55 protein-coding genes, 2 tRNA genes and 3 pseudogenes (1 of these 60 only partly in view) are annotated in these 55,521 nt (G+C 66.1%); 27 read left to right on the top strand and 33 right to left on the bottom strand.

What is annotated here, in order from left to right:
* The 7 genes from ESO89_RS04220 to ESO89_RS04190 all read right to left on the bottom strand — a co-directional run.
* On the bottom strand, positions 1-578 hold the 5' portion of the coding sequence (locus ESO89_RS04220) for a metal ABC transporter substrate-binding protein (RefSeq protein ID WP_128904431.1). The gene continues 403 nt to the left of window position 1, outside the view; only the first 578 of its 981 coding nucleotides appear in the window; it begins with the start codon at positions 576-578; the stop codon falls past the left edge of the window.
* A gap of 125 nt (positions 579-703) precedes the next feature.
* Positions 704-1,198 carry a YbaK/EbsC family protein gene (locus ESO89_RS04215; RefSeq protein WP_128904430.1) on the bottom strand — a complete coding sequence of 165 codons (495 nt, stop codon included), beginning with the start codon at positions 1,196-1,198 and terminating at the stop codon, positions 704-706.
* A gap of 126 nt (positions 1,199-1,324) precedes the next feature.
* Positions 1,325-2,050 carry a ribosome assembly factor SBDS gene (locus tag ESO89_RS04210; protein WP_128904429.1) on the bottom strand — a complete coding sequence of 242 codons (726 nt, stop codon included), beginning with the start codon at positions 2,048-2,050 and terminating at the stop codon, positions 1,325-1,327.
* A gap of 106 nt (positions 2,051-2,156) precedes the next feature.
* Positions 2,157-2,357 (bottom strand): DUF7576 family protein, encoded by a 201-nt coding sequence (locus ESO89_RS04205; protein ID WP_128904428.1) that lies wholly within the window; start codon positions 2,355-2,357, stop codon positions 2,157-2,159.
* Positions 2,358-2,494: 137 nt separating this feature from the next.
* A complete protein-coding gene (locus ESO89_RS04200; protein ID WP_128904427.1) occupies positions 2,495-3,922 on the bottom strand; it encodes a CRTAC1 family protein in 1,428 nt (475 codons plus the stop codon).
* A gap of 120 nt (positions 3,923-4,042) precedes the next feature.
* Positions 4,043-4,396, bottom strand: coding sequence for a helix-turn-helix transcriptional regulator (locus ESO89_RS04195; protein ID WP_004050160.1), 354 nt, complete (start codon positions 4,394-4,396; stop codon positions 4,043-4,045).
* A 56-nt stretch (positions 4,397-4,452) separates the two neighbouring features.
* On the bottom strand, positions 4,453-5,331 hold the full coding sequence (locus ESO89_RS04190; protein ID WP_128904426.1) for an NRDE family protein: 879 nt from the start codon (positions 5,329-5,331) through the stop codon (positions 4,453-4,455).
* A 108-nt stretch (positions 5,332-5,439) separates the two neighbouring features.
* On the opposite strand from ESO89_RS04190, the gene ESO89_RS04185 reads away from it, so the two are divergent.
* The 5 genes from ESO89_RS04185 to ESO89_RS04165 all read left to right on the top strand — a co-directional run bounded on the left by ESO89_RS04185 (position 5,440) and on the right by ESO89_RS04165 (position 9,208).
* Positions 5,440-6,510: a glucose 1-dehydrogenase gene (locus tag ESO89_RS04185; RefSeq protein WP_128904425.1), complete on the top strand. Its 1,071-nt coding sequence runs from the start codon at positions 5,440-5,442 to the stop codon at positions 6,508-6,510.
* Complete coding sequence (gfcR, locus tag ESO89_RS04180) at positions 6,497-7,132, top strand: transcriptional regulator GfcR (protein WP_128904424.1); 636 nt, start codon at positions 6,497-6,499, stop codon at positions 7,130-7,132. Before ESO89_RS04185 ends, gfcR begins: the two co-directional genes overlap by 14 nt.
* A 100-nt stretch (positions 7,133-7,232) precedes the next feature.
* Complete coding sequence (locus ESO89_RS04175; protein ID WP_128904423.1) at positions 7,233-7,577, top strand: glutaredoxin family protein; 345 nt, start codon at positions 7,233-7,235, stop codon at positions 7,575-7,577.
* Positions 7,578-7,800: 223 nt separating this feature from the next.
* Complete coding sequence (locus ESO89_RS04170; protein WP_128904422.1) at positions 7,801-8,370, top strand: DUF7110 family protein; 570 nt, start codon at positions 7,801-7,803, stop codon at positions 8,368-8,370.
* A 121-nt stretch (positions 8,371-8,491) separates the two neighbouring features.
* Positions 8,492-9,208, top strand: coding sequence for a diphthine--ammonia ligase (locus ESO89_RS04165; protein WP_128904421.1), 717 nt, complete (start codon positions 8,492-8,494; stop codon positions 9,206-9,208).
* A gap of 24 nt (positions 9,209-9,232) precedes the next feature.
* Here ESO89_RS04165 and ESO89_RS04160 read toward each other — a convergent pair whose 3' ends face one another.
* The gene (locus ESO89_RS04160) at positions 9,233-10,486 is read right to left on the bottom strand and encodes a Glu/Leu/Phe/Val family dehydrogenase (protein WP_128904420.1); all 1,254 of its coding nucleotides are present in this window, start codon (positions 10,484-10,486) and stop codon (positions 9,233-9,235) included.
* A 67-nt stretch (positions 10,487-10,553) separates the two neighbouring features.
* Positions 10,554-11,435, bottom strand: coding sequence for an HpcH/HpaI aldolase/citrate lyase family protein (locus ESO89_RS04155; RefSeq protein ID WP_128904419.1), 882 nt, complete (start codon positions 11,433-11,435; stop codon positions 10,554-10,556).
* 127 nt (positions 11,436-11,562) lie between these two features.
* Here ESO89_RS04155 and ESO89_RS04150 point away from each other — a divergent pair, with 127 nt between their 5' ends.
* Positions 11,563-12,030 (top strand): MaoC family dehydratase, encoded by a 468-nt coding sequence (locus tag ESO89_RS04150; protein WP_128904418.1) that lies wholly within the window; start codon positions 11,563-11,565, stop codon positions 12,028-12,030.
* Between the two features lie 18 nt (positions 12,031-12,048).
* On the opposite strand, the gene cyaB is transcribed toward ESO89_RS04150, so the two are convergent.
* Complete coding sequence (gene cyaB / locus ESO89_RS04145) at positions 12,049-12,651, bottom strand: class IV adenylate cyclase (RefSeq protein WP_128904417.1); 603 nt, start codon at positions 12,649-12,651, stop codon at positions 12,049-12,051.
* A gap of 136 nt (positions 12,652-12,787) precedes the next feature.
* On the opposite strand from cyaB, the gene ESO89_RS04140 reads away from it, so the two are divergent.
* Together ESO89_RS04140 and ESO89_RS04135 are read left to right on the top strand one after the other, a co-directional pair.
* Complete coding sequence (locus tag ESO89_RS04140) at positions 12,788-13,717, top strand: FKBP-type peptidyl-prolyl cis-trans isomerase (protein ID WP_128904416.1); 930 nt, start codon at positions 12,788-12,790, stop codon at positions 13,715-13,717.
* Positions 13,718-13,830: 113 nt separating this feature from the next.
* Complete coding sequence (locus tag ESO89_RS04135) at positions 13,831-14,091, top strand: hypothetical protein (RefSeq protein WP_128904415.1); 261 nt, start codon at positions 13,831-13,833, stop codon at positions 14,089-14,091.
* Positions 14,092-14,308: 217 nt separating this feature from the next.
* Here the strand turns inward: ESO89_RS04135 and ESO89_RS04130 are convergent, their stop codons facing one another.
* From ESO89_RS04130 to ESO89_RS04115, 4 genes are all read right to left on the bottom strand, one after another.
* Entirely contained in the window at positions 14,309-14,932 is a 624-nt protein-coding gene (locus tag ESO89_RS04130) for an RAD55 family ATPase (protein ID WP_128904414.1), read from the bottom strand.
* A gap of 145 nt (positions 14,933-15,077) precedes the next feature.
* Positions 15,078-15,752, bottom strand: coding sequence for a MinD/ParA family ATP-binding protein (locus ESO89_RS04125; protein ID WP_206731724.1), 675 nt, complete (start codon positions 15,750-15,752; stop codon positions 15,078-15,080).
* A 487-nt stretch (positions 15,753-16,239) separates the two neighbouring features.
* A tRNA-Thr gene (locus ESO89_RS04120) sits at positions 16,240-16,312 on the bottom strand.
* Positions 16,313-16,888: 576 nt separating this feature from the next.
* Positions 16,889-17,878, bottom strand: coding sequence for a class I SAM-dependent methyltransferase (locus ESO89_RS04115; RefSeq protein ID WP_128904413.1), 990 nt, complete (start codon positions 17,876-17,878; stop codon positions 16,889-16,891).
* Between the two features lie 101 nt (positions 17,879-17,979).
* Between ESO89_RS04115 and ESO89_RS04110 the strand changes: the two genes are divergently transcribed.
* Entirely contained in the window at positions 17,980-18,651 is a 672-nt protein-coding gene (locus tag ESO89_RS04110) for a metallophosphoesterase family protein (protein ID WP_128904412.1), read from the top strand.
* A 54-nt stretch (positions 18,652-18,705) separates the two neighbouring features.
* On the opposite strand, the gene ESO89_RS04105 is transcribed toward ESO89_RS04110, so the two are convergent.
* A complete protein-coding gene (locus ESO89_RS04105) occupies positions 18,706-19,023 on the bottom strand; it encodes a hypothetical protein (protein ID WP_128904411.1) in 318 nt (105 codons plus the stop codon).
* Positions 19,024-19,219: 196 nt separating this feature from the next.
* Between ESO89_RS04105 and ESO89_RS04100 the strand changes: the two genes are divergently transcribed.
* Positions 19,220-20,299, top strand: coding sequence for an NAD(P)/FAD-dependent oxidoreductase (locus ESO89_RS04100; protein ID WP_128904410.1), 1,080 nt, complete (start codon positions 19,220-19,222; stop codon positions 20,297-20,299).
* Between the two features lie 262 nt (positions 20,300-20,561).
* On the opposite strand, the gene ESO89_RS04095 is transcribed toward ESO89_RS04100, so the two are convergent.
* Positions 20,562-20,632 (bottom strand) — tRNA-Gly (locus ESO89_RS04095).
* A 235-nt stretch (positions 20,633-20,867) separates the two neighbouring features.
* Here ESO89_RS04095 and ESO89_RS04090 point away from each other — a divergent pair.
* Together ESO89_RS04090 and ESO89_RS04085 are read left to right on the top strand one after the other, a co-directional pair.
* Positions 20,868-21,392 carry a DoxX family protein gene (locus ESO89_RS04090; protein ID WP_128904409.1) on the top strand — a complete coding sequence of 175 codons (525 nt, stop codon included), beginning with the start codon at positions 20,868-20,870 and terminating at the stop codon, positions 21,390-21,392.
* 13 nt (positions 21,393-21,405) lie between these two features.
* On the top strand, positions 21,406-21,690 hold the full coding sequence (locus tag ESO89_RS04085) for a hypothetical protein (protein WP_128904408.1): 285 nt from the start codon (positions 21,406-21,408) through the stop codon (positions 21,688-21,690).
* Between the two features lie 38 nt (positions 21,691-21,728).
* Here ESO89_RS04085 and ESO89_RS04080 read toward each other — a convergent pair whose 3' ends face one another.
* From ESO89_RS04080 to ESO89_RS04065, 4 genes are all read right to left on the bottom strand, one after another.
* Positions 21,729-24,308 carry a methyl-accepting chemotaxis protein gene (locus ESO89_RS04080; RefSeq protein WP_128904407.1) on the bottom strand — a complete coding sequence of 860 codons (2,580 nt, stop codon included), beginning with the start codon at positions 24,306-24,308 and terminating at the stop codon, positions 21,729-21,731.
* 60 nt (positions 24,309-24,368) lie between these two features.
* A complete protein-coding gene (locus ESO89_RS04075) occupies positions 24,369-25,037 on the bottom strand; it encodes a class I SAM-dependent methyltransferase (RefSeq protein WP_128904406.1) in 669 nt (222 codons plus the stop codon).
* A gap of 85 nt (positions 25,038-25,122) precedes the next feature.
* Positions 25,123-27,285: a type II secretion system F family protein gene (locus ESO89_RS04070; protein ID WP_128904405.1), complete on the bottom strand. Its 2,163-nt coding sequence runs from the start codon at positions 27,283-27,285 to the stop codon at positions 25,123-25,125.
* Positions 27,282-28,961, bottom strand: coding sequence for a type II/IV secretion system ATPase subunit (locus ESO89_RS04065; protein ID WP_128904404.1), 1,680 nt, complete (start codon positions 28,959-28,961; stop codon positions 27,282-27,284). Before ESO89_RS04065 ends, ESO89_RS04070 begins: the two co-directional genes overlap by 4 nt.
* A 235-nt stretch (positions 28,962-29,196) precedes the next feature.
* Between ESO89_RS04065 and ESO89_RS04060 the strand changes: the two genes are divergently transcribed.
* Positions 29,197-29,658 carry a DUF5793 family protein gene (locus tag ESO89_RS04060; protein ID WP_128904612.1) on the top strand — a complete coding sequence of 154 codons (462 nt, stop codon included), beginning with the start codon at positions 29,197-29,199 and terminating at the stop codon, positions 29,656-29,658.
* Between the two features lie 18 nt (positions 29,659-29,676).
* On the opposite strand, the gene ESO89_RS04055 is transcribed toward ESO89_RS04060, so the two are convergent.
* Both ESO89_RS04055 and ESO89_RS04050 read right to left on the bottom strand, forming a co-directional pair.
* The gene (locus ESO89_RS04055; protein ID WP_128904403.1) at positions 29,677-30,501 is read right to left on the bottom strand and encodes an SAM hydrolase/SAM-dependent halogenase family protein; all 825 of its coding nucleotides are present in this window, start codon (positions 30,499-30,501) and stop codon (positions 29,677-29,679) included.
* A gap of 65 nt (positions 30,502-30,566) precedes the next feature.
* Positions 30,567-31,097, bottom strand: coding sequence for a nicotinamide-nucleotide adenylyltransferase (locus tag ESO89_RS04050; RefSeq protein ID WP_128904402.1), 531 nt, complete (start codon positions 31,095-31,097; stop codon positions 30,567-30,569).
* Positions 31,098-31,267: 170 nt separating this feature from the next.
* On the opposite strand from ESO89_RS04050, the gene lonB reads away from it, so the two are divergent.
* The 6 genes from lonB to ESO89_RS04020 all read left to right on the top strand — a co-directional run bounded on the left by lonB (position 31,268) and on the right by ESO89_RS04020 (position 36,967).
* Positions 31,268-33,559, top strand: coding sequence for an ATP-dependent protease LonB (lonB, locus tag ESO89_RS04045; protein WP_128904401.1), 2,292 nt, complete (start codon positions 31,268-31,270; stop codon positions 33,557-33,559).
* 213 nt (positions 33,560-33,772) lie between these two features.
* Positions 33,773-34,138 carry a CPBP family glutamic-type intramembrane protease gene (locus ESO89_RS04040; RefSeq protein ID WP_128904400.1) on the top strand — a complete coding sequence of 122 codons (366 nt, stop codon included), beginning with the start codon at positions 33,773-33,775 and terminating at the stop codon, positions 34,136-34,138.
* Between the two features lie 46 nt (positions 34,139-34,184).
* Positions 34,185-34,967, top strand: coding sequence for a CBS pair associated ParBc domain-containing protein (locus tag ESO89_RS04035; protein WP_128904399.1), 783 nt, complete (start codon positions 34,185-34,187; stop codon positions 34,965-34,967).
* A gap of 80 nt (positions 34,968-35,047) precedes the next feature.
* Positions 35,048-35,311: a glycine zipper domain-containing protein gene (locus ESO89_RS04030; RefSeq protein ID WP_128904398.1), complete on the top strand. Its 264-nt coding sequence runs from the start codon at positions 35,048-35,050 to the stop codon at positions 35,309-35,311.
* 97 nt (positions 35,312-35,408) lie between these two features.
* Positions 35,409-36,332 (top strand): NOP5/NOP56 family protein, encoded by a 924-nt coding sequence (locus ESO89_RS04025; RefSeq protein WP_128904397.1) that lies wholly within the window; start codon positions 35,409-35,411, stop codon positions 36,330-36,332.
* Positions 36,329-36,967 (top strand): fibrillarin-like rRNA/tRNA 2'-O-methyltransferase, encoded by a 639-nt coding sequence (locus ESO89_RS04020; RefSeq protein ID WP_128904396.1) that lies wholly within the window; start codon positions 36,329-36,331, stop codon positions 36,965-36,967. The genes ESO89_RS04025 and ESO89_RS04020 overlap by 4 nt, the downstream gene beginning before the upstream one ends.
* Positions 36,968-37,020: 53 nt before the next feature.
* On the opposite strand, the gene ESO89_RS04015 is transcribed toward ESO89_RS04020, so the two are convergent.
* The 7 genes and pseudogenes from ESO89_RS04015 to ESO89_RS03985 form a co-directional block, all read right to left on the bottom strand.
* A complete protein-coding gene (locus tag ESO89_RS04015; protein ID WP_128904395.1) occupies positions 37,021-37,254 on the bottom strand; it encodes a hypothetical protein in 234 nt (77 codons plus the stop codon).
* Positions 37,255-37,527: 273 nt separating this feature from the next.
* Entirely contained in the window at positions 37,528-38,394 is an 867-nt protein-coding gene (locus ESO89_RS04010) for a hypothetical protein (protein ID WP_128904394.1), read from the bottom strand.
* A gap of 332 nt (positions 38,395-38,726) precedes the next feature.
* Positions 38,727-38,864 (bottom strand): annotated as a pseudogene (locus ESO89_RS04005) (type II toxin-antitoxin system RelE family toxin); the annotation flags it as partial.
* Positions 38,857-39,138, bottom strand: coding sequence for a ribbon-helix-helix domain-containing protein (locus ESO89_RS04000; RefSeq protein ID WP_008307424.1), 282 nt, complete (start codon positions 39,136-39,138; stop codon positions 38,857-38,859). The gene ESO89_RS04000 and the pseudogene ESO89_RS04005, both read right to left, overlap by 8 nt.
* 630 nt (positions 39,139-39,768) lie before the next feature.
* On the bottom strand, positions 39,769-40,068 hold the full coding sequence (locus tag ESO89_RS19340; RefSeq protein WP_394345371.1) for a Cdc6/Cdc18 family protein: 300 nt from the start codon (positions 40,066-40,068) through the stop codon (positions 39,769-39,771).
* A 27-nt stretch (positions 40,069-40,095) separates the two neighbouring features.
* Positions 40,096-41,094, bottom strand: coding sequence for a transposase (locus tag ESO89_RS03990; RefSeq protein WP_128904393.1), 999 nt, complete (start codon positions 41,092-41,094; stop codon positions 40,096-40,098).
* Between the two features lie 96 nt (positions 41,095-41,190).
* Positions 41,191-41,490, bottom strand: coding sequence for a hypothetical protein (locus tag ESO89_RS03985; protein WP_128904392.1), 300 nt, complete (start codon positions 41,488-41,490; stop codon positions 41,191-41,193).
* 866 nt (positions 41,491-42,356) lie between these two features.
* Here ESO89_RS03985 and ESO89_RS03975 point away from each other — a divergent pair.
* The 6 genes and pseudogenes from ESO89_RS03975 to ESO89_RS19335 form a co-directional block, all read left to right on the top strand.
* Entirely contained in the window at positions 42,357-43,874 is a 1,518-nt protein-coding gene (locus ESO89_RS03975) for a metallophosphoesterase family protein (RefSeq protein WP_128904390.1), read from the top strand.
* The gene (locus ESO89_RS03970) at positions 43,871-46,582 is read left to right on the top strand and encodes an AAA family ATPase (RefSeq protein ID WP_128904389.1); all 2,712 of its coding nucleotides are present in this window, start codon (positions 43,871-43,873) and stop codon (positions 46,580-46,582) included. The genes ESO89_RS03975 and ESO89_RS03970 overlap by 4 nt, the downstream gene beginning before the upstream one ends.
* The gene (locus tag ESO89_RS03965) at positions 46,582-47,847 is read left to right on the top strand and encodes a DNA double-strand break repair nuclease NurA (protein WP_128904388.1); all 1,266 of its coding nucleotides are present in this window, start codon (positions 46,582-46,584) and stop codon (positions 47,845-47,847) included. The genes ESO89_RS03970 and ESO89_RS03965 overlap by 1 nt, the downstream gene beginning before the upstream one ends.
* A gap of 73 nt (positions 47,848-47,920) precedes the next feature.
* Complete coding sequence (locus ESO89_RS03960) at positions 47,921-48,586, top strand: hypothetical protein (protein WP_128904387.1); 666 nt, start codon at positions 47,921-47,923, stop codon at positions 48,584-48,586.
* A complete protein-coding gene (locus ESO89_RS03955; protein WP_128904386.1) occupies positions 48,586-50,229 on the top strand; it encodes an ATP-binding protein in 1,644 nt (547 codons plus the stop codon). Before ESO89_RS03960 ends, ESO89_RS03955 begins: the two co-directional genes overlap by 1 nt.
* Positions 50,230-50,372: 143 nt before the next feature.
* A pseudogene (locus ESO89_RS19335) lies at positions 50,373-50,514 on the top strand (TATA-box-binding protein); the annotation flags it as partial.
* Positions 50,515-50,720: 206 nt separating this feature from the next.
* Here the strand turns inward: ESO89_RS19335 and ESO89_RS03945 are convergent.
* The gene (locus ESO89_RS03945) at positions 50,721-51,479 is read right to left on the bottom strand and encodes a hypothetical protein (protein WP_128904384.1); all 759 of its coding nucleotides are present in this window, start codon (positions 51,477-51,479) and stop codon (positions 50,721-50,723) included.
* A gap of 73 nt (positions 51,480-51,552) precedes the next feature.
* Between ESO89_RS03945 and ESO89_RS03940 the strand changes: the two genes are divergently transcribed.
* Entirely contained in the window at positions 51,553-52,716 is a 1,164-nt protein-coding gene (locus tag ESO89_RS03940; RefSeq protein WP_241686100.1) for a hypothetical protein, read from the top strand.
* A 34-nt stretch (positions 52,717-52,750) separates the two neighbouring features.
* On the opposite strand, the pseudogene ESO89_RS03935 reads toward ESO89_RS03940, so the two are convergent.
* A pseudogene (locus ESO89_RS03935) lies at positions 52,751-53,332 on the bottom strand (hypothetical protein); the annotation flags it as partial.
* A 294-nt stretch (positions 53,333-53,626) separates the two neighbouring features.
* Here ESO89_RS03935 and ESO89_RS03930 point away from each other — a divergent pair.
* A complete protein-coding gene (locus tag ESO89_RS03930) occupies positions 53,627-53,959 on the top strand; it encodes a hypothetical protein (RefSeq protein WP_128904383.1) in 333 nt (110 codons plus the stop codon).
* A gap of 6 nt (positions 53,960-53,965) precedes the next feature.
* Here the strand turns inward: ESO89_RS03930 and ESO89_RS03925 are convergent, their stop codons facing one another.
* On the bottom strand, positions 53,966-54,892 hold the full coding sequence (locus tag ESO89_RS03925; RefSeq protein WP_128904382.1) for an ADP-ribosylglycohydrolase family protein: 927 nt from the start codon (positions 54,890-54,892) through the stop codon (positions 53,966-53,968).
* A 345-nt stretch (positions 54,893-55,237) separates the two neighbouring features.
* The coding region (locus tag ESO89_RS18735) for a hypothetical protein (protein ID WP_206731723.1) at positions 55,238-55,521 on the bottom strand (284 nt) is incomplete at its 5' end.

Here is a 55,521-nt window from a genome sequence, read left to right as displayed (position 1 = left end):
TCCTCGGCGTAGGCGTCGGCGTTGTCGGCGTAGGCGTCGGCGTTGTCCGGGTCCGCCTCGCCGAGCCCCGTCGCGATCGTGTCAACGATGTCCGCGGCGAACACCGGATCGACCCAGACGTGGGGGTCGTACTGGCGGTCGCCGTCGCGGTCTCCCCCTCCCTCCCCCTCGTGCGAGTGGTTCCAGTCGAGGAGGTCGTCCTCCAGCCCGGCGAGCCCGTCGATCACGGCGACCGTGTCGTAGTCGTCTTCGAGCGTCGCGGCGAGATCCTGCGCCCACGAGAACTCCGGGCTATCGAGGTAGACGAACGCGTCGGTCGACGCCACGTCGGCGGCGAGGTTCCCATCCGGCGTCCACCCGTGGCCGAGCTGTCCCACGTCGACCGGGTCCTCGAAGCTCGCGCGGTCGCCGGCGACCCGATTCGCCCAGTCGTTGAGGGTGAAGAAGGCGGCGTAGCCCGCGTCGAACTCCCCGGATCCGCCGGGGGCGGCGTCGGAACACCCGGCCAGCGACGCCGCCGCCCCCGCGACTGCGAGCCCGGCGCCGCGACGCAGCACCGATCGTCGTGAGTGAGTCACACCGATCGATACGGCCGATTAACAGAAAAGAGTTGTTATTTCACAACTGTATCTTATTAACACGGACGTCGAGAGCGCCGTCGATTAACAACTCGGCGTTGGGAACCCGAAGCGGACACCTCCGCTCACTCGGTGAGATCAACGACCGTCGCGTCGGCGAGGGCCGCGAGGGCCTTCGGATCGACCGGGAACAGCGCGCTCGGCGTCCCCGCCGCGCCATGGACCGTGTCGTACTCCGTGAGCGTCGGGTCGAGGACGGTCGGCAGCGCGGCGTCGTGACAGATCGGCGGGACGCCGCCGATGCTCCAGCCGACGACCTCTCGGATCAGCTCGGGGTCCGCCATCGCGGCCGACGCGGCGTCGAACCGGTCCGCGACCGCGCCCAGATCGAGCCGGTTCGCGCCGCTCGTGATCGCCGCGACGAGGTTCTCCGGCCCCGCCTCCCGCCCCGGCTCCGCGAGCGACACCACGATGGTGGAGGCGATCGCCGCGGTGTCGCAGCCGACGGCGTCGGCGGCCGCGGCCGCCGTCTTCGTCCCCGCGTCGAACTCCAGCACGTCGAGGTCGACGCCGTGTCGGTCCCGCGCCCGCTCCGCGAACTCCGCCGTGCGCTCGTGCATGACGAGAAAGAGGCCCGCGGCCGGGTATGAAGCTCTCGGCTGCGGCACGTATGGCGATCGCCGAAACCGCCCGCCGAGCGCGGCGCGGCCGACGACCTACGGCGCCTGAATCCTTCCCCCTCTGCCCTACCGCGTCCGCAGCTCGTCTTTGTCCTTGATGACGCGGGCGTCGCCCTCGCCGGACGTGACCTCGTTGACGAGGTCGTACAGGTCGTTCTGGAGCCCGGCGGGGAAGGTGAGCACGCCCACCCACGAGCCGTCGTTCTGCCACTCCTCGCGTTCGAGGTCGCCGAACTCGCGGATCTGTGCCTGTCCGGAGCCCGCGTAGTCCGCGGGGAGCTGGACCGCCATCGTCACCTCCTCGAAGCGGATCGGGATCACCGGGCGAAGCGCCTCAAGGGCGTCGTCGACCTGGTTCTCGACCGGCTCCATCGGGTCGACCTGGAAGCCAGCCTCCTCCAAGGCGCGCTCGATGCGCTCCGGCGGGTGCGGCGAGTCGTCCATCTGCGGGTTCACCGCGTTTCGCGTGATGGTGGTGACGAGCTGGTTGTGCTTCCGCTCCATCATCTCCTCGCGCTGCTCGGCGGTGATCTGGATCTCCCCCCGCTCGACGACTTCGGGGATGATATCCAGCGCGTCGGTCGTGCCGAACACGGTCTCCAAGTCCTCCTCGGCCGGGCGGTCGCCGCGCGACGCGTTCTCGAACACGTCCTCGGCGGCGATCACGTCCTCCAGGTCGCCCTCGAACTCGCCCCGCTTCATCGCGAGCGCGGCGTCGGGGTCGATCAGCACCTCGAACCGTTCGCCGTGCGACTCCAGTCGGGCCGTCACGGCCTCGTCGAGCGATATCATACCCCCCGCTACCACCCCTATGGTGAAAAATCCTCCCGCGACGCGCCGCGGACCCGACCGTCCCGCTGCTGTCCCCCGCTCCCCCCGCTCCCCCCGCTCCCCCCGGTCAGCCTCTCGCGGAAGGCCGCTCGTCCGTCCACTCGTCTCGACAGGCCTGCGAGCAGAACTGTCGGTGCACCGCGTCGTCGCCGTCGACCCACGTCACCGTCCGTCGGCCGGCACCCAGCGCCGGCTCCCCACAGGTCGCACAGCGCGGCGCGGACTCCTCGTCGACGTCCTCCTCGAGGTCGGAAGTCGGATCTACCATACCCGCCCGTACGCCTCCGGACACTTGAACCCGCGAAGGGCGGCAGTTCTGGCCGAGCGACTGCGGCCCACCGACCGACGCGACGTCGCCGCCCCCGTCGCTCCGTCCGCGCCCGTCCTCGCGGCCGCTTCCCGTGGTCACTCGGTCGGAACCGCGGTCCGCGAGGGGTGGTCGACCGCGAGCTCCGCGTTCGTCGCGGGGTCGGTGAGGGTGCGCTCGCGGCCGTCCGGCCACCGAACGCTCACCCGGATCGGGGTCGCTCCGCCGAGCCCGAAGTGCGCCACCGGCTCCGTCTGACAGAGACAGCCGCCCCCGGCGTCGACGGTGCGGCGCTGGACCCCGTCCGTGGTTTCGAGCCGGACCACCGCGCCCCGCGCGGGCGCTCCGTGACGCGTGGTCGGGCGGACGCGGACCCATCCTGCGGCCGCCGCGGTCGGGTCCCCGTACACCGAGATCGGCTGGGCCGCGACCTCGCCGTGGACCACGATCAGTTCGAGGACGCCGTCTCCGTCGACGTCGGCCGCGACCGCGCCGGTCCCGAATCCGTCCGGCTCGGCGGCCGGCCCCGGATCGATCCGGTGCCACCGCGGGCCGCCGGTATCGTCGTCGCCATCGGTCCCGCCGTCGCCATCGGTCCCGCCGTCGCGTGCGAAGAGCCGGTTGGGCTCTCCGGAGGCGTTGAAGAACAGCTCCTCGCGGCCGTCGTTGTCGAAGTCGGCGGCGACGACGGTCCGGACGCGGCCGGTGTCGCGGAGCGCGGGCGGCGCCGCGTCGACGAACTCGCCACCCGGCGCCCGACGGAGGAGGCGGTTCGGTCCGCCCTCGTTGCCCACCGCGAACGCGAACCGCCCGCCCTCGTCGACGAGGGCGGCGCCGCGCGTGTCGCCGGCCGGGTCCGAGAGCGCCGCGCCGCCGTCGGCCCGGGCGTAGTGGCCGCCGTCGTTTCGGAACAGCCGGTTCGCCCCGCGCTCGACGCCCGCGAACAGGTCGCCCTCGCCCGAGCAGTCCGGGACCGCGAGCAGCGACCGACACCCGCCGTCGACCTCCAGGCCGACCGCGTCGGCCATGTCCGTGATCTCGCCGTCGTCGCCGATCTCGTAGAAGGAGAGGGGGGCGGCGTACCCGGAGACGGCGACGCCGTAGCGGCCGGTCCCGAGGCGGTCGAGCGCGGCGACCGACCGCCCGGCGCGCACGGCGAGCCGGTCGGCGTTCACGTCGAGCGCGAACAGGTCGGTCCACCGGTACCGTTCCGATTCGACCCGGCTCAACAAGAGGTCCGGGTCGCCGCCGCCGCCGACGCCCTTGGTGCAGTTGTGAACGTACAGCTCCTCGCAGCCGTCGGCGTCGAGGTCCGCCGCGCACACCCCCATCCCGTGTCTGGTCCCGTCGGCGACGATGCCGCAGGCCGTGTCGACGAAGCGGTCGCCGTCGCGAGCGTACAGCCGGTTCGGTTCGCCGTATCCGGCGACGAACACGAGCGGTCCCTCCCGGCCCGGCGTCACCGCGACGCCGTAGCCGCGAACGGGGTCGTCGTCCGCGACGAGGTCGGACCGCTCCGTGAACATGCCCGTTCGTCACCGCTCGGGGAATATGAACTCACGGGTCGAACGACCCTCCGGCCCGACGGCTTCCCGAGCGGCCGACGCGCGGGTCGAATGGATCGGCGTGGCGACGGCGCGTCCCGCTCAGTACTCCTCGTACGCGAGGTTCATCATCCACTGCGAGAAGGCGTCCGCCTGCGCGTCGACCTCCTCCTCGCCGATGAACGGCGAGAGCATGTCGCCGGCCATGAGCAACGAGAAGTCCAGGTCGCGGGGGGCGGGTTCGAGGTAGTACGTGTTGTGACCGTCGTAGACGGTGTCCGAGCGCTGGATGAGCCCGGACTCCTCTAACGCCTCCGCGATCCGGCTCCCCTTGCGCGAGGAGACGTCGAGTTCCTTCCAGAAGTCGCTCTGGTGGATGCCGCCGGTCTCGCGGATGAGTTCGAGGCCGGCGCGTTCGTCCTCCGAGAGGTCGGCCTCGAGTTCGGACACACTCATACAGTACCGGGGGCCCGCGAGTCGCTTAAAACTGGCTTTCCGCGCCGTCGCCGGCGCTACGCCGATCCATTCGACCCGCGCGATCGGCCCACTCCGCCAGCTCCGAATCCCGCCGGCAGCGACACCCGCTCCGCGGGCGTCTCGCAGGGCGGTCCGTCGGCGTACGCGAACTCGGGCGGCGTCCCGGAACCCGGAGCGATCCGAATCCGGGTGAACGACCGCGTGCCGAAGCCGTCGCCGTGGAGGCAGGCGCCGTACTCGTGGTCCGCGAGCGTCTCGCTCGCGCGGTCGAGCCACGCCGCGCCCGACTCGCCGGGCTCGGGAGCCAGCGCAGCCGCCACCGCCCGCGCGCTGTCGGCTCGCTCCGCGGCGAACTCCCGCCGGCGGTCCGGGACCGCGAAGCGCCCGACGCCGTTGACCACGCCGCCGACGTTGCCGACGACGTGGACGCCGGGATCGAGGCGGGTGATCGCCAGCCCGCCGTCGTACGAGAGGAGAAACGCCGCGTCGCCGTCGGCGAGCACGAGGTTGAACCCGTCGTACGACCGGCTTTCGAGGTCGCGCTCGACCGCTCTGACGGCGGCCTCGGCGGAGTCCGCGGTCAGGCAGTCCCGCACGAGGAGTCCCCTAGAGCGGTCGCCCTCGCGGTCGGCGTCGAGCCAGCGGTTCGTGACCGCGGCGACGACCCCCGACGCGGAGAGCCCGATCCACGTCCCGCCGGCCTCGGCGTCGCGGGGGGCGACGTACAGATCACCGCCGCCGGTGTCGTCCCCGTCGCCGTCGCTGTCACCGTCACCGCCGTCCTCGCTGTCACCGTCGTCGATCCCGCGGAGGGCCGGCGGCTCGGACGGCCGGTCCAGCGCCTCGTCGCGGTTCGCGGCGAGCGCGATCGGCGCGTCACCGAACGTCCGCCACGCGAGCGTGAGCGTGCACACGACCCCGATCCGGAGGCCGACGAGGAAAAACCCGCGGTCGGTGCGGTGGGGAGAGTCTTTACTCAGAATAAAAGAAATCTTTTGGCAGCTGGCCGCCAAGGCCGTGGTATGAAGGCGATCGCCGTGTACGACGGGGCGGACGAACCGGTCGTGACAGAGAAACCGCGACCGGAGCCGGCGCCCGGGGAGGCGCTGGTTCGGACCCTTCGGGTCGGCGTTGACGGGACCGACCACGAGGTCATCTCCGGGAGCCACGGCGGCTCTCCCGAGGGCGAGGACCACCTCGTGTTGGGCCACGAGGCGGTCGGCGTGATCGAGGAGCCGAACGACACGCCGTTCGAGGTCGGGGACATCGTCGTGCCGACGGTCCGGCGCCCGCCCAACGGGGCGAACGAGTACTTCGCGCGCGGCGAGCCCGACATGGCGCCGGAGGGCCAGTACCACGAGCGCGGCATCGTCGGCGCCCACGGGTTCATGGCCGAGTACTTCACCAGCCCCGCGGAGTTCCTCGTCGAGATCCCGCCGGCGCTGGCCGAGTGGGGCTTTCTCGTCGAGCCGGTCTCGATCGCGGAGAAGGCGATCGAACACGCCTACGCCAGCCGGTCGGCGTTCCACTGGGAGCCGGAGTCGGCGCTGATTCTGGGCAACGGCTCGCTCGGGCTGTTGACCGTCGCGACCCTCGACGAGGGGTTCGACCGGCTCTACTGTCTCGGCCGCCGCGAGCGCCCGGACCCGACGATCGACGTCATCGAGTCGCTCGGCGCGACGTACGTCAACTCCAACGAGACGCCCGTCTCCTCGGTGACGGAGGCCCACGAGTCGATGGACTTCGTCTTCGAGGCGACCGGCTACGCCCCCCACGCCTTCGAGACGATCGAGGCGCTCGCGCCGAACGGCGTCGGCGCGCTGCTCGGCGTCCCGGGCGACTGGGAGTTCGAGGTCGACGGCGGGCGGCTCCACCGCGAGTTCGTCCTCCACAACAAGGCGCTCGTCGGCAGCGTCAACTCCGGCTACGAGCACTTCGAGGCCGCCGTCGGCTCGCTGTCCCGCTTCTCCGACGCGTTCATCGACGATCTCGTCACGGGCGTGTACGGGCTCGACGAGTTCGAGGCCGCGTTCGCGGATGACGACACGACTATTAAAACGGCGGTCGAATTCGGTGCATATGAAGAACGTTGACGACCTGATAGACAGCGCGGCCGAGCTCGCGGAACACGGGCTCTCGAAGGGCGAAATCGCCGACGAACTGAACGTCTCGCGGGAGACCGCGAGCTGGCTCGTCGAGCGCGGCGGCGGCAACGACGCGGGCGCCGAAGCCGCGGCGTCGACCACGACGGCCGACATCCACGTCGACTGGTCGGCGCTGGGGCGCGACTCGACGCGGCTCCGGTACGCGGCGAGCGCGATGGCGGACCTGCTGGCCAAGCAGGGCGAAGAGGTCGACCTGACGGTCGGCGTCGAGAAGGCTGGCGCGCCGCTCGCGACCGCGGTCGCGAACCAGCTCGACACGGATCTGGGCACGTACGCGCCCGCGAAACACCAGTGGGAGGAGGGCGACATCGACGAGCAGGGCGGCGGCTTCTCGCGGAACTTCGCCGCGATCCGCGACCGCGACTGCTACGTCGTCGACGACATCATCACCTCGGGGACGACGATGCGCGAGTCGATCGACGCGATCCGCGATCAGGGCGGCGAGCCCGTCGCTTGCGTCGTCCTGGTCGACAAGCGCGGGTACGACGAGATCGACGGCGTCCCGGTGTACTCGCTCGTCGACGTGGTCCGCGTCGACCGCGAGGAGTGAGTCGGCGGGGGCGGGGGAGTGGGCGTCGCGTTTCCCCGTCCTCCCGGTCGCACCGACCCCGTGCGGAACCCATTTGCGTCGCCGGCGTGTATCGGTCCCCATGACGTTCCAACCCGAGACCGACGCCGAGCCGGACGAGATCGCGGCCCGAGTCGAGGAGACGATCGCCGACAACGACGTGGTGCTGTTCATGAAGGGGAACCGCCTGATGCCGCAGTGCGGCTACTCGAAGCGCGCCGTCGAGCTGATCGGCCAGCACGTCGAGGAGTTCGAGACGGTCGACGTGCTGCCGGCGCTGCCGCACTACCGCGAGGCGCTTGAATCCCACAGCGACTGGGAGACGATCCCCCAGACGTTCGTCGACGGCGAGTTCGTCGGCGGGAGCGACGTGCTCACGGAGCTCGACGAGCGCGGCGAGCTGGCCGCCGAGCTCGGCGCCGAGTAGCCGGGACGGTCCGTCGCGCGTCCCGGTTTTTCCCGATCCCGCCGGGCTCCGCCGAGGCGGCGGTGCGGCGCGCCCGACGCCGTCAGTACACCGACCGCGTGGACTTCGATCTCCGGAGTTCGAAGGGCAGGCGATATAAACCCACGGACCGTAGATGGGATAGGTGCAGCAGTCGCCGCTGCCGCCGTGTCGATCGGTTCGACCCCACCTCACCCAACTAACAATGACAGGCCGCGTGTTCAGACTTCATTCGACGCTCGAACTGCCACTCGAAGACGTGGAGACGTACTTCGATGAAGATCCCGACCTCCCGCCGGAGATCGACGACATCGACATCACGCGTCGAAACAACACCCTCATCATCAAGGCCCTGTCCGACGACGAGTCAATCAGCAAGTACACGCCGACCGCCCAGCTGAAGGCGTCGGTCACGGAGACGCGCGTGTGGGAGGAAGAGCCCCCGCGCGCCGGCGGCCCGCAGTGGATGGACGACGAGGAGGAGGAGATCCCCTCGGAACTCGTCGAGTTCGCCTGCTTCAAGGGCGACCGCGAGACCGTCCTCCAGAACTCCGCGCTCCAGTACCCGATGTTCCTCGTGTTGCGCAAGATCGCGACCCTCTCTGAGAAGGGAACGCTGACCGCGATCACCGAGGAAAACGGGGAGCTGGAGGCGACCCGCATCGTTGAGGGCGAGCCGCGTCCCGCGAGCATCGAGGTCGTCGAGAGCCCGCAGGGGGCGGGCGACGGCGACGGCGGCGTCAACTGGCGCGACAACGAGTTCATCTCGGACTGAACCCGCCCCGACTGGGCGGTCCGACCCCGAGCAGACGTTTTCCCGCGTTCCGCCGTTCGCCCGCCCAGCGACGGCTTCGCGGACCGCCGACGCTTTAGGCGCGCCGAGCGTTCCCTCGGCAATGACCGACGACTGGGTGAGCCTCTTTTCGGGCGGCAAGGACTCCTCGTGGGCGCTGTACCGCGCGCTGGAGGCGGGCCTCGACGTCTCGCGGCTCCTGACGGTCCACCCCGCGGGCGACTCCTACATGTACCACACGCCGGCGACCGAGCTCGCCGAGCTCGCGGCCGAGAGCGTCGGGATCGACCTCGTCGAGGTGTCGCCCGACGACTTCGGCGCGGACGACGTCGACGACGCGGGCGCGCAGGGCGACGCCGAACTGGAGCCGATGGAGGCAGCACTCCGCGAGATCGCCGCCCAGGAGGACATCGACCTCGCGGGCGTCACCGCGGGCGCGGTCGAGAGCGAGTTCCAGACGAGCCGCATTCAGGGGATGTGCGACCGGCTCGGGATCGATCTGTTCGCGCCGCTGTGGCGGGAAGAGCCGGTCGAACTCGCCGGGGCGATGTTCGACGCCGGCTTCGAGATCCGGATCGTGCAGGTGGCCGCCTACGGCCTCGACGAGTCGTGGCTCGGCCGACAGTACGACGCGGACGCGCTCGCCGAACTCGTCGACCTCCGCGAGGAGTACGGGGTCCACCCGCTCGGAGAGGGCGGCGAGTTCGAGACGTACGTCGTCGACGGCCCCCACATGGACCGGCGGATCGACATCGAGTACGACGCGGTGTGGGAGGGCGACCGCGGCCACGTCGAGATCCGGGACGCGCGGCTGGAGTAAGAGTCGTCGCTCCGGGCGGCCGGATTACGGCCAGTTACCGGCCTGATCGGCGGCGTCGACGATCCGATCGATGGCGACGACGTACGCCGCGGTCCGGAGGTTCGGCGTCTCGTGGGCCTCGAAGGCGTCGACGATTCCCTCGAACGCCTCGGTGATCACGCGCTCTAACTCCTCGTTCACCCGCGACTCCGTCCAGTAGAACCGCTGTCGGTTCTGGACCCACTCGAAGTACGAGACGGTGACACCGCCGGCGTTCGCGAGGATGTCGGGAACGACGTACACGTCCTTCTCGGCGAGCACGTCGTCGGCGTCCGGGGTGAGCGGCCCGTTCGCGGCCTCGGCGATCACGTCGGCGCGCACGTCGGCGGCGAGGTCGCCGTCGATCGCGTTCTCCAGCGCGGCCGGCACGAGGAGGTCGACATCGAGCGTCAGCAGCTCCTCGTTCGTAATCGCCGCGAACCTCCCGTACCCGCTGACGGAGCCGGTCTCCGCCTTGTGGTCTTTCACGGCGCGGGGGTCGAGCCCGTCGGGCGCGCGGATGCCACCGGAGGAGTCGGAGACCGCGACCACGTCGGCGCCGAGATCGGCGAGCAGGGCCGCGGCGATCGAGCCCGCGTTCCCGTACCCTTGGACGGCGACCGTCGCGCCCGCGAGGTCGCGGTCGAGCCAGTCGAAGGCCTCCCGCGCGGCGAGCGCAACGGAGCGACCGGTCGCCTCGACGCGGCCCTCGCTGCCGCCCGAGTCGAGCGCCTTCCCGGTGATGACGCCGGGGGCGGTCGTGTTCTCTAAGGTCTCGTAGGTGTCTTTGATCCAGTTCATCTCCCGCTGCCCGGTGTTGACGTCGGGCGCGGGGATGTCGCGGTCCTCGCCGATCAGGGGGCGGAGCTCGGTCGCGAACGCGCGGGTGAGTCGCTCCAGCTCGGACTCGGAGTAGTCGGCGGGGTCGATCGCGATCCCGCCCTTCCCGCCGCCGTACGGGACGTCGACGACGGCGCACTTGTACGCCATCCACCCCGACAGCGCCTTCACCTCGTCGCGGGTGACGCCCGGATGATACCGGATGCCGCCCTTGTACGGCCCCCGGTCGCCGTTGAACTGCGACCGATACGCCCGGACCGTCTCCAGCGACCCGTCGTCGCGCTCGAACGTGAGGTTCGTCTCCAGCAGTCGCTCGGGGTTCTTCAGGCGGGTGACCACGTCCGGCGGCGCGTCGAGGAACGCCGCGGCGTCGTCGACCTGCTCTTGGAGGCTCTCGAAGGGGTTGGCTTGGCCGGCCATGCCTCTGCCTCCCCGGGGGGCGAGGTTAACTGTGGCGAACGGTTCGGTTCTTGTTCCGATCGATGGCCTACGGGTCGCCCGCCGCGGCGCGCTCGACGATCCGCTCCGCCTGCGCGATCAGGGGCGCGTCGATCATCTCGCCGTCGACCCGGAAGACGGCCCGTCCCTCGCGGTCCGCGGCGTCGCGGGCGTCGAGCACCCGCTCGGCCCACTCGACCTCCTCGGGGTCCGGCGTGAACGCCGCGTTGATCGGGTCGACCTGAGCCGGGTGGATCGCCAGCTTCCCGTCGTAGCCGAGGGTGAGCGCGAATTCGGCCTCCTCGCGAAGCCCGTCCGCGTCGGAGAAGTCGGTGTACACCGTGTCGATCGCGTCGACGTCGGCCGCGCCGGCCGCGAGGACGACGTGCTCGCGGGCGTACAGTACCTCGGTCCCCTCGTCGGTGCGGGTCGCGCCCACGTCGGCCGCGAGGTCCTCGGCGCCGAAGACGAGCGCGTCGGTCGCGGGGGCGGCCGCGATCGGTTCGGCCGAGAGGACCCCCGACGCGGTCTCGACCAGCGCGAACACGGCCGGGTCGAGTCCGCGGTCCGCGCAGAGCGACGCGGCCTCCTCGACGCGAGCGGCCGACTCCACCTTCGGGAGCATGACCGCGTCGAGGCGGAGCGACCCCTCGGCGTCGTCGGAGCCGCTCCCCCCCTCCTTCCCCGCTCCCACCAGCGCGTCGAGGTCGGCCGCGGGGGTGGCGGCCGTGAGCCGGACGCATACCTCCGCGTCGGGGTCGAAGTCGGGGTCCGCGAGCACCGCGCGGACCGATTCGCGGGCCTCGGCCTTCCGGTCGGGCGCGACCGCGTCCTCAAGGTCGAAGCAGATCACGTCGGCGCCGGCACCGGGGGCCTTGCGCATGAGTTCCGAGCGGTCGCCCGGCGAGAACAGCAAACTTCGTCGTGCCATGTCGGGCGGTCCGCGCGCACCGACATAAATCGTCCCGACGGCGGCGCCAGGAAGGCGGCGCGGCGCCCGCCGGGCGAACCGGTCGGGGAGCGGTAGCGATTTGACGCCCGCGGGAGACGGTAGCGCCATGCCCGGACGCTACTACGAGGAGTTCGCGGTCGGCGAGACGATCGACCACGCGAAGCGACGAACGATAAGCGAGGCCGACAACCAGCGCTTTTGCGACATGACGATGAACCAGCAGCCGCTCCACCTCGACGCCGACTTCGCCGAGGAGACGCAGTTCGGCGAGCGGTTGGTCAACGGCCTGTACACCATGTCGCTCGCCGTGGGCGTGTCGATCCCGGAGACGACCGACGGCACCATCGTCGCGAACCTCTCGTACGACGCGGTAGAGCACCCGAACCCGGTGTTTCACGGCGACACGATCCGCGCGCGGTCGACCGTCACGGACAAGCGGGAGACGAGCGACGGCGAGCGCGGCGTCGTCACGATGCACATGGAGGCGTTCAAAGTGGTCGAAGGCGACGACGTGCTCGTCTGCGAGTTCGACAGAACCGTGCTCTCCGAGAAGCGACCGGACGACGGGGAGTAGAGGCGAACGGGAGGCGACTCAGTCGGTCTCTTCGTCCCCGGCCAGCAACAACCCGAGGTACGGCGTTCGGACCTGCGAGTCGCCGTCGAGTCCGAGCCGATCGAGGGCCGCCAGCGCCTCGTCGCGGGTGGCATCGATCGCGTCCTCCTCGTCGACCTCGCGTTCGATCTCGACGAACTCGCCGACGCCGTCGACCGCGTCGAGGGTGACGGTGAACCCCGCGAACGACCAGAACTCGCGGCGCTTCTCGACGACCGCCGCCGGCTCGAACCCGAGCCCCGAGAGCACGCCGGCCATCGCCTCGCCGTCGTCGACGGCGGTCTCGTGTTCCACGCGCGTCTTCGACTCCTCGTCGAGGAGCGGACCCTTGTACGTGAGCTTCGTCGTCTCCGCGGTCGAGTTCGTCGCGGACGCCTCCGCAGGCTCCTCTCCGATCCCGCCCGAGATCGGGCTCTCGCGCCGGACCCGGAGCGCCTCGTCCGTCTCGGCGAAGTCGCGGTGCGGGGCGTCGTAGTACGCGTCGCGCTGCCGGCGGGCGTCGACGCGCTCGGCGCCGGCCTCGCGGAGTCGCTCCCGGACCGCGTCGGTGTCGGCCGGGACTTTGATCTCGACCTCGTACATACCCGGACTCCGCCGGGACGGTTCTTAAGGGCGGTGGGACGCCCTCGCCCGCTCCGCTCCGACGGCGACGTTTCGCGCCGTCGCCGCTCCGCGTCGAACCGTGCTCCTTAAGGGTGTAACAGGAGACCTTCAGGGTATGAGCGATCAGGAGCAAGCGGACGCGGCCGAGGACGCGGACGAGGCCGAGACCGAGGGACTCGCCGACGGCGACTTCGTACGAGTCGCGTACACGATTCGAACCGCCGATGACGACCGCGTCATCGACACCACCGACGAGGAGATCGCCGAGGACGCCGATATCGACACCGAGGAACACGAGTTCGATCCGCGCATCATCGCGCTGGGCGCCGGCCACGTGTTCCCGTCCGTCGAGGAGGCCTTCATCGGCGCCGAGGTCGGCGACGAGGGCGTCGTCGACGTGCCCGCCGAGGACGCCTTCGGCGAGTACGACCCCGACGAGGTCGAGACGGTCAAGGCCGACAAGATCCCCGAGGACAGCCGCTACCCCGGCGCGCAGGTCCAGATCGACAACCAGCAGGGCTACCTCGAAACGATCATCGGCGGCCGCGCCCGCGTCGACTTCAACCACCCGCTGGCCGGCGAGGACCTCGAGTACGAGTACGAGATCCTCGAACAGATCGACGACCGCGAACAGCAGGCCGCCGGCATGCTCGGGATGTACCTCCAGGAGGCGCCCGAGGTCCGGATCGAGACGGTCACCGAAGAGGAGGAGACCGTCACCGAGGACGACGACGGCGAGGAGGTCGTCGAGACCGAGGAGGTCGAGAAGGACGTGCTCTACGTGACGGCCACGCAGGCGATGCAGATGAACCAGCAGTGGATGTTCCAGAAACAGCAGATCGCGCAGGATCTGATGAGCCGGCTCGACCTCGACCGCGTCGTCGTCGAGGAGGTCATCGACGGCGGCGGCATGAGCGGTCTCGGCGGCATGATGGGCGGCATGGGCGGCGCCGGCGCCGGCGACATCGAGGAGGCGCTCGAAGACGTCGACGTCGATGCCGACGAGATCGTCGACGAGATCGACGAGGAGATCGACGAGGAGTAAGCTGGACTTCGGACGGGACGGCCGAACGCTCGAACCGTCCGGACCGAACCGATTGGCCGGCGGTGCGAACGCGAACCGATCCCTTTTGAACCGCGGTCGACCCACTGAGAGACATGGAAATCGAACGTGCGCGCGACGACCTCCTCGTTGCCGCGAGCGCCGGCGCGACGACGATCGCAGTCGCGGTGCTGTCCAGCGTCACCACCGTCGTCGATGTGGCGACGCTGCCCACGCTCGCTCCGATCGCGGTGTACGCCGTCTACCTCTTCTCGCGGAAAGGCGGGCCGTACGGTCCCCGCGACGATCCGCGAAACTGGGCGGTCGCGGCGGCAGTCGTCGGCGTGATCGCGGTCCTCCCGTCCGCCGTACTGTGAACCGCCTCGGGGTCACGCCCCGAGGCACTCGCCTCGATCATCTGTAGACGCGAAACACGAGAACACGGCCGCTTCAGGCGATGTCTCGGCTCGTGTTTCAGGCGATGTCTCAGCTCGTGTTTCAGGCGATGTCTCAGCTCGTGTTTCAGGCGATGTCTCAGCTCGTGTTTCAGGCGATGTCTCAGCTCGTGTTTCAGGCGATGTCTCAGCTCGTGTTTCAGGCGATGTCTCGGCTCGTGTCCACTGACACCGTGTCGGTGAGCTTCAGCTTGAGCGGCTCTTCAAGCGCCGCGCCGCCGCGGAACTTCGGCACGATCAGCCGGTTCGCGATCTCCGTGCCGGTCGCGGTCGTTCGGAGGTCGAAGACCACGTCCGCGACCTGCTCGGTTATCACCCGGTTTCGACGGGTCTCGCCCTTGAACGCGTGTATCACGGCGATCCCCTCGGCGTTGACGACGCGCCGACGGAAGTCGGTGAGAAACGGGCCGTACCGCGACCGATCGACCGCCTCCAGCGGTTCCACGGAGTCGACGACGAGGGTGGCGCGTTCCGGGAGATCCGCGGCGGCCGCCAGCACGTCGTCGATCGGGTCCTCGCGGTCCGTCCCCTCGACGACGGTCCCGTCGGCCCCGCCGTCTCCGCCGCCCGCGAGACCCTCCTCGACCGCGTCGACCGAGCGCACGGTCGTGAGATACCGGCACTCCCGGGGGCGCGAAAACCGTTCCAGAATGAGTTCCGACTGACTCGCGGGGTCCGCCTTCAACACGACGACGCTGCCGCTCGGGAGCCCGCCGCCGAACTCCCTGTCCAGCACGGAGATCCCGGTCGGGAGCGTCTCCATACACCCGCTGCCGGCTCCGGAGGTTTGGCTCTGTCGGTGAACCGCGAGCGGGCGACGGGGGTCCGAACCGCCGCTCACGATCGCCGCCCCGGTCCGCGCCGCCCCGGTCTCCGACTCCCCGGCCGGATCGGACGGATGACGCGGGTCACGCCACGCGCCATCGCTCCTGACCGTACGCGTCGGCGAGCCGGCGCGCGAGGTCGTCGTACGCCGCCCGGACCGCGGACGCCCTCAACGGCTCGGCCTCCGCCGCGGGGACCCGTCCGAGCACCGGACAGCCGAGCAGGTCGCTCACCCCCGCCGGAACCGACTCGGCTCGGACGGCGACGGCGCCGATCGGGGAGCAGCCCAGTCGGCGCGCGAGCGCCGCGGTCTTGGCGGCGTCCCTGAGGGCCGCCCGACGCAGCGGAGTCGCGATGAGACACCGGTCTGCGACCCGGAGCGGGGCCGCAGCGTCGGGCGACGCCCCCGCGGGACAGTCGAGGAGGACCGGTGAGTCGTCGGGGACCCTCTCGCCCAGCGCGCCGAGAACCCGCCTCGCGTCGGCGTCGCCGGGCTCGCCCGGCGCCGAGAGCACGGTCGGCGCACGCCGATCGGGTCGGATAGCCCCCTCCCGCCGAACCGCGTCGAGCACGGTCGGCGCGTCCGCGGCGGGCTCGCGCTCCCCGTCGGTCGCGCTCGCCAGCCCCGCGAGGTTCGGGAGGTCCCAGTCGGCGTCGGCGGCGACGACGGCGGCGCCCCGTCGAGACAGCGCCCGCCCGAGCCCCAGCACGGTGGTCGTCTTCCCGCTTCCGCCCTTTCCGCCGGCCACGGCTATCACGGGGCGGCGTGCGGCGCGATCACTGATAAGAAACGGGGCGAGAGTGAGACAACCGCAGCGAGGGATGGCTTCCCGAGTAATCCTCCGCCGTCGAACCCCCCACCCGGCCAGACTTCCTAATTATGTGAATTTGGTAGGATGACACGCCAAGACACTCACGCCCGACCACCTCGTCGCTGGCGGGCCGCGCGGATCGCCGAAGGACGCACCTGAGAGTCACGGTGTTGTGGGTTGCGTCGAACGACGTAGGAAGCGTTCCCGGCGTTCCTGTGGGAACGATCTCCGCCGTCTATCGGTTTGGTCGACACCGGCCGTAGCCGAGGCTATCTGTTGAATATTCTGTCGAAACGGAGCGGAAAACGGCGGCTTTCGCCTTTTAAGCCGAAGCCGGTGGAGGGGATTGTGAACCACGGTCGTTCCGCTTCGCTTCACTCCCTGATTCAAATCCCTCCCGCGGCTCTCCGACTCCACTTCGTTCCGTCAGAAGAGCCGGAGGAGGGATTTGAACCCTCGACCTATTCCTTACGAAGGAATCGCTCTGCCAGCTGAGCTACTCCGGCGCGCGTCTTACCATTCCCGAACGGAGAAATAAGGGTTCCGAAACCGCGTCGGTACGGTCCGCGAAACCACGCGACACCGTCCGATTCCGGCCGACGATCGGAACCGATCGACATCCCCGTTCGTTTCGAAACTCGCGGTGTGTCGTGTGTATTCTCGCATGATATGGCGAATAGATACAAGAATATAAGGAAAACACATATATATCTGGTCGAGTTTCGGTTGAACCGTGACAGCACCGATCGCGTGCCGCGATGGCGGGGATCGACTCCCCCGACGGTGCCTTCCCGGTCGGAGCCCGTACCGGGCGTCGCTCGTCCCGTCGACCGCGACCCCCACCGCGACTCGACGCGGCAGTCATCCCTATCAGCGATCCGACACGGCCGGCGTGTGATCCACGTCTCCGACGTGCCAAGCGCGAAATCGCCTCTGGCCTCGACCGTCTCGCGGCCGTGGACGCTTGTCATGTAACGGGCCCGCAGCCGTCCCGACCCGCGGTGGTCCCCGGGCGGGACGGCAGTCACGCTGTACGCTGATTCCTCACGGAGGAGCGTTGCTGCCGTTTCGGAGCGCCGATCTCACGCCCGCGAGAGCCGAACGTCCAGACAGACGTTGTACTCATGTGGCGCGTACGACCGGACGACGCGCTCTGTCTCGACGCTCACGTCGTACGCGTCGCCGGCGGCCGCGCGGATCGCCCGCGTGCCGGGACCGAACGGGTCGTCCTCGTGTTGGATGTCGTAGTAGTGGACGACGCAGTCGTCGCCCGCCAGCCGGACGGCCGCGTCGAGGAACTCGTCGGCGGAGTGCGGGAGATTCATGACGAGCCGATCGGCGGCGTCGGCGCGGTCGTCGACGATCTCCCGCACGTCGCCGGCGATCGCCGTCACGCGGTCGACGACCCCGTTGCGCTCGGTGTTTTTCCGGAGGTACTCGATCGCGCGTTCGTTGAGGTCGCACGCCACCACGTCGGCGCCGCGGGCGGCCATCGGGACTGCGTAGGGACCGACGCCGGCGAACATATCGACGACCGTCTCGTCGGGACCGACCTGCTCTATCACCCGGTGGCGCTCGGTGGCGAGCCGCGGGGAGAAGTACACCTCGGCCACGTCCAACAGGAACTCGTGGCCGTACTCGCGGTGGACCGTCTCGGTGCCGTCGCCCGCGAGCACGTCCCAGCGTCGGACGCGCAGCTCGCCCTCGATCGGGGAGGCGCGGTTGAGAACCGTCTCGCAGGGCACGTCGGAGGCTATCACCGCGTCGGCGATCTCGCGGGCGCGCTCGTCGTCGTCCTCGTCGACGATGACGATGTCGCCGAGCCGCTCCAGCGAGGGCTCGTACCCGAGGATCGCGGCGGGAGTCCGCGGGCGGTCGCGCTCGGCGGCGTCGCGCTCGACGATCGCCGCGGCGAGGTCGGCGGGGACCGCCCCGGGGTCCGCGACGGGGATGTAGATCGTGTCGCCGTCGACCGCGATCTCGTGGTCGCCGTCGAGGGCGTCGGCGTCGGCGAGTCGCTCGCGGACCGCCTCGCCGCGCTCGCGCTCGATCGCGACGCAGGGGACGCTCATTGTCGCCGGAACGCGGGGCGAGCCATAAACGCTGACGCTTTCCCCGTCCGAGAACGGTCCGGACCGAAGCTATTCGGGCGTCGGTCCCGAACCCGGGACCGATGAAGGTGGGGCTCATCTCGGACGTCCACGCGAACCTGCCCGCGCTCGAAGCCGTTCTCGACGACATGCCGGCGGTCGACCGGATCGTCTGCGCCGGCGACGTGATCGGGTACAACCCGTGGCCGGCCGAGTGCATCGAGCGCGTGCGCGAGGTCGCCGCGATGACCGTCCGCGGGAACCACGACCGCACCGTCGGCACGCCCGAGCGCTACCGGGCCAACAGCATGGCCGAGGCCGGGCTCGAACACGCCAAGAAGTCCCTCTCGGACGACCAGCGCGCGTGGCTCGACGGGCTCCCGCGCGCCGAGACGTTCGCGGGCGACCGGTACCTGCTGGTCCACTCCCATCCGGCGGCCGAACGCGAGGACGCCTACGTCTACCCCGAGGAGTTCCCGACCCTCGACCGCCACATGGGCGAGCACGACGGGATCGTGCTCGGCCACACCCACGTGCAGGGGAAGCGCGCGGTCGCGGGCGGGGTCGTGGTCAACCCCGGCAGCGTCGGTCAACCGCGCGACGGCGACCCCGACGCGGGGTACGCCGTGCTCGACACCGGGACCGACGAGGTCGACCTGCGGCGCGTCGCGTACGACATCGACCGCGTGAGCGAGGCGGCCGCCGACGCCGGTCTCCCCGAGCGAACGGCCGCACGACTCTACAAGGGCGAGTGACGGAGCGCGGGGCGGGCGCGCCGCCGCCGAGCGACGCGCCGACGCCGGGACGCGTCACGGCCAGACGCCCGCCACGAACAGGACGTTCCGCACCGCGGTCGCGAGCGACAGGACGCCGACACCGGCGCACATCAGCGTCGCGACGAGCCGGCGTGTCCCGCCCGCGACCGCGACGGGGGCCCCGATGACGACCATTCCGGCGGCCTTGGTGAGCAGCATGCCGGGGACGAGTCCGAACGCCGCGATGAGCGCGGCGCCGACCGGCGATCCCTCGACGTACTGTCCGCCCGAGACGGCGACGTACGTCGAGGCGATGTCGGCGACGGCGCCGATAAGGAGGAGCGCGACGGCGGCGGCGAGTCGCGAGGGCACGCCACAGCGCACGCGACGGATCGGTATAAGCTTCCGGGGACGCGTGGAATCGGACGACCAGAACTGTTCGGGCGGCCCCGGAAGAAACGACCGACTGGACTCGATCGAGATACGACCGACTGGACTCGATCGGGCTGGTCGCAGCGCGCGCACAGCACGACTTCATTTAAACCGCCGCGACGCGTACGATCCGGTAATGAGTTCGTCCGACGACGAGTACGACATCGCGGTTGTCGGCGGCGGGCCGGCGGGGCTGACGACCGCGCTGTACGGCGCCCGACTGGGCCACGAGACGGTGTTGATCGACCGCGGCGGCGGACGCGCAGCGATGATGGCCGACACGCACAACGTGATCGGGGTCACCGAGGACACCTCCGGCAACGAGTTCCTCGCGACCGGCCGCGAGCAGGTGCAGTCGTACGGCGGCACCTTCGAGCGCGGCTTCGTCACCGACGTGGAGCGCACCGACGACGACCGGTTCCGGCTCTCGACGAACGACGCCGAGCTGGTGGCCGACCGCGTCGTCCTCGCGACCGGCTTCTCCGACGAGCGCCCGGACCCGCCGCTCCCGCGGACCGGTAAAGGGCTCCACTACTGTCTCCACTGCGACGCCTACATGTTCGTCGACGAGCCGGTGTACGTGATGGGCCACGGCGAGGCGGCCGCCCACGTCGCGATGATCATGCTCAACGTGACCGACGACGTGGACATCCTGACGCGCGGCGCGGAGCCGACGTGGAGCGACGAGACCGCCGCACAGCTGGAGGCCCACCCCGTCGAGGTCGTTCACGAGGACGTGACCGGCGTCGAGAACGACCCCGACACCGGCTGGCTCGATGCCTTGGAGTTCGCGGACGGCACCCGCCGCGAGTACCGCGGCGGCTTCCCGATGTACGGCTCCGACTACAACACCGCCTTGGCCGAGGGGCTCGGCTGCGAGCTGATCGAGGGCGGCGAGATCGACGTCGACGACCACGGCCGCACCAGCGAGGACGGCGTGTTCGCGGTCGGCGACGTGACTCCCGGCCACAACCAGGTGCCCGTCGCGATGGGGCAGGGCGCGAAGGCCGGCCTCGCGATCCACAAGGAGATCCGCGAGTTCCCGCGCTCGAAGGAGGCGATCGATGCGGACGGCCCGGTCGACCCCGACGAGGTGCCCGCCATCTCGCCGGAGCTCATGGCGACCGCGGTCGCCCACGAGGGGCACGCCGGCGGCCCGCGAGAGGAGGCGGGCGTCGAGGCGGACGCGGAAACGCGGGCGGCCGACGACGACTGAGAGCGGATCGCCGATGGAACGACGGAAACGGATCTATCAGCCGGAACCCAAACCGGAATCAGGCGTGCTCGCTCGCGGCTTCGGCGCTCGCCATCGAGGTGCTCGCTTCGCTCGCACTTCGCACCGCCCGCTGTGCGCGACGAATGCGGTTCAAATCCGTCGGCGATTTCTCTCACTTCGTTCGAGAAATGCGCCGGCCGGGACCCTCGCGAGCGAACAGCGTGACCGAGCGAGGGTACGGGCCGCACACGACCGAAGGGAGTGCGCCGGCCGGGATTTGAACCCGGGCCATGAGCTTGGAAGGCTCAGGTCCTACCACTAGACCACCGGCGCGCGCTGCTGCGTCCGTCGCTGACGCGTCTACACGTAGGCCGAACTGTTCTGATAAACGTTCCGTGTTCTCGACGGCGGGGCGGCCCGTCGAAGGCGATCAAACGTTCACTCGCTATTTAAAAACCCACAATATTCAGGGCCGTTATAGCACACTTAGAACCGTTTTCAGAGGGTTAGAAGCGTTCTGGGTACATATGTCGGTAGCCACCCAATATACACCCGTAAGGTGACGACGATGTCATACCAATCGAGCAATCCCCTGGTCGACGAGGTCGAGTTCGCACTGGACGGCCCATGGGCGGCGTACTGGATCGCCTTCCTGCGCGTCGTCACCGGCTGGTGGTTCTTCCACTCCGGGATCACGAAGGTGTTCTCGGACGGGCTCTCGTACACCTACGGGACGACGTACATGCAGGGCATGTCGGGCACGGCGCTCGGCGGCATCCCGGTCTGGGTGGGACACAACCTCGGGTGGCTCATCGAGCCGGGCGTTCCCCTGTTCGAGACGCTGATCGGGCTCGCGCTGATCGCCGGCGCGTTCACCCGGCTGGCCGCGTTCGGCGGGGTCATCTTCATGACCCTGTTCTGGCTCGGCAACGCCGAGTTCGGACACGGGCTCGTCAACAGCGACCTCATGGGGCTGCTGTTGTTCATGACGATGATCGTGCTCGCAGCCGGCCGGTACTACGGCCTCGACGCGGTGATCGAGAAGCTCGACGTGGTCGAACAACACCCAAAACTCCGCTACCTGCTCGGTTAAGAGGTGACATCCAATGACTGACATCATCGACAAGGCGGCGATGGCGCTGAGCGCGGGACTGATGCTGCTCGGGATCGTCGGCATGGGGCTCTTGGAGCTCCTCGTCGGCCAACCGTACAGTCCGGTCCCGATCACGAACGAGGCGGGGGACGTGATCGCGACCCCGCTGTTCTCGCCGCAGCTCCGCACGGGGGTCGTGCTGGCCGGCATCGCGGTGCTCGGGCTGTACGCGGTCTACAAGATCGTGACGCCGCTGGCCGACGACGCGCGGACCGGCCACGAGACGGTCGCCGACTGAGGCGATTCGTGACTCGACCGCCGCGGTAGGCGGCGCGGCTACTCTCCTGCGTTCCCGTCGGCCGACCCGTCGAGCGTCGCGTTCGCCTCGCTCGTACCCTCCGTCTCGTCCGCCTCGCGAGCGACGCCGCCGTCGGCGCTCACCGACGAGTCGGTCTCGTCCGTCTCCTCCGTGTCGAACGCGAACCCGGACTCCTCCTCCGGCTTCGGTTCGGTTTCGCGCTCTCCTCCGTCTCCGTCCGTTTCCCCGCCGGCTTTGTCCGTCGTCTCGGGCGTTCCCGCGTCGGTTTCCGAACCGCCCTCGACTTCCGGGGCGACCTCGGCGTCGCTCCCGGTGTCGCCCTCGGCGTCGGTGTCGGCGCCGACCGCACGTCCCGCCTCGGCCTCGTCGACGTCGAACGCGTCGGTCATGCGGCGCAGGTCGCGTGCGCGCTCCGTCAGATCGTGGGCCTGCTCGGACACCTCCCGCAGCGTCACGGCCTGCTCCTCGGCGGTCGACGCGACGGTCGTCGCCTCCGCGGTCGTCTGCTGGCTCACGCCGGCCAGGTCGTCGACGGCGCCGGTGACCTCGCTGACGGACGAGGCCTGCGCGTCCATCGCGCCGGAGATCTCCTGGACCCCGTCGTCGGCCTCGGTCACGCGCTCGGCGACAGCCTCCAGCGCGTCCTCGGCCTCCTCGACGGTGTCGACCCCGTCGTCGACGCCCTCGCGGATCGCGGCCATCTCGGTGACGCTCTCGTCGGTGCGCTCGCGAAGGCCGTCGATCAGCGTCTCGACCTCGGCGGCGGACTCCTGGGTCTCCTCCGCGAGCGACTTCACCTCCTCGGCGACGACCGCGAAGCCGGAGCCGGCCTCGCCCGCGCGGGCGGCCTCGATCGAGGCGTTCAGCGCGAGCAGGTTCGTCTGGTCCGCGATCTCCGAGATCGTCTCGACGATCTCGTCGACCTCCCCCATCTCGGCCTCCAGCCGCTCGACGGTCTCCGCGGCCGACTCCGACCGCTCCTCGATCGCGTGCAGCTCGTCGACCGCGTCGCCGGTCGCCCCGCGCCCCCGCTCGGTGAGCTCGCTCGCCCGCTGCGAGGTGGACGCCACCTGCTCGGCGGAGGCCGCCACCTCCTCGACGGTGGCAGACATGTCCTCCATCTCGCCGGCGACGTCGGCGAGCTGTCGGCTCTGTCGCTCCGCGCCCGCCGAGATCTCGTCGACCGCGTCGCTCGTCTCGCGCCCGGCCTCGGCGACCTCGTCGGTGCCGTCCGTCACCGCCTCGCTCTTCTCCGCCACCTCGCCCGCGAACGCGTCGACCTCGGCGATCGTCGCCTCCAGCTCGTCTATCGCGTCGTTGAACCCGTCGGCGATCTCCCGAAGTGCCTCGGGGTCGTCAGGTTGGGCGTCGAGCCGGGCGGTGAGGTCGCCGTCGGCGCACTCCTCCATCGTCGCCCCGAAGGCCGCGGCGCGCTCCTCCAGCGTCCGCGCGAACGCCTCGCTCTCCGCCTTCGCTGCCTCCGCGCGCTCTCGCTGCGTCTCCGCCGACTCGATCTCCTCGCGCAGCGAGTCGCGCATGGTCGAGAACGCGCCGTAGAGGTCGCCGAACTCGTCCCGACGGCTGGTCTCCAGATCCACGTCGAGGTTGCCGGCCTCCAGCTCGCGCGCCCGGTTTCCGAGGCGGTTCAGCTCGACGACGGTCCCCCGGCCGAGCGTCGCGCCGAGGAGCCCGAGCCCGACGATCGCGACCCCGACGATCAGGAGGAGATTCCGGCCGATCATCCCGGAGAGGGCGTACGCCTCCGACAGCGGGACGTGGACCGCGACCGACCAGTCCTCGGACGGCACCGGCGCGTACGCCACGAAGTACTCGGTCCCCTCGGCGAACCCGAACGTCGCGGACGCGATCGAGCCGACCGGGTTCTCCTCATCGAAGAGAACGGAGCGGATGCCGCCGTTGTACCGCTCCCCGGCGACGCCCTCGCGGTCCCCGGCGGCGATCGTCCCGTCCGACTGCACGAGCGTCGTGAACGCGCCGTCGGTCGGCTGGCGGAGGTCCGCGACGACCGGAGCCAGAGTGACCTCCATGACGAGGTAATCGCGCATCGGCGTCAGAGCGACGTACGCGATCCGCTGGTCGCCGTCGACCTCGTAGGTCGGCGTGGTGTAGACCTGATCGCCGTACAGTAGGTTGTCGTCGAACCATTCCTGACTCGTGAGGGCGGCGCCGGAGTCGGGAGCGTCTTGGCTCGACGCGAGCACGGTCCCCTCCTTGCGGTCGACGTGGTGGAGGGCGATCACCTCGTCGGTCGTCCGCGATTTGTGCGAGATGAGGTACCGGCTCGTCACGTCCGGCTCCTCGGAGAACGCCCCGTTGTCCGCGATGTCGCGTACCGTCGAGCGGCGGGCGCTCGTCCAGCCGTCGATTTCGGTGCCGCTCAGCTCCGCGACCGCGGTGTAGTCCGCCTGCGCGTTGGACTCGAGCTGATCGGTCGTCTCCGCGTAGGTGACCGCGCCCACCGCCCCGATAGCGGCGACGACCACCAGCACGGCGACCGCGAACTTCGCGAGGTAGCTCCGGGTGACCGCGTCGGGACTCAGCCGGCGCAGAAGGCGACCGAGACGTGTGGAACTCATTACATCGACGCGGTCGTCACTGTCTCTTTAATCCTCCCACGCCAATATCGACATCGATAATTAGGGGGGCGGGACGGTGACGGTCGCGTAGCAGTTCCCGCTCGACACGTCGGCATCGGCGGTTTCGAGGGCGCTCTTCGCGATATCGGCCTCGAACTCCGCGGGCGAGTAGATGTGATAGTACCGCGGCACCGTCTCGCCGCCCGGGAGCGTCCAGTCGACCGTCGTGTCGAACCCCTCCTCCCGGTCGAACCGGTCGTGGGCCGTGCTCCACGCGCTCACCAGCGCGGTCCCGCTCGGTGCGAGGACCCGCGCGAGCTCGTCGAGGCTCCGGACCCGGGCCTCGCGCGACGGGAGGTGGTGCACGGTCGCGACGTACACGGCGAGCCCGACCGCGTCGGCCGCGATCGGCAGGGCCGCGGCGTCGCCGTGGACGAACGACGCGGTCCCGTCGTATGTCCGATCGCGGGCGCGAGCGACCGCCTCGCGGAGGAGCCCGCGGCTGAGGTCGACGCCGACGACCGCGTCCGCGCGCTCGGCGAGGAGCTCCGCGTGACGCCCGTTGCCGCAGCCGAGGTCGAGCGCGCGCGCCGCGGTGCGCCCGTCGAGGAACGACTCGACCTCCGGCCACGCGTACTCCCTCGTCTTCGAGAAGTGCGCGGCGATGCGGTCGTACGTCGACTGAGGGTCGGCGTCGGCCTCGTGGTCACCTCCCGGCTCGGGGTCCATGTCGGGCGGTCGTTCCGGACCGATTTAGGTCCGGTGGCTGCCGGCGCCGAAGCGACGACGAGGCCGGCGCTCGTCCGGCGGCGACTCACACCACGTCGATGACGAGGAACGCGGCGAGCGTCAACAGAAGCAGGACGACGACGTGTTTCGCGCCGTCCTTGACCGATCCCTCGCCGAGCTGGCCGGCGACGAGCCCGGAGCAGACCGCCTGTATCGCCGCGGCGTGGAAGAACAGCTGCTCGTAGGCGCTCGCGTCGATGTCGCCGAGTCCCCCCGTGATCCCCGAGGGACCGCCCGACGCGCCGGGGAGGTCGCTCGCGCCGGCGCCCGAACCGGGGATCGCCGCCTCCTCGATCGCGGGGATAAAGGACACCGACAGCGAGGCGATGATCCCCAGGAAGACGAGGAAGGAGATGTAGATCACGATGAGGTACGTCAACATCACCTGCCGGCGCTCTCGGCGGAGCGACCACGTCGCGCGCGCCTCGTCGGCCGCGATCCGGAGCACGGGACCGATGTCGCCGCTGGCCCGCATCGCGTTCGTGATCAGCGCGACCGCCCGCGAGGTCATCGGCGACCGGACCCGTCGCTCCAGCCGCCGGAGGGCGGTGCCCACGTCGGCGCCCCAGTCGATGTCGCGCCGGGTGCGCTGTAGGTCGTCGGTGAGTCCCTCTAAGTTCGAGTCCGCGACGCGCCGGACGCTCCCGACCACGGAGGTGCCCGCCTCGTTGACGCTGGCGAGCCGGTCGAGGAAGTCGGGGACCGCCGACTCGATCCGCCGGACCCGGCGCTTGCGCGCCTCGTAGACGACGGCGTAGCTCGCGAGCACGAGCGCGGTCGCGGCGGCGACCGGCGTCTCGACCTGCGCGACCATCTCGGTCGGCGGTCCGAGGGTGATCGGGAAGGCGGTCGCGAGCAGGCCGACGACCGCGAGCGGGACGGAGAGGAGGAACACCGTGCGCGGCTCGTCGAGCACGCTCTCGACGGGCGAGGCGGCCCACCGGCGAAGCGACCGGACCCGGTCGTACGCCCGGAGGCGCTCGCGGCTCGCCGCCCAGCGGTCGCGGCCGCTCCCGTCCACCGCCACGCCCCCGTCCGCCTGTGCGCCGCCGTCGGCGAGACCGGACCCGTCGGCGTCTTCCGCGCCGCCCGCGCCGCCGGCCGTCGCCCCGTCCTCGATCGCCTTCGAGAGGTCGACGGTCTCGGTGCCGCCGACCCCCTGCGTGACGCTGTCGACGTAGACCACGAACCCGAACGTCGCCAGCGGCACCCCGACGTAGACCACGACGCGCAACAGGGGGAGGGTGTCCTCCAACACGAGACCGATCACGACGAGGATGGTGATGAAGAACAACGGGCCGGCCACTAAGGCGGTGACGTACGCCTCCGCGAACGTGGAGAGCAGTTCGAGGTACTGCTGCTGTTTCGCCTCGGCCTCCTCCTGATACAGCTCGTACTGGTCGCTGAGGAACGTCGAGATGGGCTGGCCGGTGCCGAGCACGGACGCGAGGTTCTCCGCGAAGTCGGCTAAGTCCTCGCTCGGGGTGCGCCGGGCCGTGCGCTGGAGCGCGGTCAGCGCGTCGGTGCCGAAGGCGTTCATGTCGCGGACGGCGACCGACAGCTCCGTCGCCGCCTCGCCGTACACCGCCTCGTTCTCCGCGAGGGTGTCCATCACGCGGGGAAACGGCATCCCCGACCGCGACAGCGCGTACATGAACGCGACGGTGCGGGGGAGGGTGGCGTCGATCTCCGCCCCCCGCGCGTGAGCGCGCTGGTCGAGCAGCTCCCACCGACCGTAGTACATCCCGACCGCGAGCGCGGAGCCGAGCGTCGCCGACGCCAGCGTCAACAGGAGGAACAGCTCGGCGATCCCGATCTCCGTGAGCCGGGTCACGCCGGCGAGGAACCCGAGCGACGCCGGAAGCGTCTCCCGCAGGGCCGCCTCGCTCACGTCGAGCGCCGAGAGGAGCCCGGCCGCGACGTACACGCCGACGACGCTGCCGGCGACGCCGAGCACGCCCGCGTACAGAAGCGTCTTGGCGGCGTACTCCCGGTGAGTGCCCGCGATGTGGGCGGCGCGCATCAGGTCTCGCTGGCGCTGCCGCCGCGGCCCGTCTTCTCCGACGTAGTCGCCGAAGAGCGACAGCGCGACGCGGGTGACGACGAGGTCCGCCCCGTCGTCGACCGCGGGCAGGAGCAGCGCCAGACAGCACCCGACCGCGGCGAGCAGGGGAAGGTACGCGATCATTCGTCGCCGGCGTCCCCGACCGGTCCCGGAGGATCGGCCGCGTCGTCGCCCCGCTGTTCGACCTTCCCGTCGCCCCGTTCTTCGAGCCGGTCCATCACGCGCTCGGGGTCGGCGTAGTACTCGTTGACGAGGGCGGTGAACGCCCGGTAGTCGGTGACGCCGAGCCCGCGGAGCAGTTCGAGGAAGCGCTCGCGCCGCCGGACCTCGCGGAGTAGCTCCGACCGGGACCAGCCGCGCTCGTCGGCGATCTCCTCTAAGAGCGACGAGTCGTTCCGGCGGAACTCGTCGGTCTCGGCGTCCCACTCGAACGCCGAGGAGTAGTCGAGTTCCCCGGTGCGCTGGTCGATCCCGCCGATCTCGCCGATCGTCTTCGCGCGCCGGACGCGCTGGTCGCCCGCGCGGGTCAGCGTCTGGATCGACAGCATATCGAGCGACTGGACCATCGCGCGCGGCACGTTGATCGGCTCGTTCTCCAGCCGGTTTATCACCGTCTCGATCGAGTCGGCGTGCATCGTCGAGAAGGTGGTGTGGCCGGTGTTCATCGCTTGGAACAGGGTGATCGCCTCCTCCCCGCGGACCTCCCCGACCACGATGTACTCGGGGCGGTGGCGAAGCGCGGACCGGAGCAGGTCGTACATGTCGATGTCGGCGCCCTCGTAGCGGCGCTCCCGGGTGACCGAGGAGAGCCAGTTGTCGTGGTAGAGCGAGAGCTCGCGGGTGTCCTCGATGGTGAGCACCTTCGCGCGCGGCGGGACGAACATCGACACCGCGTTCATCGAGGTGGTCTTCCCGGAGGCGGTGCCGCCGGCGAAGATGAGGCTCTTGTTGTGCTCGATACAGAGCCAGAAGTACGCCATCTGCTCGACCGAGAACGTGCCGTACTCCACCAGATCGATCGGGGTGAACGGGTCCTCGGCGTACTGGCGGATCGTGAACGCGGAGCCGCGCGGCGTCACCTCCTCGCCGAGCGCGAGCTCCGCGCGCGACCCGTCCGGCAGCGTCGTCTCCACGATGGGATCGCCGACGGAGACGTGGCGCCCGGACTGCTGGGCGAGGCGGATCACGTAGTTGTCGAGCTCGGACTTCCCGAACGAGACGTTGGTCTCGACGTCGGTGTAGTCGTCGTGGTAGACGAAGATCGGGAGGTCGTAGCCGTCACACGAGATGTCCTCGATGTGGCGGTCGTTGAGCAGGGGGTCGACCTTCCCGTAGCCGCGGAAGTCGCGGTAGAGGTAGTACGCGAGCGCGTGGAACGTGTCCATCCCGGCGTCGACGCCGTACCCCTCCAACAGCCCCTCCAGCTCCCCCCGGAGCGTCTCCTCGTCGGTCTTCCCGGTGCCCTCGCGGTACAGCAGCGGGTCGCGGATGTCGTCGACGACGCGGTCAAGCAGGTCGCGCTCGAACCGGTCTAGCTCCGGCTCGACCGCGTAGTACCGGTGTTCGCTCTCCGCGTCGTCGTAGGTGATAACGACGTACGCGTACGGCGCGTTCACCCAGTACCGGTCGACCTCGCGCTCGCCGTCGGGGACCGCGAAGGCGGCGAGCGGGCCGTCCGTGTCCGGCCTGAAGGGCCTGACGTTCAGGTCCGACCCCTGCAGCATCTCCCACGTCCGCGAGAGCCGCCGCCGGAGGGCCTCGATGCGGTCCCCGGCGTCGCCGCGCGCGTCACTCGCCATCGTCGTTACGAGGCCGTATGGGTCGTGGCGGTTTAAAATCCCCCCGGCAGTTATCATCGGCGACACCGACGCCGTCGTCGGCCTCGCCGGCGCGGTCTTCGGTCCCATCCTCGCCACGGTCTCCAGTCTCGTCGCCACCGCGGTCTCCGGCCCCGTCGGCACCTCGTCTCTCGTGGCCCGGCGGGGGTCCGCCCGTTACGTTCATACGGGGCGACCGCGAAGTATGACACAGGCAATGCGGCGTAACTACTTCGAGCTGACCGTCGAAGGCGTCGGCGACGACGCCGGCCGACCGGGGACGCCACTGGTCCGTATCGACTTCCACGGACCGGACGGGCTCCTCCGCGACCGGCTCTCGGGGACCGACGGCGACCTCCTCGACGCCGACGACGTCGACGTCGCGTTCCGGCTCCGCGAGCCGCTCTCGACCGCGGACGACCCGGATGGCGTGGTCGGCGTGACGAACCGCTACACCGGGGACTTCGTCCTCGAACTCAACGAGACGGCCACGGACGTGCTCCCCTTCATCCACGCCGCGCGCGACTCGGCGGGCGACGAGGACGCCCACTACCGGGTCGAGATCGACGTCGACGGCGAGCGGCTCGTGAGCTACGACAAGGACACCTTCCTCGTGTACGACCACGAGGGGAACCTCCTCCGCAACGAGAGCCTGATCCCGTCCGGCGTCGAGCTGTGAGCGCGACCGGAGACCCCTTCAAACGCTCACGTTGTCGGCGACGATCCGCACCGACTCCCCCGGTCGGAGGTCGAACGCGCTGTCGCCGCGTCCGTCGTTCACGTCGCACTCGACGTAGCCGTGGCTCCCGACGGTGACGAGCCGGTCGCCCGGGTCGACCGCGCCGAACGTCTCGGCGACCGGGGTGAGCTCCCCGTTGATCCGGACCCAGTCGCGGCCGCGGATCAGCTCGCCCGGGACGTTGGTGACGACGTTGCCGAACCGGTCGATCGCGAGCACCTCGCCGTCGACGGCGACCGGGTCGCCCGCGTCGTCGCGCTCGACGCTCGGCTCCGGGAGGACGAGGTCGACGGGGTCGGCCGCCGGCGAGAGGTCGTCCATGCCCGTGAGCGTCTCCGAGACTTCGTCGGGCGTGGTCGCCGCCGGGCCGTCGTCGAGCGTCGCCCGGATTCGGGCCGCGGTCGGCGCGAACACGTCGCGGCCGTGGAACGTCTCGCTCACCGGCTTGTCGACGTCGACGACGAAGGCTTCGACCTCGTCGTCGTCCGCAAGCGCCCGCGCCGGCGGCATCGCGAGCCCGTTGTCGGGGGCGACGAGGACGTGCGAGCCGGCGCGGACGACCAGCGCGTCCCGGTCGGTGCCGACGCCCGGATCGATCACCGCGCAGTGGACGGCCGGGGGGAACTCCGGGAGCACGAAGCGGAGCCAGAAGGCGGCCGCCCGGGGATCGCCGCGCGGCAGGTCGTGGGCGACGTCGATCAGCTCGGCGTCGGTGTGGCGTCGGATCACTCCCTTCATCGCGGCGGGGTACGGCGAGCCGAAGTCGGAGGCGAGCGTGATCATGGACGATCGGCGGTGCGGCTCGTTCTTAAAAGGCAGGTGGCGGAACGCGGCGGTGAGGCCACCGGCTACGCGTCGGAGGGCGCCTCGCCGTTCGCGTCGGTCTCCGCGATCCGGCGGATGCGCTCGACGCCGTCGATCTCCTCGATCACGTCGACGACGGTCTCGGGGACGAGCGCCTCCCAGTCGCGGCCGTGGATCATGCGCTCGCGAAGCTCCGTCCCCTCCAACACGTCGCGGCGGAACATCGGGGAGCCGCGGACCTCGACGCCGGCCTCCTCGAACAGCCGGACGACGAGCGGGTTGTTCGAGTACGCCACGTCGAACCGCGGGGTCATGCTCTGAACGTGGCTCACCCACACGGAGTTGCGGTCCAGATCCTCGATGGGGACGACGTAGCTCGTGACATCGAGTTCCTCGACGGCCTTCGTCACCATCATCACGCGCTCGCCGGCGGTGAACGGGTTTCGGGTGGTGTGGGAGTCGCCGGCCGAACCGATCCCGAGGACGAGTTCGTCGACCTCGGACGCGATCTCCTCGACCATGTGTCGGTGACCGTCGTGAAACGGCTGATACCGCCCGATGTAGAACCCGCGCATGGATACACGTAGCGGGAGCCTCGTTTATAAACCTCGTGGGAACCGCCAACGTGGAATATCGGGGGTTTCGGGGCGTATCGAACCCGTTTTACCGATCTCCCACGGTTCGGCCGCGGGGAGAAAGTATATCAGTTGCCGACCCGTCGTTTTTCGTAGCGAACCCCGATTCTATGAGCAACGAAAAGGACGCGAACGACCCGCCGACCGAGGACCCCGAAGAGCCGGAAGAGTCCGGCGTCGGGAGCCCGGACCCGACGGGGAACGGCGAGGACGCCCGCGACGACGGCGCCCGCGAGCCGGCGGACGAGGGCGTCGACGCGCCCGACGGCGCCGGCGACTCGGCCTCCGAGGAGGAGGAGGAGGCGGCCGCCGACGATCCGGCCGAATCCGACGAGGTCTGGGACGACGGGGTCGTCGTCGACGGACCCGGGTCGGAGGGCGCCGAGACGGGCCGCGAGGAAGCGAACGGCGCCACCCCCGAGGGTGTCACCGAAGCAAACGAGGGCGGCGGCATCGACGAGCTCGGCAGCACCGTCGAGGTCGAGGGCGCCGATATCGAGGAGGACCCCGACGAGGACGACCTCCTCGGCGGCCTCAAGATCGACACCACCGCCGAGCTCGAGATCCCCGACCGCCTCGTCGATCAGGTCATCGGGCAGGAGCACGCCCGCGACGTGATCATCAAGGCGGCCAAGCAGCGCCGCCATGTGATGATGATCGGCTCGCCCGGGACCGGGAAGTCGATGCTGGCGAAGGCGATGTCCGAGCTGCTCCCGAAAGAGGAGCTTCAGGACGTGCTGGTCTACCACAACCCGGAGGACGGCAACAAGCCGAAGGTCCGGACCGTCCCCGCCGGGAAGGGCGACCAGATCCTCGACGCGCACCGTGAGGAGGCGCGCAAGCGCAACCAGATGCGGTCGCTGTTGATGTGGATCATCATCGCCGTCGTGCTGGGCTACGCGCTCATCATCGTCGGCCAGATCCTCGTCGGCATCATCGCCGCCGGGGTCGTCTACCTCGTCTTCCGCTACCTGAACCGCGGGTCGGACGCGATGATCCCGAACCTGCTGGTGAACAACGGCGACACGAAGACCGCGCCGTTCCGCGACTCCACGGGTGCGCACGCCGGCGCGCTGCTCGGCGACGTCCGGCACGACCCGTTCCAGTCCGGCGGGATGGAGACGCCCAGCCACGACCGCGTCGAGGCGGGCGCCATCCACAAGGCGAACAAGGGCGTGCTGTTCATCGACGAGATCAACACGCTCGACATCCGCAGCCAGCAGCATCTCATGACGGCGATTCAGGAGGGCGAGTTCTCGATCACGGGCCAGTCCGAGCGCTCCTCGGGCGCGATGGTCCAGACCGAGCCCGTCCCGACCGACTTCGTCATGATCGCGGCCGGGAACCTCGACGCGATGGAGAACATGCACCCGGCGCTGCGGAGCCGTATCAAGGGATACGGCTACGAGGTGTACATGGAGGACACCATCGAGGACACCCCGGAGATGCGCCGGAAGTACGTCCGGTTCATCGCGCAGGAGGTCGCGAAGGACGGCCGCCTGCCGGAGTTCACGGCCGAGGCCGTCGAGGAGGTCCTCCTCGAGGCCAAGCGTCGCTCCGGCCGGAAGGGCCACCTCACCCTCCTGTTCCGGAACCTCGGCGGGCTCGTCCGCGTCGCCGGCGACATCGCCCGCGGCGAGGACGCCGAGCTGACCACCCGCGACCACGTGCTGCAGGCGAAGGGGCGCTCGCGCTCCATCGAACAGCAGCTCGCGGACGACTTCATCGAGCGCCGGAAGGACTACGAGCTGCAGGTCTCCGACGGCTACGTCGTCGGCCGCGTCAACGGGCTCGCCGTGATGGGCGAGGACTCCGGGATCATGCTCCCGGTGATGGCCGAAGTCGCGCCCTCGCAGGGCCCCGGCGAAGTGATCGCCACGGGCCAGCTGAAGGAGATGGCGCAGGAGTCGGTGTCGAACGTCTCCGCGATCATCAAGAAGTTCTCCGACGAGAACATCTCGGAGATGGACATCCATATCCAGTTCGTGCAGGCGGGCCAGCAGGGCGTCGACGGCGACTCCGCGTCCATCACGGTCGCGACCGCGGTCATCTCCGCGTTGGAGGACGTCGGCGTCGACCAGAGCCTCGCGATGACGGGCTCGCTGTCGGTACGGGGCGACGTGCTCCCCGTCGGCGGCGTCACCCACAAGATCGAGGCGGCCGCGAAGGCCGGCTGCACCCGGGTCATCATCCCGCAGGCGAACGAGCAGGACGTGATGATCGAAGACGAGTACGAGGACATGATCGAGGTCATCCCGGTCTCGCACATCAGCGAGGTCCTCGACATCGCTCTCGAAGGCGAAGCCGAGAAGGACTCGCTCGTCTCCCGGCTCAAGTCGATCACCGGCTCGGCGCTGAAGGAGGGGAGCGTCTCCGGTCCCTCCAGTCCGAGCCCGCAGTAGGGTAGCTACCCGCAACCACACCGATGCCCGACTGGGCGGCGTTCGCGGCCGCGACCGTCGCCCTGACGCTGCTGCTTCTGTTCTTCACCCGTCGCTCTCGATGTCGTCGCTCTCGGTGTCGTCGCGGGACTCCTCCTCGCCGTCGGCAACGAGGCGGCCGCGCGGCTGGGCACCCGGGCCGGCGTCGCGCCCTCGACGCGGCTCCGCGAGGCGATGGCTCCCCGTGATCTCGCCGAGTGGGTCCTGTTGTTCGGGATCGCGCTCCCGGTCGTCGCCGCCTTCGAGGAGGCGCTGTTCCGCGGCGCGCTGATCGGGGCGCTGTCGGTCGGATTCGCGGTCGATCCGTGGTTCCTCGTCGTCGCCTCGTCGGCCGCGTTCGGGCTCGGCCACGGCGCGCAGGGGCGGCTCGGGATCGCCGTCGCCGGCGGGCTCGGTGTCGCGCTCGCGGGGCTGTTCGTCACCACCGGCAGCCTCCTCGCGGTCGTCGTCGCGCACTACGTCGTCAACGCGGTGGAGTTCGTCGCGCACGAGGGGCTTGGGGCCGCTTGGACGGGCTCGGAGGCTGGCGGCGGAGGGTGACCCCGGCTCCCGCCCCTTTTTACTTCGGCGACGCCAACCTCGGACGATGAGCGGGAAACCGACCGTCGGCGAGTACATGACCCGCGACGTCGAGACCGTGAGTCCCGACGAGAGGGTGGAAGCGGTCGCGCGGCGGATGGCGGAAAGCGACGGTCACAACGGGTTCCCCGTCACGCAGGGACGGACGGTCGAGGGGTTCGTCTCGGCGGCCGACCTCCTGCTCGCCGACGACGAGGCCCCGGTCTTCACTGTGATGTCCGACGACCTCATCGTGGCACACCCGGACATGAAGGTGACCGACGCCGCGCGCGTCATCCTCCGGTCCGGGATTCAACGCCTCCCGGTCGTCGACGACGCCGACAACCTCGTCGGGATCATCTCGAACACGGACGTGGTCCGCTCGCAGATCGAGCGCGCGACGCCGAGCAAGGTCGGGAAGCTGATGCGCACGCTCGAACAGATCCACGGCGTCGGGCTCACGGAGGAGCGCCGCGAGGTGGAACTCACCGGCCTCACGCCGACGCAGGCCCGCGTGTACGCCGACGAGCTGGAAGGACGCAAGTACGAGCTGGAGCGCGGGCTGGCGGAGCCGCTCGTCGTCATCGACAACGGCGGGACGCTCCACCTCGCCGACGGCCACCACCGCGTGATGGCCGCCCACGAGGCCGGGATCGAGGAGATGGACGCGTACGTGATCGTCCCCGACCACCCGGTCGAGCTCGGGATGGCCAAGACCGCCGAGAAGGAGGGGCTCGACGACATCACCGACATCGAAGTCGTCGACTACGCGCGCCACCCCCTCGTCGAGACCACGAAGCGACTGCAGTGATCGCGTCTTCGGCTTCCGGCGGTAGCTTCCGTCCTCACGCCGACGACAGGTTTTTGAGAGTTCGCAGCGAAGTGACGTGTATGCGATCCAGAATCAAGGGCGCGCTGTCCCGAGCGAAGTACGCGGCGGTCGGGGCGGCGGTCGGCGCCGCCGTCGGCGGACTGGTCAGCCGAAACGCGGCGAGCACCGGCGGCGCGCTCGGCGGACTCGCGGGCGCGACGCTCGCCGACCTCCGGAGCGGCGCCGACGGCGTCTTCGCGGAGTTCCGGTCCGGCGGCGACGATGCGGACGACGCCAACGGCTCCGACGACGCGGGCGCGACGATCGAACTGGCCGACGAGTAGCCGCGACGATTCCGTTTTCGCGCTCCCGTTTTCACACATCGTACTTCTGCCGCTGTTTCGGGAACGCCTATACGACCGGGCGAAGTAGCCCCGGGTAATGACCGACATCGACGACAACGCGGACAGGGGCTGGTTCGCGGGCGGCTCGCCGGCCGGCTCCGGGGCGACGGGCGACGAGGGGTCGCTCCGCGCCCGGATCGCCGACGGCGAGGCCGACGCGCCGCGCGACTGGCCCGGCCTCGCCGTCGAGGCCGGCTTCGTTGACTTGCGGGACGACTACTACGATCGACTCCACGAGGCGTCCGTGGCGGCGACCCGCGAGGCGGTCCACGAGCGCGAGCGCGCCGACGACAAACAGCTCGTCCACGCGGTGCGGGCGATGGACGACTGCGAGCGCACCGCCAACGAGTTGGCCGAGCGCGTCGCGGAGTGGGCCGGGAGCCTCTTCGACGACGCCGAGCCGGGGATCGAGGGCGCCCGCGCCGTGGCGGAGCGGGAACCGGAGAGCGAGCTGGAGCGGCGCGCCGTCTCGCTCGCGGCGCGAGTGGTCGACCTCGCTGCCGAGCGCGACGCGCTCGCCGAGACGATCGAGCGGACCGCGCCGGCGGTGGCGCCGAATCTCGCCGAGATGGCCGGCCCGGAGCTCGCGGCGAGATTGATCGCGCTCGCGGGCGGGCTGGAACCGCTCGCGAAGAAGCCCTCGGGGACCGTACAGGTGCTCGGCGCGGAGGACGCGCTGTTCGCGCACCTCTCCGGGCGCGCCCCCTCGCCGAAACACGGGATCATCTACACGCACGAGTACGTTCGGAACACCCGTCCGGAGGATCGCGGGTCGGCCGCGCGGGCGCTCGCGGGCAAGCTGACGCTCGCGGCTCGGGTTGACCACTACTCGGGCGAGCGCCGCGAGACGCTCCACGAGGAGCTTCACGAGCGGATGGCGACGATCCGAGCGCGCGCGGAGGAAGGAGGCGACGGTAGCGGGGACGATGACGCCGACACCGACACGGAGGGTGACGCGTGACCGACGCCGACCTGCCGGCGGGCGTCGAACGCCGCGAGATCGACGGGGAGATCCGGCTGGCGACCCGCGGCCCGCCGGTGTACGGCGAGCCGACCGCGGACGGGTGGCGCGCGTGGGACGCCGGCCGCTCGAAGCTCGGCGGGATGTTCGAGCTCGGGGTCGAGACGGGGCTGTCCGGCGGCGAGACCGTGCTGTACCTCGGCGCGGCCAGCGGGACGACGGTCAGCCACGTCGCGGATTTCGCGGGGCCGACGTACGCGGTGGAGTTCGCGCCGCGGCCGGCGCGGGACCTCGTCGAGGCGGCCGAGCCCCGGGAGCGGCTGTTCCCGCTGCTGAAAGACGCGCGGACGCCGACCCGATACGCCCACGTCGTCGAGAGCGACGTTGACGCGATCGTTCAGGACGTGGCGACGCGCGGGCAGGCGGAGGTGGCGGTTCGGAATCGCCGGTTCCTCGCGGATGACGGGCGGCTGCTGCTCGCGATCAAGGCGCGCAGCGAGGACGTGACGGCGGCCCCGGAGACGGTGTTCGAGAGCGCGCTCGACCGGCTCCGGGAGACCTACGAGATTCTGGAGACGCAGCGACTCGACCGGTACCACGAGGACCACCTCGGGGTCGTGGCGACGCCGCGATAGGACCGGGTCGCGGCCGAGAGCGCGTCGATCGCGGCGCGGATCCGTCGATCGGATCACGCATCTTCGACGGCCGCGATGAGCGCGTCGGTCGCCGCGTCGATGTCGACGGGTTCGGCGCTCACCAGCCGTTCATCGACCGTTTCGAGCAGCGAGTCAGTCGTTGCAGGCGTGAACGCCAGCCCGTGAGCTACGGACGGCAGGCGCTCGTCGGCGCTCTGGTACGCCCGCGAGACGGCCGTCAGCGGCGGCTCAAACCGGTCCGGTGAGATGTCCGTCCGGGGAGGCACGGCCCCGCACGGGACGGGCGGGGTTTCGCGTTCCTCGGGGTCAGGATCCGGACGCGCCTCGGCCGACTGTGGGTCGTTGAACGCGACTTGGCCGGGCACAGACCCCGCGAATCCGAGCCACGCAGCGGCTCCCTCGGAGGGGGAGTTCGCCGGCGAGGCGAACGCGTCGTACCGGATGACTGGCGCGTCTCCGAGACCGACGAGCCCCCAGCCCCCCTCAGTCCCGGCTTCGTCCCGGTGACCGAATCCGGCCTGCCGGAGGGATGACGACAGCTACGACCCGGTCTGGACGACCGCCGCCTCGCCGTTTCCGACTCGGCGACCCGCTTCGGTCAGGATCTCCGCCGGATCGTCTCCGGCGGTAGAGAGAAGCTGTGACACCGCCGACACCGTCTCGCGGACGGCAGATCGAGGCTCGCCGCCCGAGCGGAACCCGCGGTAGGCTCCGGGATCGACGGTCGCGAGCAGGGCGGCGAACAGCTGGAGCGTGGCCCACGGCTGGCCGAACGCGTGGCTGAACGGCCGTGCCTCGGTCGCTGACGACGCTGCGACCGCCTCGACGGCTGCGAGGAGCCCGTCGACGGACGAGAGCGATTCGGGATCGACGCCGACCGCATCGAGAATGTCGGCGTTGTAGTATGCGGTGTCGACTCGGAAGGCCGCAACCGGAACGGCCCGGTGGGCACGGTCTCGACGGCACGTCTCGCGGACGATCGGCGGATGGGCGTCCGCCACGTCGGCGGTCCACACGTCGTCGACGGGGGCCAGCGAGCCGTCGAACGGTGCGAGGTTCCCTCCGGGAACAGTCGCGAAGGCTCCGGGCGGGTCGTCGGCCTCGATACGCCGCATGACGAGGTCGTCGACGGCGGCGTCCGCCACGGGTCGCACGTCCGTCGGAACGTCGGGGTGGGCGTCGCGGAACGCCGCGGTGAACGACTCGCTCGCGAGTTTGTTGGGACCGGATGTCCAGTTGTGCAGCACCTCGACCGGCGAGCTGTCGGACGCGGGGGTGTCGGTGTCCGACGGCGTCGCGGACTCGTTCGAGGTACAGCCGACGAGGCTCCCGAGACCGCTCGTGGCGATCGCGGCTAGGTACGCTCGTCGGCGGGAGGGGCGCCGTGGCGTCGGGGGACCAGTCATCGGCCCAAGATGTTCTCCGGGAGGCTACAAGTGTTTTCTGCCGACAACACGCGTACTGGTCAGAGTAGTTGCTGTGGCTACGTCCCCCGCCATTCCGCTCACTCGGTGTCCGGGTTGCCGTAGCGGCGTCGGGCATCGGCCTCGGTCGTCGCGGGGTCGGACTGAAAAACTGGCCGTCGGGTACCCCCACGGCCGGGAGGGGTAAGTAGAGACTGGTGGGAGTCACCCGCGGTGCGCCGGTTCGACGGCGTCACGTCCGGTTGGCCATCCACTCGTCGACTACACTTGGGAATAGCACCGTCGCCTGCCACCCACGGCGAGCGACCACAGCAGTCCGGCGGGTCGCGCCACGGCGAGGAGACGATTTTGTCGAGGTTGTCGAGTATCCGGTCTTGGTCGGCGGGGGACAGTCCGTCGAGGTCGTCTTCGGCGGTCGAGGAGAGTTCCCACGTCCACCCGTCGTCACTCATCGCTCGTGCCGAATCGCTCGCGGGCTTCCTCGGCGCTCGTCGTCCGTCCCTCGCGGATGTCCTCCTCGGCTTCGAGCAGGGCGACGAGTTCGTCGCGGTCGAACGTCGGGAACTCGACGGCGTCTCGAAGCGTGTACCGGATGAACTCGCTCCGACTGTTGAATCCGCGTCCCTGCCACGTATCGTCTATCTGTTCGAGGAACGACTCGGTGAGTTTGAAATTCACCGTGGCGATGTCGTCTCCGCCGTCGTCGTTCGTAGCTGCTTCAGACATATAGACGTAATACGTTGGTCTTACCAATAGTCGTTTCGGCGGAACATCACTCGCCGCGTACTCGTCGTGGATAACCGCATCGAGGGTGTTCTATCACATTCCTGACTAAGCTTCATTCTTCCCGCTGTGAGCGTTGATTAGCGAAATCAGGAGTGTCCCTTGAGGGGACGCGCCCTCGGTCGATTTCGGGTCTATCCCACCGCGGCCTGTGTATTTGTTTGTGTGTCCTGACAGTTCAGCGAATCGCATTACGGCGAGGGATACCCTGTTTAGCGAGAGAAGCGAATCTTGAACGGGTTTCGTTCAGGCGAGCGTAGCCAAAAAAGTGTGCGTACAAGGAGTGTACGGAGGAAAGAGCCTAGGCCGAGATTTGAACTCGGGGTCTCGTCCTTACCAAGACGTTGATACGTTTCGTGGCCTAAAAACGGTGATTTGACCGTCTTCAGACAACACGTTTTCAACTGATTTTTCAAGCCGTATCGCCGTCCTGGTATTAGCTGTATATCCGGTTGCTGGCGGGTCTCTTCGTCGACTTAGTATTATCACGCGCCCACTTCAAACACCGGGCAAGCAGTCTATCGGCCTGAACTCTAATACTAGTCCGGAACCATACTCATGAGAATTATCCTGTCACGTTAGAAATTCTTCTGACACTTCTGTAAGCCCCTTCTGCTCCGCTTTTCGTGCGGCTTGAAGCAGTAGTGAAAGGGCCTGTCTACAGTCACCCGAGTTTTCGGCTACCTGTTCCGCGATCTTTGTGATGACACTGTCTGGGACAGATCCGGGACGAAATGCCTGTTCAACCCGCTTCTCCAGTATCTGTTCGAGCTGAGCAGCGTTGTAGGAGTTGAACTCAAGCGTTTGGCAATTCAACCGGGAGCGGCTCCGAGGATCTAATTCAATCGTGGTCGGGTGCTGGTTTGACACCATTACGACGAGCGTGTCATAGAATCAGTCTCATAGCGTGAGTTTCTCACGGCCAGGATTGTCTCCCTGCTCAAAGTTGGTGATTGCAACGACGAGCCGGAGACAAAGCGCAAGGAACGCTTCTGTTCGTGCATGAACGCGGCCTCGGGCGCGGACGTGCCCGAGGCCGCAGTCCTTGACTGCGTCGTTGGTTCGTTCAACGCCTGTCCGTCGGTTGTACGTCTCGTCCAAGATGGATTGCTTGAGCTGAACGTCCTCGCTGTGTTCCTTGATACGGTCTTCGACCCTGTACTCGATGTCTTTCGGGTCGTCAGTGTTTCGTGGGTTGTACGGGGAGACTGGCACGACCCCTGCGGCCAGCAGGTAGTCGTGCCAGTCGAGGATGTCATAGGCGCTGTCTCCGACCATCCAGATTGGTGTATCGACGGCGAGCGCGTCACGCGTGACGCGCATCGCCGTCTCCTGGTCTGCTTGCTTGGCCTGTGTGAACTCCGCTGCAATCGGGATCTTTGCACCGGTCGAGACAATCATACAGCCGAAGCCGTAGTAGTACTCTTCGGCTGTTGGATCGTAGTTCCATGACGCCGCGTCGTTGTACTGAATCGCCTCAACGTGTGTCGAATCGATAGAGTACGTCGAGTCGAGCAGGCCCCGATAGGCGGCCTGCTCGACGAGCCTGTCGAAGACATCGTCGATGACGTGTTCGATGTCGGTGATAAAGCGGTCAATCGTGTCTCTGGACGGCGGTTTGTCGAGTCCGCAATAGTACCAGGCGAGGCCGTGCTGAAGTTCTCGTGCAACCGGGCGTGTACCGTGGACATCCTCGTAGTAGCAGTGCAGAAAGCCGCGAAAGAGATCTGGTGGCTGATGAACTCGTGTTCGCCCCCGCTTCGAGGGGGCGAACACGTCGTACTCCAGGAGAAACTCGAACTCAAGATGCTCGAACAGCGGCACTGTCTCGGTAGCCGCGACATTCAAGAAGTCGTCTACCGAAGCTACGTCTTGCAGGGTTGCGCTGGTGTTGGACACACTTCCCGCACCCTGCAGCTTCGTACGTGACGCTTTCTATGACACGCTCTGATCATGAAAAGGCCGAGTTTGTCTTTGCGGCCTTGTTTGACGGCGTCACGAGCGCAGTTGACGATGTATTGTTCCCGGAGAGTGTTGGGTCGGAGACGTAGTTGTGGGCTTCGTCACCGGCGCTGTGGCCGCCAACAGGGCCTCGTCGGCAAGGTCGGAGACGTAGTTGTGGGCTTCGTCAACGGCGACGAGGAGTGGAGTGTCTTTGACGTTGGGATCGACGTTGTAGTCGTCGATTTTGTTGTCGATGATGTAGGAGAGGACGGTGAGTTCTTCTTTTGCGCCGTGGAGGTGACTGGTTGGGATGACGGTGACTTGGCCTTCGCGGAACACGGCGTTTGACACGTTGGGGAGGGGGTGGTGCCGTGGTCGAAGACATCACGGTAGGCGGCGTCGGTGACGCGACGCATAATTGCGCTCCACGTTCCGTCTTCGATGCTGTACCGGTCTCTGGGTTCTCGTCAGTAGCGTCAGCCACATCCGAAACGATAGTCCACGGTTTTGCGGGATCCTCTTGTACACGCTGAATCAGCCGCTCCGCGAGTTCTTCATCGACATCTGAACCCCGGCTCACGTAGGACGGTGCCATCGTGTTTGAGATTATACTCGTGCCAAGTATAAATCTGGATGCGCTAAGCGGAAATCGGTCGTTGAGAACTCCGAGTTAGATGTTACAGTGGACGCGTAGATCCTTGTCGTTCGGGTTGTACGCTGGTCGGTTTCCTTGGAACGTCTCGTCGGTGAGGCTTAGGTCTCCGATCTTTGCGACGGTGAAGAGTCGCCAGAACGGGATGCTCCGTGAGTTGCTCCCTCCTGCGACCTGATACCCTCGTACTGATTCTTTGCCGCGTTCACTGGTGCCGTGACAGTACGGTTCGACTTTTCGGTAATGCCCGTCGTAGCGGAATTCGATTACGCGGTTTTCCTGAATTGCTTGGCAGATTTTGGAGGTCATGCGTCTATTTTGCTGTTACAGCAACGATCCGTATGAAGATTCGCCACCCAAAGTGTAAGTAGAGAGCTTAGAGGCTCCGATATTTTCGATTGCTGTACAATCGTATGGCCATCTATGTTGTCTGTCGTCTCTGATTCACTTTCACCCTGGTTGACTGGCATTTAATAGCCGTCAGGTTACACGTAGTCACATACTTTCAGGCCCGTGATTTGGTAGCACGCTCGGCTGAACAAGTACCCTCCACGACACACTGATCATGCTGACACTTACACACATCGCTGATACGCATCTTGGCCATCGACAATACGGGTTGAAACAACGCGAGGACGATATGGTATCGACCACGCGTGCTGCGTTCCAAGAGATGATTGAGGAGCGCGAAACGGATGCGATTCTGTCACCGGGTGACCTGTTCCACTCACGGGATTTGCGCCCGAAGATCCTGCATCAGATCGAACAGGAACTCGAACAGATCCCCGATGAGGTACCGGTGTTAGTCTCGCGCGGTAACCACGACGAGAATCTGACGCCGCGTGACGTGACGTGGCTGAATTACCTTCATCAGCGCGGACACATCGTGTTCTTGCAGGCTGATCTGAACGCGGACCCGGAGACAGCGTGGCTCAACCCGTACGATCCGGACGAACCGGGGCAGTCTGCAGGGTTTTATGATATTGATGCCGCGGACGTAGACGGGCCGATTCGCGTGTTCGGCCTGCAGTGGCGCGGCGCGAAGACAGACCAGGCGCTCCAGCAGGTGGCGAAGGGGATTCAGGAGACGAATGAGATGCATGGTGAGCCGGCGTGGACTGTGTTGCTGGCGCATTTCGGGATGGAAGACGAGGTGCCGACGCTCGGCGGGACAGTAACCCATGGCGAGCTGCGAGACGTGAAAGACGTCGTGGATTACCTGGCGCTCGGGCACATTCACAAGCGGTACGAGTCGGGTGGGTGGATCTACAATCCCGGGTCGCCGGAAGCGCATAATACGCGGGAAGGGAGGCCTGAGTGGGAGCACGGCTATTACTCGGTCATGCTCGACGTCGGAGGCTCCGGGGCTGGTGGTGACGCGATTGGGTTCGACGTGGAGCATCATCCGACGAAGCGACGGCCGTACTACCGGATTGAATTCGACGTGACGGCGCATGAGTCACCTGGCGACCTCGAAACCGCGTTTCAAGAGCACGTTCAGGATGAGCAGGCTGCGATGACAGAATACTGCAGTCAGGACGAGTTCACGGCACAAGGCGAGCCGCGAGAACCGATTATCGATCTTCGGTTCACGGGCACGTTGCAGTTTAGCCGTGGGGATTTCCGAACGGATGAACTTGCGGCGTGGGTAGAAGACACGTGCGACGCATTGTACGTCCAAGTAAATACAGGGATTCGGACGGCGAACGTGCAGCAACTTCTCTCGGAAATCGACGAGGACGAAGTGTTCAAAGATGGGCAGCTGAACACGGCTGCGTTAGAACACCGCGTTTTCGAGACGATTGCGAAGGAATCGATCTACGATGACCACGCAGCCGATGTCGCTGACGTGTTAGGGAACGCTCATCAGATGGCCCAAGCTGGCGAAGCTGTTGAGGATATTCGTGACTCCGTGAGTTCGGCGCGCCAGGAGTTGTTCCCAGAACTGACAGACGACGTCGTGCTGGACATTGAAGAAGATCCGTTCGCCGATGCTGACACAGGCGAGGAAGCGTCTGGTGACACGACAGACGGCGACGAAGCAGACGGAGAGACGGAGGCAGGGGAGGTGGTGGAGCAATGAGAATCACGGAGGTTGCGTTGGAAGACATCAAGTCGTATGAGGATCGGACTGTCGTGCCGATCGAAGGCGGCGTGACGGCGATTCTCGGTGAGAACGGCGCGGGGAAATCGACGGTTCAGGAGGCCATCGGATTCGCGTTGTTCGACTCGCTCCCCTTCAACAACAAGGAGTTCGTGCGGGAAGGCGCGAGTTCCGGAACGGTCGAAGTCACGTTCGAGCAGGACACACAGAACGGGACGGACCGGTACAAAGTTGTTCGATCGGTCGGCCGGTCGAAGTACGGCGTGCACCGGTATGATCCCGATGCTGACGAGTGGATCGATCAGGACATCGATTCCAAGACGCAGTTGGTGGACTGGTTGTGTGCGCGCTTCGATGTTGAAGATGGAGACGAGCTTAGCAGTCTCTGGAGTTCCAGCATCGGGGTACCCCAAACGCGATTCCTATCGGACTTCTCGCAAACGCCTCGAAATCGCAAGGCAACGTTCGATGCGCTCCTGAATCTGGACGCGTACGAGGGGTCGTGGGAGACGCTCAAGGACGTGCCGGACGCAATCGAGAGTCGGCAGCAGGATCTCCGTAGGGACATTGATACGCTCACCGGCGAGGTGCAGGGGTTGCCGGACGAGCGAGCGGAAGCGGAGTCGTTGGCCGATGACGTTGAGGAAATTGAAGCCGGGATCGAACGGAAAGCCGGCGAGTTGTCGGAGAAAGAAGAAGAGTACGAAGAGTTGGAAGCTGTTGAAGAGGAAATCGACCGTCTTGATCAGGAGGTTGATTCGCTGGAAGGGGACATCGACTCGACTAAAGACAATTTGGGGACGGCGAAGGAGGAACTCACAGCCGCCGAAGAGGCACAGGAGAAGTGCGAGGCGAACCGCGAGGGGTACCGTCAGTACGAGGAGGCACGCGAGCGGCAGGATGAGTTAGAGGAACAGGAGGCCGAACGGGACGCGCTCGTCGCGGACCGAGACGAACAGAAAGACACGATCCAGGCGATCGAATTCGAGGTCGAACAGCTGGAAGAGGATCTGGAAGAACTGGAGGCGGCTCGGGACACGTTGGAGGCGCGTGAAGAGGAGAAAGAACGGTATGAGGAGCTTGATGACCGTATTGAGTCGCTGAAAGACCGCGAGGACGACGTAGAGGCGTTAGAAGAGGAAATCGAGCAGTTGGCAGAGCAGATCGAATCGAAGGAGCGCGAAATCGAGGCGAAAGAAGAGACGATTGCGGAGATAGAAGACGAGTGGGAGGGGACGACGGATCCGGAAGCACTCTCCGGTGAGATCAACGACCGAGAGGCGAGCCGGAAGCAACTGGAGAGCGAGCATGAGCGGCTCGAAGAACAGTTGGACAGGTTACGTGACACGGATGTTGATGCGCCGTGCCCGACGTGTGACCGTCCGTTAAACGAGGATCACCGGTCGAAGACGATTGAGCAGCGTGAAGCCCGGATCGGGGAAATCGAGACGGAGCGTGAGGAACTCGCCGAGAAACTTGATGCGTTGCGTGAGCGGCGTAACACGGCGCGAGAGGTCAAGCAGCGCGTTGATAAGCTCCCTGTTCATCGGGAGAAAATCGAGTCGTTGGAAGGTGAGATCGAAGATCTGCGCGCCGAGAAGGAAGAGATGGAGTCAGAGTTAGCGGACTTGGAAGACGAATTGGAGGGGCTCCCGGATATCGAAGCCGAGCGAAACGACTTGGAGGAGGCGTACGACGAGTACCAGACTGCTGAATTCCGAGTGAAGGAGCATGCTGATGTCCCTGATGAGTTGAAGGCAAAACGGGCGGAACTAGAGGAGGAACAGTCGGCGCTGGCGGATATCGAAGACGAGTTGGAAGCGTTCGAGGGCCTGGATGAAGAGTTGACGGAGGTCAAGGAAACGCTGGAGGAGACGGAGTCGGCACATCAGACGTATATCAAGTACGAGCAGCAAGCGTCGCAGGTGGAGGAGCGGCGGGAGAGAGTCAAAGACTTGGAGAGCGAGCTTGCAGACCTCGAAGCGGATCTTGAAGAGACGAAGGCAGAACTGGAGGAGACGAAAGCGTCGTTCGATGACGAGCGATTCGAGACGCTGGAGTCAGACATTGAGGACCTCAAGGAGGAATTGGCAGGTGATCGGCGGTCATTAGAGCATAAGAAGGAGAATTTGGAGGAGGTTCGTGAAACGATCGAGGTGTTGGAGACGAAGCTAGAGGAGCGCCAGGAGAAACTCCAGCAGGTGAAGGAACTGAAAGCGGACCAGCAGTTCGCCGACTGGGTGCGGGAGAACGTCCGCGAGGCCGGGCCGAAAATGCGAGAGATCATCACCGACCGGATTGGATCCCGGGCGAATGAGTTGTTCCGGTCGATTCGCGGCGCATCGGCTGAGACGCTGGAGTGGACGAGCGACTACGAAATCGTCGTGCACGATGCGGATGTCAGAAAGTCGTTTTCCACGCTGAGCGGTGGGGAGAAGATGGCAGCTGCACTTGCGGTGCGACTGGCGATTCTCGAACAGTTAGCGTCCGTGGGGATCGCATTCTTGGACGAACCGACAGCGAACCTCGACCGGCAAAAGAAACGGAATCTCGTCACCCAGCTCAAACAGCTGGATAGTTTCGAGCAACTCACGGTCATTAGTCACGACCAGACGTTCGATTCGATGACTGACTACACGATTACCATCGAGAAAGACCGGCAGACATCGGAGGTGTCGGTCAATTAATGCCGATCGATAAACGCGGTGTCGCGTCTGAATTGGAGGCGAACGTTGACACGATTAAGACGTATCTCGAAGACGATACGGGGATCGTAGAACGGTATCAAGACGCGTTTCAGCGGTTGCCCGACGAGTGGACGAGTGCTGAGATTCGAGCCTCGCTCCAGGACGCGTCATACCCAGGAGCGTATCCGACAGACGAGTTCGATGAGGTAGATAGTCTCATCGTTCCGTACCCGGAGAGTGACGGGTGGGAGAATCACGAGGAGGTCAACGAGTGGGCGCGCGATATCATTCGTGACGTGCCGGTGATGGCTGTCGATGGGTCACAGCTCCCGCCGACAACGCAATTCAACGTCCCGCTCGCGTACGTCCAAGCGGCATGGGCAGTCAACCACCATCACGCGGAGGGTCGGCTTGATCGCGGCGTCGAAGGGCGACTCTTGACGCCTGACGAGGTCACACAAGAATCAGAGGACGGTGACTACCGGTTCGTTGATTCCCAACTCGTTGGCCATCATCGGTTCGAACACGAAGGACAGCTACTCATCGACCAACTTTCGGAGTTAGCTGACGCGCGTGATGCAGGTGATATCGATCAGACGCCGGTCGTGTTCTATGACGGGCCGTTGATTGCGTCGTTTGCGAACCCGTTGAAGCCGGAGACCCGAGAGCGGTACATCTCCACGCTGAGTCGAGTTATTGCAGCGAGTCAGCACCACGACATCCCGCTGGTGGGATACGTTGCCGGGTCGAGCGCGACTGAACTCGTGAAGATGACGCGGCTCCTGTTACGCGAGGAGTTCGGGACAGATCGCGTCATTCCGGATGCGCACGTCCTGACGGAGTTGATGAGCCCGTGGGGAGACACGACAATCCCATTCATCTCGAAACGCGACGGGAGTATCGACGCGTTGCAGACAACGTATAACGGGGAAGCATACGAATTCCGCGATGACATCTTGTTCTCGTACTTGAACGTGCCACCAGGCGCTGGACTCGACCGAATCGAATTCCCCGGGTGGCTGTGCCGCAGTAACGGTCCCGACGGGTACGATTCGATGTACGAGTACACCGTCGACATTGTGTGGGCAGAAGCAGGCATCGGACGTGGCTATCCTGAAATCCTGCAACAGGCCGATAGCGACGCTGTGTTAGACCATCAGGACCGCCAACAGTTCCAGCGCGTCGTCCAACGCTGGGCTGAATCGAACGACGTGCCGTTGGAATGGGACGCTAAAGCACTAAGCAAGGAACTTCGACGACGATGATTCACCACCACACCCCGCACGCACCAGCAGGATGCACCGCTCGACGACCAGACAACAGTACGGAGACGGAGCTATGACAGACACACTAACTGACGGAGACAGTCCGGGTCTCGATTCGTGCGTTCGGATTGGCAGCATCGTATCCTCGAACAGCCACTTGGATTACGTCGCCGAGGTGTACAAGGAACGTGACTGTGATCGTCCACCGGAACTTCACGAGCGCGAGTTCGGGCAACCAGTCTTCATCAAGAAACCCGTCAACGGAACCGAGCACGCCGTCATGGGCGTGATTTATGACACGCAGTTAGTCGATCCTGACCAGGGGCGAACCGGGCCGCGATTAGCGCAGGACGACCAGGCCCAATTCACGCCGGGATACATCGAAGAGCGCACCACGCTCGCTGGCGTGGCGCTTCTCGGTACCGCAGAAATCGCCGAAGAAGGGACAATACAAGAGCCAACGCATCAAATGCCGCGGTGGACGTTAGAAGTTGAGGATACCGTCTTCCACTGTCCTGATCAGGTCACAGTTTCCTTCCATACCGTCGACGATCAGATTCAGTTGGCGTACATGGATCGACTCTTGGATATTGCTGGTGACCTCGGGTCGGAGGTCATCGTCGCACTGATTGACCGGTTACGAGGGATGCTCCCGGAAGACGATCCAAACCAGCGGGTACTAGACGTGGTTGAACAGAACGTACAGTGGCAAGCGCGTGAACAGCGAGGGATGGTCTAATGGCTGATCGATCAGACGTAGTCGGAACCGTCGCTGGACCGGGTGAAGATCCGAACGAATTCGTGTTCGTGACTCCGTCGGACAAGTCGATCAAGACGGGTGAGTTCATCACGTACACGGTCTCGGTAGAAGGTGAGCCACGATCGGTGTTCGCTCGCGTGACGAATCGTGAACTGATTCGGGGGCTTCCTGAAGGGTTCCTTGCAGATCCGGAGATCGGGCCGGAGACAGTTGCGGCAACGCTCGGCGTGCCGACTGATGATACCGAGTTGTACCGGTTGACAGCAACGGTCATAGGGTACTACGACACGAATATGACGACGTTCGCTAATCCTCGCCAGCTGCCTGACCCGGGGACGCCACTGTCGATCGCACCACACCAGCAACTCGAAACCGTGTTGCCGAACCTCGGCTGTGAAACTGACAGCACGGATGTCACAACGCTTGACGGAGTCGCGCACGTCGGCTGGCTGTTGAATCGACCGGCAGAGGCGACAAATCTACACATTCCAATCGAAGAATTCGCTTCGACACACCTAGCGATTCTCGCTTCAACAGGGAGCGGGAAATCCTACACAGCGTCGGTCCTGATCGAGGAGATGATGCGTCCGAGTTCGCGTGCATCACTACTCGTGTTTGACCCGCACGGTGAGTACGATACGTTAGCGGAAATGCAGGGTGAAGAGGCCTTTCAGGGCGAGGATGGGTATGAGCCAGAGATCGAGTACTACGATCCGGAGCGACTTCGCGTTCGCATCTCTGAACTGGAAATCGGCGATGTCATGGCAATCTTGGATAATCCGAGCAATCGGATGCAAGAGCGGCTTTCGACGGCATGGCGAGCCATGCAACGTCAGGAAAGTCGAACATGGGGGATTGATGAACTGATCGGTGAGATGGAGCGGATCTACGACGATGATGACGCAAGCGTCGGCGCATTAGAATGGCGGCTCCGCCGATCGATCGAACGGAATGACCTCTTCCATCCTGAAGAGAACGTGCCGCTGGATGAAATTGTGGACCCAGGGCAGTGTACCGTCCTTCAGATGGATACGTTGGATCGGCGGGATCAGCAACTTATCACGACCGTTCTTCTGCGGCGGATGTACCGAGAGCGACTCGATGACGTGCGAGACCGGGATTCGGATATCGAGCATCCGATTTTCGCCTTGTTCGAAGAGGGACACCGCTTTGCTCCAGCCTCCGGTGAAGCCCCATCGCTAGGGATCATGCGAACGATCACGTCTGAAGGCCGCAAGTTCGGATTCGGACTCGGAATTATCAGTCAACGCCCGTCGAAAATCGATCAAGACGTACTGTCGCAGTGCGGCACGCAGATCTCGATGCAGATCAAGAACCCGAATGACCAGGACGCGATCAAAAACTCAGTGGAGGCCGCTGGCGAGGACGTGCTTCGGGAGTTGCCCGGGTTAACTCCAGGGCAAGCGGTCGTGTCTGGTGACGCAATGAACACGCCAGCACTAATCCAGGTTCGACAGCGACGCACACCACACGGTGCTGGAAGCAGGCCAGTCATCAAGGAATGGCGCGAAGCATATGACGAACGACAACGCGAACCGACACAGTCCGAATCGGCTGATTTCGGGGAGGGAGACTCGACTGGCGTTCAGAGCTTAGACTAATCACTATCTCGCAGTAGATTTACAACACTGGTGCCCGGTGTGCCATTCATATGACTACCGAGGGACTTACCCCGGACACGGTACGTGACGCGCTCACTGATGTTGGTGTCGAATTGAACACTGGTGAAACAGCGGGATACGTTGAATTAGAATCCGATTTAAATCTTAATGCGCTCGCAATCGGTCTCGGATTAGCGAATATTGAGTACGAGCCAGAACGGTTCTCCGGTTTGATTTACCACGTAGACCAGCCAATGACCACCGCTGTGTTATTCGGTAATGGTGTGATCGCAACAGTGGATGGAGTGGATGAGCAGGCAGTTACGGATGCCATTTTGACCGTGATTGAACGAGGGGAAGACCTCGGACTCATCGAGGCCGACTCAACACCATCCGTGAATGTGACTGTCGAGTCGATTCCAGCCGCTGACATACTTGAAACTGGGTAGTAAATCTGATCCGGGCTGACAGCGCTGAATCGATACAACGTGTTACGGGATTTCTGCTACGACATCGCGGAGATTGTCGGGAGTGCTCCACGCGAGGCACCGCCCGTGAAGTTCGAAAAGCCGGAATTCATTGAGATGCACCCAACTGTATGAAACTGGGGCGTCTTCGCTGTCGTCTCGATCTTCAAGTCGCTCTATGATGTCTGGTTTCGCAAGATCGATGTCGTTCTTGTTCGCCGCTGTGATGAGCGAGTCCAGCTCTTCTTCGGTGGTAGCTTCGTCGAGATCGTCGTTGAAGTAGATAGTCGCGGCAGCGGCGATGACGTCTGCTTCTGTGTCGAGGTTCTGTTCGGTCATCCACCTGTAGTCTCGCGGTAGCACGTAGGATTTGTCGAAGTACGGTGTCGTGCTGCTCTTTCCGAGTTCGGTGATTTCGCCGCCGGCGTCCTGTTCATACACGGCGACGATGGTGTCGGCGTGCGCAGCGAGGAGTGTGAATCGAATGCGGAAGACCGGGAGCCGGTCAATATCTAATTCTTGGAGATCGCCCATCAGGAACGGGTATGTACCGAGTCGCTTGTCGAGTTCGTTCTGGACGATACGGAGCCGTCGAATGTAGGGGTCGCGGTAGCTGCCGAGGATGAAATACGAGTCTTCGGGAGTGTGGAGGTGCGGAAGCTCTCGGTTGGCGAACCCCAGTATGTCCGATGTTTCGTGAGGTTCTAATTCGAGACCTTGGAGTGCATCGTTCACGCTCTCCATGATCTCCGCTGCATTCGGAGGCGGGCCGGGGTCAGCCATACTGTGTGCTCCTTGGGGAATAGATAAATAGGTTGCTAACCAATATGTCTAATACGCCGATTGACCACACCAGTTGACCCAAAGTATTATTCGCGTCGCCGAGGTACTCTCAAGTGAGATTATGAGTGATGCGCCTGCCGCGGAGGGTGGCGGCCCGTTTGAGGAACAGCGGCAGATCTACGACCTTCTCTCCCAGGAGACGCGACACTTGATTCTGCAGTTCATCCTTGGCCACCCAGAGCATCTCCCCTCACTCGATGAGTTGGCGTACATGATGCCGAAGAACAAGGCCGCAATCCGGGATCAGCTGGAGGTTCTCAGTGACAACGATATTATCGACTGTTATCGGTACCCGCCGAATGAGGACGCGCGCGATCTCCCCAGTCAGTTCTACGGCCTGACTGAACACGGTGTGGAGATTCTCTACGAGTACAATTATCTCCGTGGGCTCCCCGTCGCGCGTGCGCTCTACGATAACACGCGCCTGTCGGAGAAAGCCCAGCGGCACCGTGATGCGCCGCGTCCAGAACTTCCAGACACAGTCAGAGACGCGCTCACGATTGACGAGGAAGATGACGCTAATTTCGACCGCTTGGAGCGGTATATTCGGGAACAAAAGGGGAACACGCACAGCGTTTCCGATCAGGTAACCGTTGCAAAAGCGTTCTACAAGGCAGGGATCGACTCCGAGGAAGAGGGTATCAAACGAGCGGAGATGATTGACTCGCTTGATGTCGATATCGAGTACCAACCGAGGACGGTACTCAATCATCTCGTGGATATCGGGATCCTTGCGCAGACAGCGCCGCCCGGGCCGGACGTCTTTGCGATTAGCGAGCGGCTTGACGACATCGTGAACGGGCAAGTGACTGAGGAAGCTGAAGCGAATCTGAAGGCCCTCATCGCGCATATCGACGATGAGCTGCAGGTCACGGCGCTTTCTGAGGATGCTGCGGAGCGGGACGGGCCGCAAGCCCGTGCCTCGGTACCGTCTGTCGCCGTCGCTGACGGTGCTGGGCGGACAATCCGAAGTATCCTCGCTGCGGAGTTCGGTATTGAACCAGAGCAAATCATCGACTTTCTGCAGTCCGGCGATCCAGTAGATCGACTCAATACGGCTGTTGAAGCGATTGAGTCCTCTGAAGAGGTCACGAAATCGGAAAACTACGGGCAGATCGTGTTTGTTCGACCAGCGTATCGCTACCGGCTGACCGAGCAGGCGATGGAGCTCGTGTAGTCCCCCGTGAGAGTCGAACAAAGAACCGACGAGATTAGTCCCCGAACAGCCGAGAAAAGAATCCCCCTGAGTTGTCCGTATTCGACGTATCTTCCGTGGTGGTTGACTGCGTGGTGTCCGTGCCGGTTTCGGCCGCGCCGTTTAGGAGTTCGGTGACGGAGTATCCGATCCACTCAGCGAATTCCTCGGGTGCGCCGATGTAGACGCTTGTGGACGATTTTTCGGACATGAACCGTTTGGGGAGGCGCTTCTCGTAGTCGTACACTTCGTACTCTTCGCGGTCGAAGTCAGCTGTAATAGCATTCGGTTCCGACTCGAACGTGACACGGCCGCCTTGGATATCCCGCTGCCACTTCAACCGCCCCGTGTCGTACGTCTTCTCGGCCGGCTCGTCAGCGGGGAAGTACTCGGGTTGCTCTCGACCGGCTTCGTCGTAGAATTCGCGGACAATGCGGCGAACGTCTTCGATCGTGCCGTTCCCGTCGGTCCAGGGTTGTTCGGTGAGCATTCGGCGGGCCACGTAACTGAAGATCGGGTTCTGCCGTTCCAGCACCTCCAAGAGGTCTTTTTGCGCTTCGCGGAAGCCTGGATCCTCCGGGTTGGACGGGAAGGAGACGATTGCAGTGACATCGTTAGCGGTACAATAGATGTACGCATTCTAAGGTTCAAATCAAGTACTCCAATCGCAACCGCCTGCTCAACGGATTCTGCTTCTTACTTGTCCTGATCACTGTTGTACCGCTCGTGGTGACACGCTGTTATGTAATAGTGTTCGTACTCGTAATCGGAGTGGAATCCTGCCCAGTTGTTGATCCGTTCTAACTCGATAGCGAGATCATCAAGATCGGTTTCGTAGAGAGTACGATGGACGCGTCGAACGTTTATTACCGGGACTGACCTATCTGCGACTATGGCGTATCGCTTCGTGCGTGCACTGCCTATTCGGCAGCGCCTCTCCGAATTACGTGAGCGTGTGGAGAGTGGTGACATCGAGCAGATGGAGCCGTTCGGTCGAGCGATGACGAAGGCTCTACAGAACGCTCGGTTCGATCCCGAAACCGGCGAGGCGGTCTGGATCGAGGAGGACTACTGTACGCCGCCACTGGCAATGGAACGCGCGGAAATCCTTGACGAGGACTTCGAGGACATCACCATCGTTGACGAGAACATCAATGAAGCGGACGGATGGGAACGCATCAAGGATCTACCCAGTCTGTGGGACCAGGTTCTTGACACAACCTAGAACCGGTCAAGTCCCTGCGTCGATATCCGTCGTTGCCAGTGCTTGCGCAAGGAGTTCGAAGTCCTCACGATAGTTGATGGTGGTGAGCCACCGGTCAGGAAGTGAGTCGCTCCCGAAGCGTGCGCCGGCGAGCGCGCCCGTGACGGCTCCGATAGTGTCTGTGTCGCCGCCGCGGTTGACTGCGGTCACGATGGCGTCCTCCGCATCGTCGGCTGTCAGCGCGTCGTACAGCGCCGTCTGTAGCGTGTGGACGACGTAGCCGCTGTTTGGTAACTGGCTCTCATCGACGTGATCCAGTATCAGTCGCAGCGTCTCGACGAGTTCGTCCGGTGCGTCACGTTCGACGCGGTCGAGTGCGCCCGTAAGCGGTTCGTCGTCGCCCCGGAGGTACCCGGCGATCGTGCAATTCAGCACGGCGCACCCGTAGGTACATCGCGGATCGGAGTGCGTGATCGCCGAGGACAGCCGACTCACCTGCACGAGCGCGTCGGGATCGTCGGCGAAGGCAATCGCGTGCGGTGCACACCGCATCACGCTGCCGTTGCCGGCATTCGATCCTTCGGTCCGGTGTTGCCAGACCTCGCGCCCAGCGTCTCGCCAGGACGTTCCGTTCGCGTACTCGCGGATGGCATCGGCGGTCATCAGCCCGATGTCGAACGGATCACTCTCGTACCACTCGTGGAATCGGTCGGCGATATCATTCCCGTTGAAGTCTCCCTGCTCGACGAGGCTCCGTGCGATGCACACCGCGAGATCAGTGTCGTCAGTAACGGTTCCCGCGGGTTGCCCATGTGACCCGCGGCCGAGCATCTCCGTCACGGTGCTGTGCTGATCAGCGATCTCCTCCGCGGAGCGGAATTCCACGGGACGACCTAAGGCATCGCCACAGGCGAGACCGAGCAAAGCGCCAGTAGCCCCCTCTGAAGTAACCATGGCTCCTGAATTGGAGCGACGAAATTTAGTCCCTGTTCTATAATCCGCTGAAGGAGTGGAACCGTCACAACATTCGCCCCTCTGTTTCGCCTTCAATCGATTTTCCCGACTGGTTCCTCGGGCCTCTTACCGTTGATCTCGGTTCATCGGCTTGTACAGTCCCATCCATGCTGCTCGGAAGAGGATTTTTCTGACCATAGGTGCGTGTCGACACATGTTGCGACGTTTGTTCCTGACGGCCCTCCCAACACTCTCAGCACTCCCGGTTATCCCGACCGACTTAATCCCGGGCACCCGCCAACAATTCCATCGGAAGGGAACTTCATGTTCTGGTTCCATTTTCATTCAGCTATCCAACGCGAGCGGGTGATGAGCACCAAAGACGCGCGCGAACGAGTAGTAGCTGACCTTGATCTGGACAACCTCACCGACAACGAAGCAATCCGGTTCCTGAGATTGGCACATGAGGGCGCGTACGACACCGACGATATGCCCAGGCGATGGCACAGTGTCTTCGAAAATATAGGACAAGAAAGAGCCTGTCATAGAATCAGTCTCATAGCGTGAGCTTCTCACGGCCCGGATTATTTCCCCGCTCAAAATTGGTAATAGCAACGACAATTCGGAGA

Origin of the sequence: Halorubrum amylolyticum, assembly GCF_004114995.1 — an archaeon.
Classification (GTDB): Archaea; Halobacteriota; Halobacteria; order Halobacteriales; family Haloferacaceae; genus Halorubrum; species Halorubrum amylolyticum.
This window is presented reverse-complemented; position numbering and strand designations above follow the sequence as displayed.

Excerpts from the sequence above, each read along its gene's own strand:
- ESO89_RS04215 (WP_128904430.1), bottom strand. The coding sequence starts at position 1,198 with ATGCACGAGCGCACGGCGGAGTTCGCGGAGCGGGCGCGGGACCGACAC.
- ESO89_RS04210 (WP_128904429.1), bottom strand. The coding sequence starts at position 2,050 with ATGATATCGCTCGACGAGGCCGTGACGGCCCGACTGGAGTCGCACGGC.
- ESO89_RS04205 (WP_128904428.1), bottom strand. The coding sequence starts at position 2,357 with ATGGTAGATCCGACTTCCGACCTCGAGGAGGACGTCGACGAGGAGTCC.
- ESO89_RS04200 (WP_128904427.1), bottom strand. The coding sequence starts at position 3,922 with ATGTTCACGGAGCGGTCCGACCTCGTCGCGGACGACGACCCCGTTCGC.
- ESO89_RS04195 (WP_004050160.1), bottom strand. The coding sequence starts at position 4,396 with ATGAGTGTGTCCGAACTCGAGGCCGACCTCTCGGAGGACGAACGCGCC.
- ESO89_RS04185 (WP_128904425.1), top strand. The coding sequence starts at position 5,440 with ATGAAGGCGATCGCCGTGTACGACGGGGCGGACGAACCGGTCGTGACA.
- gfcR (WP_128904424.1), top strand. The coding sequence starts at position 6,497 with ATGAAGAACGTTGACGACCTGATAGACAGCGCGGCCGAGCTCGCGGAA.
- ESO89_RS04175 (WP_128904423.1), top strand. The coding sequence starts at position 7,233 with ATGACGTTCCAACCCGAGACCGACGCCGAGCCGGACGAGATCGCGGCC.
- ESO89_RS04170 (WP_128904422.1), top strand. The coding sequence starts at position 7,801 with ATGACAGGCCGCGTGTTCAGACTTCATTCGACGCTCGAACTGCCACTC.
- ESO89_RS04165 (WP_128904421.1), top strand. The coding sequence starts at position 8,492 with ATGACCGACGACTGGGTGAGCCTCTTTTCGGGCGGCAAGGACTCCTCG.
- ESO89_RS04160 (WP_128904420.1), bottom strand. The coding sequence starts at position 10,486 with ATGGCCGGCCAAGCCAACCCCTTCGAGAGCCTCCAAGAGCAGGTCGAC.
- ESO89_RS04155 (WP_128904419.1), bottom strand. The coding sequence starts at position 11,435 with ATGGCACGACGAAGTTTGCTGTTCTCGCCGGGCGACCGCTCGGAACTC.
- ESO89_RS04150 (WP_128904418.1), top strand. The coding sequence starts at position 11,563 with ATGCCCGGACGCTACTACGAGGAGTTCGCGGTCGGCGAGACGATCGAC.
- cyaB (WP_128904417.1), bottom strand. The coding sequence starts at position 12,651 with ATGTACGAGGTCGAGATCAAAGTCCCGGCCGACACCGACGCGGTCCGG.
- ESO89_RS04140 (WP_128904416.1), top strand. The coding sequence starts at position 12,788 with ATGAGCGATCAGGAGCAAGCGGACGCGGCCGAGGACGCGGACGAGGCC.
- ESO89_RS04135 (WP_128904415.1), top strand. The coding sequence starts at position 13,831 with ATGGAAATCGAACGTGCGCGCGACGACCTCCTCGTTGCCGCGAGCGCC.
- ESO89_RS04130 (WP_128904414.1), bottom strand. The coding sequence starts at position 14,932 with ATGGAGACGCTCCCGACCGGGATCTCCGTGCTGGACAGGGAGTTCGGC.
- ESO89_RS04115 (WP_128904413.1), bottom strand. The coding sequence starts at position 17,878 with ATGAGCGTCCCCTGCGTCGCGATCGAGCGCGAGCGCGGCGAGGCGGTC.
- ESO89_RS04110 (WP_128904412.1), top strand. The coding sequence starts at position 17,980 with ATGAAGGTGGGGCTCATCTCGGACGTCCACGCGAACCTGCCCGCGCTC.
- ESO89_RS04100 (WP_128904410.1), top strand. The coding sequence starts at position 19,220 with ATGAGTTCGTCCGACGACGAGTACGACATCGCGGTTGTCGGCGGCGGG.
- ESO89_RS04090 (WP_128904409.1), top strand. The coding sequence starts at position 20,868 with ATGTCATACCAATCGAGCAATCCCCTGGTCGACGAGGTCGAGTTCGCA.
- ESO89_RS04085 (WP_128904408.1), top strand. The coding sequence starts at position 21,406 with ATGACTGACATCATCGACAAGGCGGCGATGGCGCTGAGCGCGGGACTG.
- ESO89_RS04080 (WP_128904407.1), bottom strand. The coding sequence starts at position 24,308 with ATGAGTTCCACACGTCTCGGTCGCCTTCTGCGCCGGCTGAGTCCCGAC.
- ESO89_RS04075 (WP_128904406.1), bottom strand. The coding sequence starts at position 25,037 with ATGGACCCCGAGCCGGGAGGTGACCACGAGGCCGACGCCGACCCTCAG.
- ESO89_RS04070 (WP_128904405.1), bottom strand. The coding sequence starts at position 27,285 with ATGATCGCGTACCTTCCCCTGCTCGCCGCGGTCGGGTGCTGTCTGGCG.
- ESO89_RS04065 (WP_128904404.1), bottom strand. The coding sequence starts at position 28,961 with ATGGCGAGTGACGCGCGCGGCGACGCCGGGGACCGCATCGAGGCCCTC.
- ESO89_RS04060 (WP_128904612.1), top strand. The coding sequence starts at position 29,197 with ATGCGGCGTAACTACTTCGAGCTGACCGTCGAAGGCGTCGGCGACGAC.
- ESO89_RS04055 (WP_128904403.1), bottom strand. The coding sequence starts at position 30,501 with ATGATCACGCTCGCCTCCGACTTCGGCTCGCCGTACCCCGCCGCGATG.
- ESO89_RS04050 (WP_128904402.1), bottom strand. The coding sequence starts at position 31,097 with ATGCGCGGGTTCTACATCGGGCGGTATCAGCCGTTTCACGACGGTCAC.
- lonB (WP_128904401.1), top strand. The coding sequence starts at position 31,268 with ATGAGCAACGAAAAGGACGCGAACGACCCGCCGACCGAGGACCCCGAA.
- ESO89_RS04040 (WP_128904400.1), top strand. The coding sequence starts at position 33,773 with ATGGCTCCCCGTGATCTCGCCGAGTGGGTCCTGTTGTTCGGGATCGCG.
- ESO89_RS04035 (WP_128904399.1), top strand. The coding sequence starts at position 34,185 with ATGAGCGGGAAACCGACCGTCGGCGAGTACATGACCCGCGACGTCGAG.
- ESO89_RS04030 (WP_128904398.1), top strand. The coding sequence starts at position 35,048 with ATGCGATCCAGAATCAAGGGCGCGCTGTCCCGAGCGAAGTACGCGGCG.
- ESO89_RS04025 (WP_128904397.1), top strand. The coding sequence starts at position 35,409 with ATGACCGACATCGACGACAACGCGGACAGGGGCTGGTTCGCGGGCGGC.
- ESO89_RS04010 (WP_128904394.1), bottom strand. The coding sequence starts at position 38,394 with ATGACTGGTCCCCCGACGCCACGGCGCCCCTCCCGCCGACGAGCGTAC.
- ESO89_RS04000 (WP_008307424.1), bottom strand. The coding sequence starts at position 39,138 with ATGTCTGAAGCAGCTACGAACGACGACGGCGGAGACGACATCGCCACG.
- ESO89_RS19340 (WP_394345371.1), bottom strand. The coding sequence starts at position 40,068 with ATGGTGTCAAACCAGCACCCGACCACGATTGAATTAGATCCTCGGAGC.
- ESO89_RS03975 (WP_128904390.1), top strand. The coding sequence starts at position 42,357 with ATGCTGACACTTACACACATCGCTGATACGCATCTTGGCCATCGACAA.
- ESO89_RS03970 (WP_128904389.1), top strand. The coding sequence starts at position 43,871 with ATGAGAATCACGGAGGTTGCGTTGGAAGACATCAAGTCGTATGAGGAT.
- ESO89_RS03965 (WP_128904388.1), top strand. The coding sequence starts at position 46,582 with ATGCCGATCGATAAACGCGGTGTCGCGTCTGAATTGGAGGCGAACGTT.
- ESO89_RS03960 (WP_128904387.1), top strand. The coding sequence starts at position 47,921 with ATGACAGACACACTAACTGACGGAGACAGTCCGGGTCTCGATTCGTGC.
- ESO89_RS03955 (WP_128904386.1), top strand. The coding sequence starts at position 48,586 with ATGGCTGATCGATCAGACGTAGTCGGAACCGTCGCTGGACCGGGTGAA.
- ESO89_RS03945 (WP_128904384.1), bottom strand. The coding sequence starts at position 51,479 with ATGGCTGACCCCGGCCCGCCTCCGAATGCAGCGGAGATCATGGAGAGC.
- ESO89_RS03930 (WP_128904383.1), top strand. The coding sequence starts at position 53,627 with ATGGCGTATCGCTTCGTGCGTGCACTGCCTATTCGGCAGCGCCTCTCC.
- ESO89_RS03925 (WP_128904382.1), bottom strand. The coding sequence starts at position 54,892 with ATGGTTACTTCAGAGGGGGCTACTGGCGCTTTGCTCGGTCTCGCCTGT.